Source organism: Pseudoalteromonas sp. S1650 (genome assembly GCF_005887195.1).
In the GTDB taxonomy this organism is placed as follows: Bacteria; Pseudomonadota; Gammaproteobacteria; order Enterobacterales; family Alteromonadaceae; genus Pseudoalteromonas; species Pseudoalteromonas simplex.
On the sequence record NZ_PNDF01000007.1, the window covers coordinates 1 to 57,671 of the forward strand.

Here is a 57,671-nt window from a genome sequence, read left to right on the forward strand (position 1 = left end):
GGTGCTTTACGAGAAAGCGCTAAAAGCTGTTCAGATATGTTTGAATTCAATGTTATTAGCCGGTGATTTTATATAGCCTATATTAGATCAGATATTTAAGCGGAATGGTATAACATGTGCCTAAACCAAGGGACGCAAAAGAGCAGGCTTGCGCTCCTTCATCGCTAATTTTACCCTGCAATTTTACGCCGCTAAGGGGGCGTTGGTATTTTCTGGAGTGTGGTGATGTTAAATCAAATTGAACAATGGATTGATCAAAAAAATATTGAATTCAAAGAGCAAAGGGTTTGTTGCTCTCAATTTTTTGACGATTTTGAAGGTTTTTACTCTTTGTCATTTTTAAAGCAAGCGTACTTTGTAGTCGTAGATAAGATTCCAAAACCAAATTTTCCCGAATTACGACAAATGGGGTTGGGAGATTTTATAGATATGGAAGTCGATGGCATCACATATAAAGACACTTATTATGTCCTTCCACACATAGCTTCAAATTTACGTATACATTTTCATGAACTAGTTCATGTAGCGCAATGGAACTATTTAGGAGCTGTTCCTTTTATGGAACGTTACATTAGTGAAATCCAAACATTAGGTTACGAGGGCGCACCCTTAGAAAAAATGGCATACGCCTTCGAACATCACTTCAGCAATGGTGGCGAGAAGATCGATGTACCTAGCTATGTAGCAGAAAAAATATAACAAGCCATTGCAGTGCGGGATTTTTAACAGTTTGCTTTCCATACAGCGTTCGTTATTTTAGCCAACTATTAATAGTCCCTGAATGGTTCGTTAGGCTGAATCGTTCTCGCCAAAGTAGGATATAATTTGAATATTTAAGATGAAATGAATATTTACTATGAGACTTTGAACGAAAGACCTGATATTGATTGGTTTCTTCAAGGTCACGTGGTGATTGAGTACATGCTTTGAAAGCGTCTAGAAGTATCAAACCCAAGTCTTGGCTATGAATTACGGAAAAGTAGTTTTCATCGCATACTTAATGCAGCATATATCAATGGGATTATTCATTTAAAATCAAAAGAGGTTATTGAACAAATCAATAAAATTAGAAATAAATATGCACACGAGCTTACTTTTAGACCCACGCTAGCAGACTGGTTTCATTTATGGGAATCAGCGCAAGCAGCATTTTCTGATATGACGGATGGTATTGAGCAAGGATTAGAGGAGCTGCGCAGTATAAATAAGCTGGAAGATGCAGATAAATTCCATCTTAATGAGCTTTTTGTTCAAATTTGCCACGATATATAATTTAGCCTAACAAGGCCGTTAATAAAGGACCAAAAGCTTGGCTTAGCTCATTCTTTGCACTTAATGAGAGCGAATAATCAAACACATAACAAAGATATGCACCGGAACTGCTGTCCTTCGTAGCAATTTATACGCAACGCTGCCGCTTCGTTAATATAAATTACAGCTTCAGTCCGCTGTTCAGTGATAACAGTGTTACCAAGGCCTTTCTTTTATACAGAGCCGACCTTCGGTTCTAAGTCATAAATGTACAGCGATGGGTTATAAATATAACAGCCCTAAAAACTAGTTAGCATAAATGCTCTAAAGATCTATTCTTCAGAGGTAGCTAAACAATGAGGTTCCTTCTTGAGCGTTTTGTTACGGAACGACCTTTATCAATACCTTTGTGCGCACAAGTTGCCTCTCTACATTCTTGGTAATAGACCAAAGGATATTTGCTTGATGTTCTTAACGGAAAATAATTCGTAATGATTTGTATATTCGGATGAGATAATAAGTTCGAATTAAAGAAGGCTTCGGTATGTGTATTTTAAATCCAGAAACTTTCTCATTCTGTATGCTTTGAATATATAGGCCTAAAGTACATTTTGATTTTTCGGTTCAATGCTCCATTGTTCCATAATATTGATGAAGGTCTTAAAGCCTACTAGAGAAAGTTTTCCGTAAGAAATAATAGTTCCTGGTTAGTAAAGGAAATACCAAGCCTTGATAGCTTAAAGATATTAATAAACCTAAATTATGCCTAATAAAGTAAGCAATAACTCATATATTGCCTACTTTATTATGTATCATGGTTGCTAGAACTTATAACTGAAGCCTACGGAAAATGTTTGTTGGTTAGGCATGCCCTCGGGTTTTGTTTCGGTGTTCCCTACATAAAATTTTGTCCCTTTATCTATAAAGACTTCAGCACCATTTCATAGCTTTTCGTTAGTGATCATTTAGCCAAAGGCTCGTGCAAGTCAAACTTCTAACTTCAATGAATAATGGCTCTGCATTGGTGTTACTATTTAATCAAAATCTAATCGTGCCTGAGATTCTCATTTTGAGTGGCAATCGCCAAAATCACTCTTGCTTTGCTGTATAGACTGGCGTAACTTGATACTGGTACGATGAGTCTATAAGAATAAAAAGGTCAAACGTGACGATTAAACAAGAATCGGTGTTTATTAAACTCGCCGAAAGCCAAACTTTACATTTACGCCGTATCAGTAAGACTGATGTGAAAGGCCCTGCGGTGTTTTTTATGCATGGTGCCGTTGAAAATGGCAAAATCTTTTACACCCACAGCAATAAAGGTTTAGCACCATTTTTAGCTGAGCATGGCTATGTTTGCTATGTGGCTGATTTGCGTGGTCGTGGTGAGAGTAAACCTGCGATTTCAAAGCATGCAAAGTATGGTCAAACCGAGGCTATTTTAGAAGATATCCCCGCATTTCTAGATAAAATTAAACAGCTTGAAGGCGAGCCCGCTCGTTATTGGGTGGCGCACTCATGGGGTGGGGTGTTAATGAACAGTGTGTTTGCCCGTTTTCCTGAGTTGATTGATGATGTGAAAGCCTGCGGCTATTTTGGTTCTAAACGGTCTTTGTATAACCATCACCCAAGCAAGTATATTCAAGGTAATTTAATTTGGTATGGGTTGGCGCCCTTAGTTGCCCGTAAGCATGGCTTTGTGCCGGCTAAAAAGCTGAAATGGGGCAGTGATGATGAAACCCGTAAGTCACATTATCAAAGTATGCAGTGGGCTAAGCGTAAACCTTGGGTCGATACTGACGATGGCTTTGATTACGCCAACGCATTAGCTGATAAGGCACTGCCGCCCATTATGCATGTGGCGGGTGTTAAAGATAAAGCCCTATGCCAGCCGATTGATATTGAAAAATTTATGGAAGAGTCAGGCATCGGCAAGCAAACGATGACCATTTATGGCCGTAAGTTTGGCCATAAGGTCGATTATGATCACATTAATATGCTTACTCACCCACAGGCGCGTTTTGATCAGTTTGTTGACTTGTTGAACTGGTTTGAGACTCACGCATAAGTGTGTGCATTGCGCTCTGGTAGCGTTTGTATTTCTCTAATGCTTTATCAGTTAACGGCTGTCTTACAGCCGTTTTGCTGAGTGTTGCCACCGGTTTTTTTGACTTATAAAAATCTAAAAACTGTGTGTTGTACTCGATGTTTAAGAACTTACACAGGGCTGTTAGTGTTTGTTCGCTGTCACTGATAAGTGCTTCATAGCTTAAATCAAAAACCGCTTCTGGCATCACGTTTTGCCAATGCTCCATTAACTGCTGATACAAATCAAAGTACTGTTTAAACTCTGGGAGTGAACAAAAATAAGGTTCGTTTTCAGCAAAATAGTTGCTAAACACCGACCACGCAATTGCATCATATTCGCGCTGCATATTAATAAACTTGGCGTTAGGAAAGAGTAAGTAAATCAATCCAAGTGACTGATAGTTAGCAGGTAGCTTGTTGATCATAAAAGGGCGCACAACTGGCGCTTGTTTTATTCGTTCAATATAAATATTGCGGGCATTGTTAATTAGCCCTTGGTTTAGCTCTGCTAGGCAATCTGGGTAGGGGAGTTGCGTTTGTTGTTCAAGGTATGCAACAACCTGATTACTGATACTGGCATCTTCGCCAAGGCTGGCAAAGTCATTGTGGCTTGCCAGCATTTGCTCTACCAGCGTTGAGCCACTTCTTGGCATGCCAATTATAAAAATGGGGGTAATTGTGCCTGTAAATGTTTTGTCTCTGGCATCAATTAGCTCAGCTGTATTTTGCTCTATGATGCGCTGATAAAAAGGCACTAAGTCAAGGGTTTTAAACTGCGTGAGTTTTGTTTGTAGCTTATTAGCTAGGCTGAAGTAGTTAAAAGCTTGTTCTGTATCATTTAACTGATCATAGCTTTTACCAAGGGCATAATAACACACCATTTTTAAACGCAGATTATTGGTTAAAGTTAAAAACTGGTGTAGCTCATTTATGTAATTTTGTTCGTTGTTAAAGCGCCCAAACTGTACTAGTTCAAATAAAATGTACGCCGTCACTGGGTAATTTCCCATACCGAGTGCATGCTTTAAAATACTGTACGCTTTGTCTAACTCACCATAAGTTAAATAATGCTGGGCAAGGTAGTAATGTGGCTCAGGGTTATGGCTGGCAATTGATTTAGCATATTCGAGTACAGTTAAGGCATCTTGCGGTGAATGCACGCCATTAAAAGCATCGGCAAGGGCATGGAGTGGTTCAAGCATGTGCGGTAGTCGTTCACAGGCTCTTTGTAAAAGGTAAACAGCGGCATCATAACGTTCTAAACGCAGTGCAATGCGGCCCAATCCAAATAACGCTTCGCCATTTTCAGGATCTGAATCGAGAAGGGTTTTAAAATGAAATTCGGCCTCTTTAAGCTTGTTTTCATTCAGTAGTTGATTCGCTTTTTCTAACAGCATAGGAATGGCGGGTTATTTGTTATTTTTATTTACTATAAAACGAAAAAGGCGAAATGTCTTTCGCCTTGGTTAACTATAAATATCCAGAAAAAATCCGGGGTATCGACTTTCTAGGTTGATTGCTCAACCTAGAAATTTAGAAAGTATAGGTAGCTTTCACGTAATAGAAGCCGCCGTTGATACCATATGGCGACGTTTCGTAGTATTTACCACCCCAGTTATTGTTAGGGATGCCAGTACTATCGAAGAAATCAAGTTTCTCTGCTTCTTGGTCGAATAAGTTTGTAGCACCAACAGAGAAGCTAAGCTCTTCAGTTAGGAAGTAAGTCACTTCTGCATCAATGGTTACTGCAGCATCAGCTGTTTTCGCTGTTGCATCGTAATCTACGTGAACACCTTGGTATTCGCCATAGTAGTTAACACGTGTAAATGCAGAGAAGCTCTCCCATTGTTGTGCCCAGCTAAGTGTTGCACGGTGGTTTGGTAAGTCATTTTCTAAACGGCTTACTTTAAATTCACCAGTAATGTCTGTTGACTTAGTTACTTCAGTGTCGTTCCAGTTGTACGCTAAGCTGAATGTTGAGCTACCGCCTAACAAATCAGTTGAGTAGTTAGCTACTGCATCAATACCTTGCGTTGTTGTATCGAAGTCATTGGTGAAGAAGCTTACTTGCGCTAAGTTTTGTACGTTTGGCACGCCTGCTGCTTCAAGTGTGTCTTTATCTGCTTGACTTAATTCAATTTTATCTGATTGACTGATACGGTCATCTACTTGGATGTTGTAGTAGTCAACTGTGAAGAATAAGTCGCCAAGTGTCCATACTGCACCAAACGTGTAGCTTTGAGACTCTTCAGGTTGTAGCTCTGTACCACCTAATTGCACTGCAATTGGGTTTGTTGGTGGTAAAAGTGCCGAGTCAACAAGTACACCGCTGCTTAGGTTAGTTTGAACGTTACTTACGTTTGCTTGACCAACAGTTGGTGCACGGAAACCAGTACTGATTGAACCACGAATGTTCAAGTCTTCAGTTACGTGGTATTGACCCGTTAACTTGTAGTTAGTAGTTGAACCAAATGAATCATAATCTTCATAACGTAGTGCTAAGCCCATTAAGAAGTCTTCTGTGAATGGTGCTTCAACATCAACGTATGCAGCATAGTTACGACGTGTATACTCGCCCGCATCAGATGGTTTGAAACCAGGGAAACCGTTCGAGCCGATACCAAAACCTTGTTCTGTTAGTGGGCCAGCTGTGAAAGACGCTTCGTCACCAGAAACAACTGTGAATGTTTCTTCGTGCCATTCTAGACCACCGGCAACGTTTACATCGTAAGCTAAACCAAAGTCAAAACCTTTTGATAAATCAGCATTAAAGTTTTTCTCTAACTGTGAGTATTTACCTGGGCTGAAATCGCGCGGGCTTTCTGGACCTAATGACGCATTGATTGTGTCATAGATGAAGTAGCGTGATTCGTTGTAACCAACTGTACCGCTTAAGTCATAGTATGCACCTTCAAGGAAACCAGATGTGATTTCACCTTTAGTACCAATTGTTAATGCAGTATCTGTGATGTTACCACCGAAGTTAGGTGTAAAACCGCCCGGAAGCATTTCGTTAAACGCAAAACAGTCTGGGTTGTTAGCAACTTCATCGATGTATCTTTGGTTATCTAAAACGTTGTCATCAATCATGATATCGGTAGGACAGTTACCGCTCATATCGCCAGTTAAATCACCAACAAGCAGTGTTTCACCGCCGTCATTTGAGTAAACACCTGGGCGAGTGTGTGGGTTACGATAGTAGAAACCACCACGTACATCACGCTCAGAGTAGTTACCAAACATGTAGAATTCAGATGAATTACTTAACTCAAGACCGATGTTACCAAAGATAGTAATATCATCATCAACTTCTGGTGCACCCCAAACTTGTGCTAACGAAGATACTTCAGGCACACCTGCGGCATCTAGTGCGGCTGCATCAGGGCGTTGTACTGAGCGGCTAGTCGCATCAGCTGTTTTATATTGGAAGCTTAAGTTAGCAAAACCACTATCGGTAAACGGTAGACCCACGTTACCAGAAATTTGCGTTGTATCTCCATCGCCTTCGTAGTATTCACCTTGACGTATTTCGAATGAGCCGCCTTCAGAGGCATCTTTTAATACAAAGTTCATTACACCCGCGATTGCATCAGAACCATACTGTGCAGCAGCACCATCACGAAGTACTTCTACTTGCTTTAAGGCAATACTTGGAATAACAGAGATATCGGCACCTTGAGCACCATCATTAATACCACCGCCTAAGAAAGCGATAACAGATGCACGGTGACGGCGTTTACCATTAACAAGTACTAAAGTACTGTCAGAAGGAAGGCCACGTAAGTTAGCTGGGCGAACAAGTGACGCAGCATCACTAATTGGGTTTTGGTGAACGTTAAAAGAAGGAACGGAGCCTTTTAAAAGCTCAAGCATATCGGTGTTACCACCTTTATCTAGCTCTTCACCACCAATGATATCAATGGGTACTGGTGAATCACCGATTGAACGTGGTGCTGAACGAGTACCCACCACGGCAATTTTCTCTACATTTTTGTTAACTTTCGTCTCTTCAGCTGCTTGCTCTGCAGCAACAACCGAACCCGACACAAACAGGCCTGCTGTTGTTGTCGCTAAAGCAAATTTAATTGCTTGTTGTAGCGCATTATTTTTGAATTTCATTCCGACTTCCCCAGTTAGAATAGTTATGATTATGTCACCAAATAAAGTATTAGAACTTGGTGTAAATCTCTTATACATCCTGTAAATAATTTTTGCAAATTGTTAATTTTATGTTGTTTTGTGGGTGTTTCTTTGTTTTTTGTCGTTCTTTTGTGGATTATCTTATTGAAAGTAAAGAGGATAATTTATTCTCGGTATTGGGTTTTAGCGTAAGAAAATATATAAATTATGCAAAAATAATTAGATAGAAGGTTTTTTTGGATGGTTTTTGAACGACTTTTGATTTGGAACGGTCTATTAAGCTTGTTGTGAATTATTGCTTAACCGCCATTGTTGCAGTTTTTCTCGGTATTCATCCCATACACATGGGCAACAGCTACCACCTCCACAACACTCATCTGAAGCTGGTTTTTTGGGTTTTGGCTCAGCTTGTTGTTTAGGTTGGTTCATTTTTAATACTGAAAAATAGTTACGAATAGAGTATTAAGGATAAAGTAAAATCTAATATAAGTAAATTATGCTTTGTGAACGTCGCATGCTGTGTGAAAATAACTAAATGCGATTATATAAAGTTATTCATCGAGCCCCATTTCGAGTGGCTAAAATTACCAAAAAGCGTCAAACATTACGTTTTAAGCGCGCTATGGTAGCACTCAAAATCGCACTTGCCCAAGAAAAGCAAGAAACAAAAGAAATGCTTCATATCTATAGACGATACACCCAAGGCCAAGCTACTAAAGAAGAGTTACATACTGCTAATGAGCAGTTTTTAGATATCTTAAAAGGGCTTGGTTTAGGTGTGTTTGCAGTTTTACCCTTTGCGCCTATTACTATTCCTTTGGTTGTAAAGCTGGGGCAATGGGTTGGTGTCGATGTGCTACCTAGTTCATTCAATATTAATAAGTCAATTAAAGAGCTGGATCAACAAGTAGCAAAAGAAGAAAAAGAGAAACAAAACAAAGACTGATTAGGTTTTTTATCTGATTTTGCCTATACCTTTTGTATCAAGATATTGGTATGCTTAAATACCTTTTCTTTATATCGAGTCGTTTAATGAGTTCATTAATTCGCCATTCTTCTTCGGGAATCCCCCTGTCATTTATTGCTAAAGCTGACCTATCAACGTGGTTAACCGAGCAGCCGCAAGCCTTACAAAATTGGCTAACAAATTGTGATTTTAAAAACAAAGGCATGGCCTTAGTTGCTAATAATGAAACCGGCTCACTTGAGCATGTTTATTGTCTGGTAAATGATTTACAAGACTTTTGGTTAGCAGGTGACTTATCAACAAAATTGCCTGCAGGTTGTTACCAAATACAAGGTGATGAAAAGTTTGTAGAGCAAGTAACACTGGGCTTTGTGTTAGGCGGTTACGAGTTTAGTGAATATAAAGAAAAACCTTCGCCACGCGCTACCCTTGCCATTAAAGACGAATCGTTAGTAAAGCGTTTATCTCAGTATGCAAGTGCAATTAATTTAGTGCGTGATTTAGTGAATACGCCTGCTGCGGATATGATGCCGCAGCATTTATCACAAGTAATGGCTGATTTAGCTGATACCTTTGATGGTGAGTTCAGTGAGTGGGTGGGTGATGAATTATTAGAGCAAAACTACCCAACGATTCATATGGTTGGTCGTGCGTCTGAGAATAAACCTCGCTTACTTGATCTACGTTGGGGCGCAAAAGATGCACCGCAAATTACCTTAGTCGGTAAAGGCGTGTGTTTTGATTCTGGCGGTTTAGATTTGAAACCAAGCTCAGGGATGCGCAACATGAAAAAAGACATGGGCGGTGCGGCACATGTTATTGGCCTTGCGCAGTTAATTATGGCTGCCAACTTACCAATTCGCTTACGTGTTCTGGTACCTGCGGTTGAAAATGCGGTTTCTCGAAATGCATTTAGACCGGGTGATGTGATCAAAACTCGTAAAGGGATCACAGTCGAAATTGATAACACAGACGCTGAGGGCCGTTTAGTGCTGTGTGATGCACTTGCTGAAGCACAAAATGATAACCCCGATCTTATCGTTGACTTTGCAACCTTAACTGGTGCTTGTCGTGTAGCCCTAGGTACAGAATTACCTGGCTTTTTCGCAAATAACCGTGAAGTGGCTAATAAACTGATGGATGCAGGTGAAAGCTGTCATGATCCTGTATGGCAACTGCCGTTATTTGATCAATACAAAGCATTATTAAAAAGTGACGTAGCAGATATTGCTAATTGTGCTTCCACTCCATTTGGTGGTGCGATCACCGCGGCACTTTACTTAAAAGAGTTTATTGAACCAAGTACGCCATGGGTTCACTTTGATGTGATGGCCTGGAACTTACGTGCATTACCGGGTCGTCCTGCAGGCGGTGAGGCACTGGGTATTCGTGCTGTGTTCAACTACCTACAAGATCGCTTCCAATAAGTTAAAGCTGGTAAAGCTCTAACGGTAAATCATCGGGATCGGCAAAAAACGTAAATTGCTTCCCGGTGATTTCATCCACTCTTATTTCTTCAACCGAAATGCCTTGTTGTTCTAAATAATGCTTAGATTTTGCAATATCGGCGACTTTAAACGCCAAATGGCGTAGCCCTTGTGCTTCTGGATAGCTTGGTCTCGGTGGCGCTCCAGGAAACGAAAAAAGCTCTATTTGGCTGCCATCAGGAAGTGCTAAATCTAATTTATACGAGTCACGTTCAGCGCGGTATTGTTCGTGAATGATTGGTAGCTTTAATATTTCATTATAAAAATGCTTTGATTTTTCATAGTTGCTACAGATGATTGCAGTATGATGTATGCCTAATAGTTCCATTAATTAATCCTTTTATGCCCATAAAAAAACGCGGACTCAGCCGCGCTTCTCTATAAATGATAGGAGTATTACTGTGCCGCTTTACATGCTGCAACAGCCGGTGCAACCAGTTCAAGACCTGTTTTATCACACTCAGGTAGAGCTGCATCAGAAACCGAGATAGGTGTTACACGCTCGCCCCATTTAATGTAACTCGCCGCCCAAGTTAAACCAGCACCAAAGGCTGCTGACATAATGTTTGAGTTAGGTTTGATAAGCCCTTGCTCAACCGCTTCACAAATGGCAATCGCAATTGTTGCAGCAGAGGTATTACCGTAATCGGCAATGTTCACCATTACTTTTTCGTCAGCTACTTTCAAACGTTGCTGAATAGCTTGGATAATACGTAAATTGGCTTGGTGAGGAACTAATACGTCAATGTCATCAAGCTCTAACTGCGCTTGGTTCAGCACGTCGTCACAAGCTTCGCTCATCCCTTTAACAGCACGTTTGAAGATTTCGCGACCTTCGAATAATAAGTTAGACGGGCCAATTGGCTCGTACTTATTTAAATCGCTACCGAAGTTTTCGATATGCAGAATGTCGCGATCTTCACTGTCGCAACCTGTTTTAGTGGCAAGTAAACCTGATGGTGTGTCTGAGGCTTCTAATACCACGGCACCAGCACCATCACCGAATAATACAGCACTGTCGCGACGTGCCCAGTTGATGTACCACGTCATACGTTCAGCGGCAATAACGACTGCTTTTTTGATCATACCTGCACGAATTTGTGCCGTTGCTGCTTGTAATGCATATAAAAAGCCTGAACATGCAGCGTTTGTGTCCATTGCTGCAGCGCCAATCGCGCCAATGTTTTTTTGCACTAAAGAGGCCGTATTTGCCACCATAGTTGATGGTGTACAAGTCGCAAGAAGTACAAGATCAATGTCTTTACCATCAACACCAGCACAAGCAAGCGCTTGCTTTGCGGCAACGGTCGCTAAATCGGCAGTAGAAACATGGCTGACACGGCGAGATTTGATGCCTGTACGTGTTGTGATCCATTCGTCATTGGTATCAACAATATTGCTAATTTCATCATTGCTGATGCTTGCTGGTGGTATACATTTACCCCAGCCAGTAATTTGGGCATAAGACATAATGTGTTCTCTTTATGTGGTCAGACTTGTTAAATTTTCCCGAAGTTATATCAAAATTCACTTGTTAACACTAGTTCATTGCCGCGCTATGTCGTAAATAATGGCATTTACTCAGTATTTAAGTTAAACCTAGTATAAAAAAGAGGCGATTATGAAAAAAATAAATCTAAAAATAAGCACATTATCGGTACTATCTTTGTTATCTACGTTTGTGGTTAATGCACAAACCACCCTTATTCATGCAGGAAAGGTACTTGTTGGCACTGAACAGAGTGTTAAAGAGCAGCAAACGTTGGTTATTGAAGGTAATAAAATTGCTGCAATAAAAGCAGGCTACTTAACAACACAGCAGTTAGACCTCAGTGATGCAGATGTTATTGATTTAAAAAGTCAGATGGTCTTGCCGGGTCTAATTGATATGCACGTTCATGTTACCTTTGAGCGAGATGCAAAGCGTAACCCACATCAATGGGTCACTGAATACGAAGCAGATTATGCACTACGTTCTTTAAAATACTTAAAACACACGGTTAATGCGGGTTTTACCTCTGTGCGCGACCTAGGTAGCAGCTATCAAGTTATCTTCCCTTTAAAACGAGCGGTTGAGCGTGGCGACATTGTTGGCCCGCGCATTTTTGCAGCAGGTGATATGATCACACCGACCGGCGGCCACGCTGACATGCATGGCTATCGCCGTGATATTACCAAAGCGACAGAGGGTGGGGGATTAGGTGTGTGTGATGGTGCTGACGATTGTACTCGTGCGGTACGCGATGTAATTAAAAGTGGTGCCGATGTGATCAAAATTACTGCAACAGGGGGTGTTTTAAGTAATACAGCGGCCGGGGTTAATCAGCAATTTACTGATGAAGAACTCAGTGCCATTGTTAACACTGCTCATCATTTAGGCCGAAAAGTCACCGCTCATGCTCATGGCACAGAAGGTGTAAAAGCAGCCCTCAGAGCGGGTGTTGATTCAATCGAACATGGCTCTTTTTTAGATACAGACACGGTTAAGCTTTTTAAAAAGCAAGACGCGTATTTAGTTCCAACCTTACTCGCTGGCGCGACAGTAAAAGAAGAAGTGCTAAATAACCCGAATATGCCAAAAGCTATTGCTGAGAAGGTTGAATTTGTGGCGCCAAAAATGGAAGAGTCGTTTAAATTAGCATTAAAAAACAAGGTTAAAATAGCCTTTGGTACAGATTCTGGCGTATCTAAGCATGGTGATAATGCTAAAGAGTTCGAGTTATTAGTTAAATATGGCATGACACCAAAACAAGCTATTAAATCAGCCACCGTTGAAGCTGCTAAACTATTAGGTCAAAGTCATAACCTCGGTGACTTGAGTGTTGGTAAACAAGCAGATATTATCAGCGTTAATATGAATGTGCTTGATAACATTAGTGAACTTAGTCAGGTTCAGTTTGTTATGAAGGGCGGTAAAGTGCTCAAACAGTAAGGGTTACTATGGGCGGTAAAATTAAAGAGACGTTATTTAATCATTTAATTGATGCTGAGCGGCAGCTACTTGAGCCAGAAGTTCGGCAATCTGCTGAAGCGCTCGATGCATTACTTGATGATGATTTTATTGAAATAGCTGCTGATGGTACGTCTTTTAATAAGTTCCAAGTGTTAACCCGTCTGCCAACTGAGGTAGTACCGCAGTTTTATAATCAACACTTTAAAGGTCGAATGCTCAGTGATGATATTGCACAGCTGAGCTATCAAGCAGCCTTTAGACGTTCTGCGCGGTCAGAGTTTAATTACTCCATTCGAATGTCACTGTGGCGTTTTAATGGTAAACAATGGCAAATGGTGTTTCATCAAGGAACGCCTTGTGCTGTTTTTACAATTTCAATGGACGATGATTAAGTTTTAAAGAGTCCGTTATGCAAACCGATCCGGCGATTAGTCGCCTACTAATTTTAAGAAGCGCCGCAATCGCCGTACAATTTGTCGCTGTTATTGCGGTGTACTTTCTATTTGAATACCAAATCCCCTTACTGCCTTTACTTGCTGTTATTTGTGTTGAAGCAATCTTTCAGCTGTTAAGTATATTCGCTTATAGAAAAGTAACCAAAGCCAGACCAGCCGCTGTACTGATGCAGCTGACAGCCGATTTACTGTTTTTAACGATTTTGCTTTCATTAAGTGGCGGGGCTACCAATGCATTTGTGTCGTTATTACTGTTACCGATAATGATCGCTGCGGTCTCTGTTAATGCGAAAGGGCTTGCTTATACCTCAGTGCTGGCAATCGCCGCTTATAGCTTTTTACTGATAAATATGCCTGAGCACACCATGCACCAAATGCAGATGACGCATCATTTTATTGGTATGTGGATTAACTTTGTTATTAGCGCCATTGTTATTGCTTTTGTTATTGGTACATTAAACAGTACATTGAGAGCAAGAGAAGCCACCATTGCACGAACTCGTGAGCAACAATTAAGGCATGAGCAATTATTAACGCTTGATGGCGCTGCTGCACAAGTAACGCACCAACTTGCAACGCCTATCGCAAACTTACAGCTGTTATTTGAAGAACTTAAAGAACAACAAGCTGATGACCCCATTGTACAAGAAATGGCTAAGCCATTAGCCCAGTGTAAAGAGCAGCTTGCTCATTTTAGGTCACTTTCAAATGCCTTAAGGACCGGTCAAACACGGCAAGTGATCAGCGCTGAAACACTACAAAGCACCATTCAAGATGCGATGACACTGCATTTTCCGGAGCAAAACTTACAGTGGCTAAATAACGCCCCTGATTGTTCGATTTTAAGTGATGCCATGCTGTTACCGGCTATTTTAAACTTGCTGCAAAACGCCGTATCGGCGAATAACCATAATCAGCAATACTGCGTAGAAGCTAAGTGGCACATAGATCAGCAAACAGTTTCATTGTCGTTACGTGATTTCGGTCAAGGTTTTAGCGAACAACAAATGGCATCATTAGGTGGCCAACTCATGCCAAGTAACAATGGTATGGGGATGGCAGTTATGCTTTCGAATGTGACTTTAGAGCGCTTAAATGGCTCATTAACACTAAGCAATCACCCACAGCAAGGTGCAATTGCGATGGTTAGTTTAAAAATTGTATGAAACTTTTAATTATTGAAGACGATGAAAATCTTGCCAGCACACTGGCAAGGCGTTTTACAAAACAAGGCTTCACATGTTCACTTGCTCATAACGCTGAGCAAGCTTTACAGCATATAACCACTTTTGAGGCGAGCCATTTTCTGGTGGATTTAAAACTCGGGGATGATAACGGCCTTGCGCTAATTAAACCCTTAAGAGAACAACTTCCTTCAGCTCGTATTGTGTTACTCACTGGGTTTGCCAGTATTGCCAGTGCAGTCGAAGCCATACGATTAGGTGCTGACGACTATTTACCAAAACCTGTCGATTTTAATTCACTTTTAAAAACAATCTTGGGAGACGCCGAGGTAAACCTATCACTTGAAGAATCAAAGCCAAACAAAATTATGTCGCCAGAGCGCCTTGAGTGGGAGCATATCCAACATGTTTTGCACAGTAACGATGGTAATATTTCCGAAACTGCGCGCCAACTGAATATGCACAGAAGAACATTGCAGCGTAAATTACAGAAAAAACCAGTTAAGCAGTAAAGTGATTATTAACGTAAGTAAAATAATTAGAAGGCGTAAATCAGTACAGGATTGAATTCTAAATAGGTACAAAATTACGTGTTTTAAATTTGCTGCATCGCTGATCCTTAACTAAAGTCATGTTAAACCTAATCGTTGTATGAGTCTGGTGTATGCATTTTTATCAACTTAACTTTTTCGCAATTTTTTTTGCAGGTCTTGCTTCATTCTTATTGGGAATTGTCTGGTATTCACCTTGGTTATTTAAGCGTATTTGGATGGAGAGCTGTGGTCTAACTGAGTTAGATTTGCAACAAATTAATCCATTTAAAGTTTTTGGTAGCAGTTTAATATTATGCTGTTTGATCTCATTTAGCTTTTCATTATTTGTTGGGCCCAATGTTGCTGTTGGGGTGGCTGTTGGTACAGGTTTTATAATTGGTTTATGTTGGGTAAGCCTTGCTATAGGCATAGGCTACATATTCGAGCAGCGGCCGTTAAAACTGTTTTTGGTAAATTCAGGTTATGCTATTTTACAATTTTCATTAATTGGCTTGGTTTTGGGTCTCTGGTCATAGCGTGATAGCATGCACTTTTTGAAATAATAAATGGATTAATGGCAAAACCAAATAAAAAAGGGCCAACTAAAACGGTCGATATTTTTTGTTCACAATGTAAAACGCAGTTATTTAAATACCGTAAAGGTGGAAAAGGCGCGTTGGTTAAATGTTTTGTTGAACGGATTAGCCAAGATTTTACCAATGACACCGGTATTTGCCCTGACTGCCAACGCCCATTTGCCCGCCAGACCATGATCCGTGGTACTCCAGCTTTAAAAATAATCGGTGGTAAGGTGACACATAAATAGAATTAAAATACGGACATTTATCCTCGTTTCTTACTCATGCTCTGATACTATTGACCGGTTTGCTGTTTCAATGAATGAAAACAACCCTCCCCATGGATTGGGCCAGTTGTATGGGTATAAACATATGAACAAAATGGACTCACGCACGTGATAGCACTTTTATTTGATATAATTGGCATGACAGGCACATTCTTAGTGGTTGGTGCTTTCTTTTTACTACAACTGAATAAAGCATCGCCAACCGGCCTTGTGTATAACATGATGAACTTAACGGGCGCAATTCTGTTACTGATCAGTCTTTGTTATAACTTTAACCTTGCTAGTTTTGTTATTGAGATTTTCTGGATAGCGGCGTCACTTATTGGATTATATAAGTACATCAAAGCAAAGCGTACTGGAAATGTTGAAACAGCTTAATTAAGCTTGGCTCATTAAAACAGACGTTTTTAGAAACCCATTTACAGTTGAAAATGGGTTTTTTTGTCGCTATTTAAGAAAACTTTATAAACTAAAATTATAAAAACATTGCAAGCTTACCAATCTTTTGTATTAATAGTGTAAACATGGTGTTGCTTTTGCAACACGGGCTATAAGTACAGGTATCGCTTACCGTGGATCTTTTCAGATGTTCAGCACTTTTTACTATTGCAGTTGCCTCAACCTCGCCAGTGGTTGCAAACGCGGCTGAAGAGCAAGACTTATTTTCTTTAAGTTTTGAAGACTTACTTAATGTTCAAGTCGATATAGCAAGTAAAACCAACGAAACTTTGTCATCAGTCCCTTCTACAATAAGTGTTTTTAGTCGTAAGCAAATTCAAGCATTAGGGGTTGATAACGCCTACGAAGTGATGAATTTTGTGCCTGGTATGCAATCAACTCGAGGTGATTGGGTAGGGGCGGTGCCTAAAGATCATGCTCGGGGCGTTTATCTAGATAGCGGTAATGTTTTGGTGATGATAAATGGTGAGCGAGTTAATGAATCATCATTTGGTAAGGCTTCTGTTTACATGCCTTATATTCCTATTGAAATCATTGAAAAAATAGAGTTTATTCGCGGTCCAGGCTCGGCTCTGTATGGCAGTAATGCGTTTTTAGGGGTGATGAATATTGTTACCTCTAAAGAGCGAAATACACTGCAACTTGTGCTTGGCAATAATGCTCGCTACGGGGCAACAGGGCAGTTCAATACCTCTTTAAGTGATGATACATCACTCTTTGCGAGTTTTTCGTATGATCAAAAAGACGGCGAAAGCTACCCGCAAGGAGTAAAAGATCCTCTTGAGGCGCTTTACCTAGAAGCAGGTGTTGATTACAAAAAGCTGCAATTACGTGCTCGTTACAACGAAACCTCTCTTGATGAATTTTTAAACCTTGCCGGCTATTCAACGCAAAATCAACACACCAGTGATAACACCTTTGTTGGCGTTAAATATAACTGGATTGATAACGATAAGTTAAAGCTAGATTCTAGTTACTCATTCACAAAGCATAATATTTCAAGTGCAGGGTTAATCGCTACATTTGACGATATACCAGACTTTCTCGTTGGCCCTGCGTGGCAAACAACTGACAGTAAATTCGAAACTGAGCTAAGTTATCAATTCGATAACCAATGGCAGCTTGCTGCGGGAATTGAATACTCAGAAGCTAAGCAAACTGAAGCAGGAGTTCGCACGTCTTATTATGATTTCGATTCAGAACAAATAATTATCGACCCTGCCTTTGAACAGCAAGGGATCGTGTCTGTGATGGACTTTCCTGAGTTTTCGTCACTTAAGTTTACATTCGAAACCTTGAGTGCTTATGGACAGCTAAAAATACCATACTCAGATGCACTTACTTTATTTATTGGCGCACGCTATGACGATGTGAATGACATCGACAGTAAACTTTCTCCACGTCTTGCGGGTGTCTATAAAATAAATTCAGAACATACTGTTAAGCTGCAATATGGTGAATCGTTTAGAACACCGGTTACCAATGAGCTTTTTTCAAATGATGATGTGACAATTGGTAACCCATCGCTTCGCTCTGAGTCGATAAAAACCACTGAACTTGTTTGGCATTATAAAACCTCAGAGTTACAAGCTAATGCAGTGCTTTTTTATAATGAACTTAATGATTTTATAAATATTGAGCCAACATTATCAGATGATGCATTGTTTACCTTTACAAACTCATTCAACACCCAAAACAGTGGTATCGAGCTTGATAGCACTTGGCAATCAAGTAAAAATTTTTCGATTACAGGCACTTATACGCAATACTTTGAAGATCCCATCAATGCGAGCTTTAAGCGCTTTGCAAGCATAATCAGTAGTTATAACTTATCTGATTCATGGCAGGTGAGCTTAAACTTATTGTGGCGCGATACAGTTGAAGTAAGCTCAGAGACAGGTGCTCACTTTAAACAATCTGCTTACAGCTTATTGGGTGGCAGTTTAAAATGGCAGTTAAACAACAACAGCCAACTAATGCTAAAAGCAGAAAATTTGTTAGGAAAAAAATACAACGCATTTGATCCTCGCATTGACGATGGCGCAGTCGCTGGTACAACTGAGGAATTATCGTTACACTACCAATTCAATTTCTAGTTGTCCTGTTCGTAAGGTTTGAATGTCGTCATTAAGTAAAAAATTTATTGCAGCAGGTGTATTGCTAATAATGCTGTTAATATTAGTTTTTTATCTCGGTAGAAGCCATGATTACGAACAAGCTCAGCATCAAAGTCAAACACAAGCTACTCAGCTAAGCCATTATATCGCCAGTGAATTAGCACGATTTAAAACCATTCCTAGCTTAGTAAGTGCCAATGATTTGGTAAAATCATTTATTGTCGAAAAAGGTGCTGGTGGAGATGCGGTCAATGATTATCTTGAAGATATTCAACGAGCGAGTGGGGCTTCAGATGTTTACGTAATGGATTTGTCAGGCACTGTTTTAGCAAGTAGTAACTGGCAAGTTGACTATACTTTCTTAGGAAGTAATTTTGCTTTTCGGCCGTATTTTTATTTAGCCAAACAAGGTGAAAAAGTTGCTTATTTTGCTTTGGGTATGCGCTCTAGTGAGCGAGGCTTTTATTTTTCTGAGCCGTTATTTTATCAAGGCGAGGTGGTTGCGGTAGTGGCACTAAAAGTTAATGCCAAAAAATTTGAACAAGACCGCCAGCTACTCAATGCATCAGACACTTCACATTTCTACATTGCTCTTGAAGACAACGTTATTGTTATGTCTGATGTAGCTGATTGGCGTTTAAAGTCACTTAAGCCCCTTGATAATCAACAAATGGCTGCATTAGTTAAATCGCGCCGATATCTGTCACATAAACCCACTTTACTGCCCTATACCCATAAACCTCTAAATGAACAAACCATACTGCAAAAAGTTTTATTAAACGGTAAGCAATCGCGCTTTATTAGTGCTGTTGAAAGCATTGAAATCATTAACGCCAAAGCGAGTGTGTTGGTGGATGTGACGAATGTCGAGCTTGCACAAATCCCTAGGCTTCTTTGGTTTAGTGTGTTTTATGCTATTGCGGTAGTACTTATTCATACGGCAATGGTACGTTTTGCTGGTTATAAAAAGCTATTGTTTTCTAGGCACAGTCTTGAGCAAGAGGTTATAGAACGTACTCAGGCTCTTGAAAAGGCTCAAAAAGCGCTGATCCAAACAGCTAAACTTGCGACTATTGGTCAGTTAAGTGCTGGCATTAACCATGAAATCAATCAGCCATTAAGTGCCATGAATACCTACTTAGTGAGTGCAAAAAGGTTACTTATCAAAGGAAATATTGAGCAAGCCAGCGAAAATTTAGTTTTGGTGCAGTCGTTAATAGAGCGTGTACACAAAATTGTTGCACAGCTAAAGCATTTTAGTAAACCGGCACAAACTCAACTGAGACAGCAAAGCTTAGCGAGTATGTTAAAAAATGCCTTAATGATTGCAAGCGCACAGTTAAAGCAAGATGATATCGAAGTTAAAGCTGCAGATATTGATGCAAACATAACAGTATGGGTCGACAGCGTTAAGTTTGAGCAAGTCTTGGTTAACGTGATCACTAATGCCAGCCAAGCAATGAGTGAATCTGACAAACGCGAACTGAGCTTTGAGCTTGAACTGTTTGACGACCGAGTAAAGCTATCAATTCTCGATACTGGCCCGGGTATTGATCAACATGCATTAGGTAATATCTTTGAGCCATTTTATAGCACTAAAACCAGCAATGGTTTAGGCCTGGGCTTGTCTATTTCAAGGCAAATAATCGACTCATTTAATGGCCGCCTAACGGCCCATAACCGCCCTAAGGGCGGAGCACAATTTATTATAACTTTACAAACTAACAAGGAAACATCATGAGTGAAGTTGCAGCGACCTGTGATCAGGTAATCGTTATCGATGACGAAGCGGTGATCCGTGATTCATTGAAGCAGCTCCTTGAGATTGAAGGTTATCAAGTTCAGTGTTTTAGTGAGCCTACAGCGGCACTTTCAAAATTAAGTCGTCGCTTCGAAGGTATTGTACTAAGCGACATAAACATGCCAAAAATGGATGGCTTGGCATTTTTAGAGCAAGTTAAAGCCTTTGATAGCGAGCTACCGGTTATTTTTCTTACCGGCTTTGCTGATGTATCTGTGGCCGTTAAAGCCATGCAGCTTGGTGCTTATGATCTATTTGAAAAGCCGCTAACTGAGCAGTTATTAGATTGTATTGCTCGTGCTTCAGAAAAACGTGCGTTAGTAATGGAAAACCGCGCCTTAAAAATTGCTGTTGAAAAAACGTCTGCGCCCGGTGTGCGTATTTTGGGTGAAACCGAACAAATGCAACAAATGATGCATTTACTTAATGCGGTAATCGATACGCCAGCAGATGTGCTAATAGAAGGTGAAACTGGTACAGGTAAAGAGTTAGTTGCTCGCTATTTACACGATCAAAGTAATCGTTCAGCGGCTAATTTTGTTGCTATAAACTGCGGCGCAATACCTGAGCAACTTATTGAAAGTGAGCTTTTTGGTGCAGCCAGTGGTGCATACACAGGGGCGACACAATCTCGCCAAGGTAAGTTTGAATTTGCCAAAGGCGGCACTGTCTTTTTAGATGAAATAGAGTCTACGCCTGCGAGTTTACAAGTAAAGTTGTTGAGGGTGCTTGAAGAGCGCAAAGTAACCCCTGTAGGCGATAACCACGCCATTGATTTAGATGTACGTATAGTTGCTGCTACCAAAGTAGACTTAATGACACTAGTCGAAGCAGGGGAGTTTAGAGCCGATTTATATTACCGCCTAAATTTAGTAAAAGTGAGTATTCCGGCATTACGTGATAGAAAAGCTGATATTCCACTGCTTTTTAAACACTTCAGCTCGATAGCGGCGACACGTTTTCATAAGCCGCCTGCGCCATTGAGTAGTGAAGCTAAACAACGACTCCTTGCGTATGATTGGCCGGGAAATGTGCGAGAGCTTAGAAATCAGGCTGAACGTGCGGTATTGCTAGGTTCTGATCTGGCTTTTGCTTCTTACAGCGACACAAATAATCAAAATGAACTTGCTCAAGATCTAAGTCTTGCCGAGAAGATTAGCTTCTATGAGCAGTCACTCATCGAAGAAGCGCTAGAGCGAAACAACGGCAGCATAAAAGAGACTATGGCTACATTACAAATTGCCCGTAAAACCCTTTACGACAAGATGACCAAGTACGGTATTAATCGCGAAATGTTCAAAGACTAAGCAACTCTCTCACATTAAACTCTTCACAATGGGTGGAACTGGTGACAGCACACTTTTAAAAATGTGTGGATATCCACCCATAAAAAACAGCCTCTTTTACGTCAACAAAGTTAATTTACTGTTATTTAACAGCTTTTTTGAAATTATCTAAGTTGGCAACCAACTTGCCTTAATAGTTAGGAACAACAATTTGAACCTAATAAGGGGCGCATAATGACAACAATATTCACTCATACAAAAACACGCGTAGCAGCGGCTGTGATTTTAGCGAGCACAACTTGCTCAGCAATGGCAGCAGACTACGCGGTATACGGTAAAGCAGAAGTTCAAATAGCAAACACAGATACAGGCGCTATGCGCTATGTTGATGAAGGTACGCAAATCGAAGCACCTTTTTCGCGCATTGGTATTAAAGGTAGTCACAAATTAACAGAGTCACTTAAAGCAGTATTCAAATACGAAGTACAAGTAAAAGGCTTTGAGCATGATGATACAAATGAGCCATTTTCAGCTCGTAATACTTACTTAGGCCTTGCAGGCGATTTTGGTGAAGTGGTTGTCGGTCGTAACGACACGCGTTTTAAATACTCAGAAGGTAAAGTAGACGGTTTTAACGAAACCCAAGCAGATATTGCACAGCTGATCCCTGGTCAAGACCGTATCGGCGATACCATTACCTACAGCTCAAAAACATACGGTGGCGCATCACTTGCACTAACTTATGCTCCAAAAGATGACAGCAGCAACGATGAAGATGGTTTTGCGGCAACGGTTATTTATGGTGACCGTGCATTAAAATCTAAAGACTACTATGTCGCTATCAGCCATGTTGATGCACTTAACAAGTTGACGGCAAGCCGTGTTGTTGCCGCATGGAAACTTGAAAACCTACAGTTAGCGGGTTTATTCCAGCGCAGTGAATCTACCGACGGTACGAAAGAAGGCAATGGCTATGCACTTAGCGCAAGCTATGCAATCGATAAATGGGTACCTAAGCTGCAATATGTTAAAGACGACTCAAAAATTCGCCATGGTGAAGAAGGTAAACAATGGACAGCAGGTGTTGACTATGTGTTCGATAAACAAACCACTGCTTACTTATTCTATACTGATTTAGATTTAGAACTTGAATCAGATAACAGCGTTGCACTTGGCCTTAAATACAAGTTCTAAGGAGTCGGTATGTCATTAGTAAATCAAACAAAAGATGGCTCACAGCCACGCCCATTAATGATCACAGTGATGTTACTGCTAGGCCCATTAGTGATGTTATTAACTTGCTTAATTGATCCACCAGCGGGTATGAGTGTATCTGCATTACGTACTGCAGGCCTTGCATTTTGGATGGCTTCTTGGTGGGTAAGCGAAGTTGTGCCAATTCCTGCTACGTCTTTATTGCCACTGGTTATATCACCTCTTGCTGGCATTGCAGCAATCAAAGGGGTCGCGTCACCTTATGCACACCCTTTGATCTTTTTATTCTTAGGCGGCTTTTTGATCTCAATCGCGATGGAGCGTTGGGGTTTACACAAGCGTATTGCACTTAATACCATGCTTCGTGCTGGTACTAAGCCAAGCCTACAAATTTTAGCCATGATGTTAGTAACGGCATTTCTATCAATGTGGATGTCAAATACAGCGACTGCTGTGATGATGTTACCGATTGCAATGTCGATTACTATGTTAGTTAAACAGTCTAACCCAGATAATGACCAATTTGGTAAAGCATTGTTATTATCAATTGCCTATGGTGCTAGCATCGGTGGTATCGCAACCTTAATCGGTACGCCACCAAACGCATTAATGGCTGCATACCTATCAGATAGCTACAAGATTGATATTGGCTTTGCTGAGTGGATGAAAGTAGGTGTACCGCTTGCGACAGTTATGCTTATTTTATGCTGGGTGTGGTTAACTAAGTTTGCCTATAAAGTAGATACACAATGTGCAAAAAGTGCAAGCAAAGACACTAAATCTTTATTCTTGTCACAGTTACAAGAGTTAGGAGCTATGCAGCGCGCTGAAAAAGGCGTAGCTGTTGTATTTGCTTTAGCTGCAGTATGCTGGATTTTTAGACCTATGATTGCTGATTTCTCTGGCCTTAAAATTTCTGATACCGGCATAGCGATTGCTGCAGCATTGATGTTATTTGTGTTACCAGCAAATAAAGGCGATGGTGAGCGAATCCTTGATTGGGAAAGTGCAGCTAAAGTGCCGTGGGGCGTGTTGCTACTATTCGGTGGCGGTTTAACACTAGCTGCACAAATCAAGTCGTCTGGCCTTGCTGAATATATTGCCCATATGATCGAGGGCGCAAGCGCTATTCCGTTAGTTTTAAGTGTTCTAGCGGTAACGGCTCTTATTACATTCTTAACAGAAATAACCAGTAACACAGCCACAGCTGCAGGTTTCTTACCACTATTAGGCCCAGTTGCTGAGTCAGTATTTGGTACACCGCTTGTATGGGTCATTCCTGCTGCAATTGCATGTAGCTGTGCGTTTATGATGCCAGTCGCGACACCACCAAACGCGATTGTGTTTGGATCAGGGCAAATTCAAATGCGCGATATGATCCGTTCTGGGTTCGCACTTAACTTAATAGCTATTGCCATGATCACCTTAGTAACAATGACTGTAGCAGCGAGTGTATTTGCTTTTTAAATGTAAAAATTAATGAATACAGAACAATAGTTTCAACTCTTACCAACCACTCACAGCGCTCTTTATGGGCGCTGTTTTTATTTGCTCTCGATTTTATTCATCGTTATAGTTGTTTAAACCTTTTTGATGAGTACTCGTTTTGGTCGATCTAGATTCACAATTACAAGAACAATATTATCAGCTGAACGATGCATTTTTAGCTGAACCTTACTTACCAATAGATATTAGAATAAAGCTTCTAAAACGCGTCAAAGTTGCGCTTATTGAGAACGAGCAGGCTTTAGTGAATGCTTCAAGTAAAGATTTTGGATACCGTACAGCCTTCGATACTGTACTAGGCGATATTTTCCCAACAGTTAAAACAATCAGTGATGTGATTAAGCGTTTACCAAAGTGGGCAAAAAATGAATCTCGTGGTGTTGGACTTAGTTTATGGCCTTCGTCTGCACATATCAGTTATCAGCCGAAAGGGGTTGTAGGCATCATTGCCCCATGGAATTATCCAATTCAACTTGCGTTAGTTCCTGCCATAACCGCATTAGCCGCAGGCAATCGCGTAATGCTAAAGTTAAGCGAATATACACCTCACACTAACGCAGTTATAAAAACGATTTTGGCTGATGAATTGAAAGAGCATTGTATCGTGATTGAAGGCGAAGCAGAACTTGCTGCAAAATTTTGCCAACTTCCTTTTGCTCATATGCTGTTTACTGGTTCAACCGCTGTCGGCCGTAAAGTAATGCAAAGTGCTAGTAAAAACCTTACCCCAGTGACGTTAGAGCTAGGTGGTAAGTCGCCAGTAATTGTTCTTGATGATGCAAATATCAAAGAAGCAGCGAAAACAATTTTATTTGGTAAATTGAACAATGCAGGGCAAATTTGTGTTGCTCCTGATTACGTATTTGTTCCAAAGCGCCTTGAACATCAGTTGGTAATGCAGCTTTGTGATATTTACCGAAAACATTTTAAACAAGGTGTTGAAGGTAAAAATCTGACTTCAATTATCTCCGAGAGTCAATACCAGCGATTAGCTGCTTATTTAGTTGATGCAAAAGACAAAGGCGCGCAAGTATTTGAGCCGATAGAAGGTCATCAAGTTGATGAACTAAAACACCGTATGGGCTTGCATATTTTAACGCAAGTGAATGATGATATGCGCGTCATGCAAGACGAGATCTTTGGCCCTTTACTGCCCATTATCGGTTATGAGTCATTGCAGCAGGTGATTGATACGATCAATGGTGACTCATTACCTCTTGCTTTGTATATTTTGGGGCACGATAAAGAGAAAATCAGTAAATTAAGCACATCAATCAGAAGTGGTACATTAGCAATTAATGATGTATTGATGCAGGTAACAGCAGATCAGCTACCGTTTGGTGGTATTGGTGAGTCAGGGATGGGGCACTATCATGGCATTGAAGGTTTTAAAACCTTTAGCCATGCACGAAATACCTTGGTATCCGGTAAGTTTAACCCTCGCACTAGCTTATTGCTAAAACAAAATAAATTGCTGATCAAACTATTAAAATGGTTGTACTTGCGCCCTTAAGCGCAAGTACGAAGTTTATTTATAGACGCCCGTCAGGTGCGTATAAACCAGCCTGTATTTTTGCATAAATGGCATCTGCTTTTTCTTTAGCAGCTTCAATTTCTGCAGGCATCATACTTCGCTCATCAAGCTTACGGCTATGGCTTGCATCCATGTTGCCGTTGTATTCAGCAATGGTATTCCAAATGTATGATTTTTCGAGATTTTTAGGAACTCCTAACCCTTCGTAATACATTAAAGCCATGTTGAATTGCGCAAGAGTAAAGTTATTTGCAGCCGCCTTTTGGTACCAACTAAGCGCGGTACGGTAATCTTGAATTACCCCTTCGCCATTGGCATACATAACCCCTAAATTAAACTGTGCCGCTGGATGGTTTTTTTGTGACGCCATTTCATACAATGAAATGGCTTTTTCTTTATCAAGTTTGACACCTTTACCTTCTTGATAAAGTACACCCAATGCGAACATTGAATCAGCATGCACTTTTTTTACTGCTTTTTCGTACAACTCTGCTGCTTTACGATAGTCTCGTTGCACACCAAAGCCACCTTCGTACATTTTAGCAAGCTCATACATTGCAGGAGCATAACCTCTGTCTGCAAGGTAATTAAATTCATGAAGCGCTTCTTCAAAACGGCCTTCATTCGCCGCTAATTGGGCATCTTCAAGACTGGCATTTGCTAAAGGTGACAAGATTAACATGCTAGCGAGCAATAGTGATTTAAAATTAGGCTTGATCATAGTCTGCCTCCAAATGTGTGTTAGGTATCAATAACAAAGCATTGAGCTATTGATAAAATGCCTTGCCAAACAGCCTCAGAGCAAAACATCACTTTTAGTTTAGCCCCAGCAGCTGCAAATGCCCAATTTATAGACAGCGGCAAGCTTTGCAATTAACAAGTAGGCTTAAGATACAGATTTTCCAGAAAAATTAAAGAAATAAAAAAAGCCCTTAGCGGGCTTTTTCGTGTCATATCTACCGTCACCGATATGAGCAATGTAGCAAGTAAAGTGTAACGTTTTATGTCTATGTTTGGGTCGAGGAAACAGATGACAATCAAGAGTTACATCTTGAACTAACTTGGTAAAACAGCATCAAAACCTTTAACAGTATGATGTTGCTGTGAGAATAGTCTAGTGAACCAAGTTGTTGATAACGATTATTACTTAGGTTTAACCGTTCGTCAATACTCAAATGATAATTAATTTCATTTAATTTGGTTGCTGAATTTTTGTTCTTAGTGGTAAGTTTACTTTGTTTTGAAATAGGATTTGAAAAAACTACAATGAAAAAGCTATCAAAGTATCTAATAGTATTTAGTTTATTGTTTACAGCAGCAGGGTGTTCTCCGAGCTTTACTTACAATAATTTAGGTTGGTTATCAGGTTTTTGGATTGATGATTATGTTGACCTTAACAGTGACCAAGCTGATAAATTTGAGCATATTGTTAAAACCAGCCGAGATTGGCATCGAGAAACACAACTCCCCTTATATAAACGCGACCTTGAAAATTTAAAGACCATGTTAGATAAGCAAGTTGACCATAACGAGCTTAAAGCACACTTTGTACAAGCGAAGCAGCACTGGCAAACATTGATTAATAAAATTGAGCCTGAACTTATCGCTTTAGCGAATTCACTTTCTTATAAGCAGCGCGTAGAGTTTGTTGCTGCACTGCAAGAAAACATTAATGATGAGTACAAAGAGCACGAAGAAAAATCACCTGAGCAACATAAAAAAGAACGTTTAGAAGAAAACCTTGAAAATTATAAAGAGTGGTTCGGTAGCAAACTCACTGCACAGCAAAAAACACTCATAGAGAGCTCATCAAATTCTAGAGTCAGTACATTTTTAATGTGGATGCAGTACAAACAAAAGCGTTTAGATGCATTAAAAACGTTATTTATGCAAAAGCAAAAACCAACAGACTTTGATAGCCAGTTGGCTGTCATCATTAATAATCGCTTAGCTTTTATGAGCGATGAGTTAATTGCAGCCGATGATAAAAATCTCGATAACTACGTTAATTTATTAGTGGAACTAAAACCTACATTAACCGATAAACAGCGTCGTAACGTTCGCGATGAGTTTGATGAGTTAATCGAAGAGGTAAGTGACTTGATTGATGATTAATGGGCTAGGTGTATTTGCACGTGATATGAAATTGATGGCAGCTAGCAGCTTATGTTTTTAAAATAAAAGTTAGAAAGTATCAGTTTTTCAGGGTTTTATGTTAATAAACGTAGTTTAATGAGGGTTTGCTTAATAATTTGTTCCTAATTTTTTAATTTGGAGTTAAAATCTAGTCACTATAATAATAACGAGAAACTGAATGGATATTGGTGCGCTAAGAGGCACTCAAGCTTTACGTAATAACGTTCTTAAATGGATGGGCTTTTGTCTAGGTGTTTTAGCGGGCGTGTTCGCGGTTTTTAATTTATTTATAAATGACTTTGTTGTTCTAGGTGCGTTAGAAGTCGTTTTTGCTTCGTTTTGTTTTTATATCTTTTTCTATACCCGAAAACGTAATGCTCAGCTTTGGCAATCACTTACTCTGTGTTTGTTTTTAAGTTTACTCATTACATTAGGTACTTACTTAAGCAGTATTAAGAGTTTACTTTTTATCTGGACATGTTCATTGCCTGTATTGTTCTATCTACTACTTGGTAAGCAATATGGGCAAGTGTTGTCTTTGATGGTTGCACTATTACAAGCACTGATTTTATTTAGTAAAACAAGTCTAGAGCCTCTGAACAGCATTAATTTTTTACTCAATTTTTCATTTACATATATCTGTATTTGGGCAGTATCTCACACCTTTGAAAATAGTCGTGCTGAATATGGACAGCGACTTGAAAACTTAGCCTTGCTCGACCCTTTGACTGGCGCGGGTAACCGCTTAGCGATGACTCATTATTTTGAAGTTGAATTAAAAAACAAAAATGGCTTGTTTATCTTAATGCTCGACCTTGATTATTTTAAGAATATTAATGATCAGTATGGCCATGATGTTGGCGATCGCATTTTGATTGAAGTAACCAGTTTCTTTAGGCAACGCATTAGTAAAGGCTATGTATTTCGTATTGGCGGTGAGGAGTTTGCTATCTTCTTACCCAGTAGCGACCCAAGAAGTGCTTATGAATTTGCTGATATGCTGCGCGAGCACTTATCAACCACTATCCACAATATTGATGAGCAAGTAATTAATCTGACTATTAGTATTGGTGTTGCTTGCTACATGCCAAATCAAACCCTGAAAAACTTTATTAAACGTGCTGACGATGCGCTATACCAAGCAAAGCAGCAAGGACGAAATAAAGTTGTAACAGCTTATGAGTTGAGCCAAGAGTCAATTGAGCATAATAAAGCGAGTTAGCGTTTATAAATTTAGCTTTTGTACATGGTGTCGAAATCAGGGATGTTTGCCTCCCAAATAGGAATATCTTTGCCTATGTATTCACGCATAGCATCAAAGAATAAACGCGTTCTTACTGGTAAGTCTCTGTGTGGGTAAACTGCATACACCGCGCTGTAATCGAGTAATTCCATATCGGTTAAAATGGGCACGAGATCGCCACGCTTAACTTCATCGTCAAGAATAAATGCCGGCGCCAAAACATACGCATTGCCTGAAATAGCTTTCATTAAAAGTACTTCTGCATCATTCGCACGAAAGACGCTTTTAATATTTTGCTCAATAATATCGCCATCGGCATTACGATAACGAATTCCGCTGATGCGTTTACTTGGGCTTGAATAGCTAGCGGCAGGTAGCTCTTTTAAATCTTCAACCTGTTTTGGCATACCGTAAGTTTCAATAAACTCAGGTGAGGCCAGCAATAACATACGGTTGCGGGCAATTTTACGGGCAATAAATGACGAGTCTTTTGGTTCGCCAACACGAAACGCTAAATCATAGCCTTCTGATACTAAATCAATCAGCCTGTCGTCTAAACGAAGTTCCACCTCAACTTGCGGAAAGCGTTTTTGAAAGTCGTTAATGACTGGTTGAATATAGCGTTTACCAATAATACTTGATGAGGTAATTTTTAACGTACCACGGGGTTCTTGGTGGTAATTCTCTGCAAGTCTTACGGTATCTGATAACAAATCTCTCAGTTCAGCTGCTTTTTTTACCATTTCAGCACCAGCGGCAGTCAACGAAAAAGAACGTGTAGTACGATTTAGTAAACGCACACCTAATTCATCTTCGAGGCGGCTAATTTGTTTTGAAATAACTGAGCGATCTATATTTCTAGATTCGGCGGCTTTGGCAAATGAGCCTCGTTCAATTACTTCAAGCAACATTAATAAGCGGCTGGTGGTATCCATAGCAGTTCCTTAAATTCTATTGGTGCAATTCTGGCATTAATGAATTTAAAAATCTATCATTTTTATCCACTAATTAGTTGCGTAACATTGTCTCCTATCTAAATACAGGAGAGTCGTTATGAACAAATCTATTCTTGCAGTGGCAGTAACCATTGCGAGCTTAACGTTGGCAGGATGTGGTAGCGAAGCTAGCCAATCAGCGCAACAGCAACAATTACAACCTATCGATGTAGCGCAAGTACTTGTAAAGCCAGTACAAAATTGGCACACCTACACAACGCGTTTAGAGGCACCGCAAGAGGTTGCACTTATGCCGCGTGTTTCAGGTGTGATCGATAAAATTAACTTTAAAGAAGGTGACAGTGTTAAAGAAGGTGATTTGCTTTTCACCCTTGATGCACGCCCTTTTGCAGCAGTAGTCGATAGCTTAAAAGCGCAGATAGAGAGCGCCAAGGCCGCATTAGAGCAGGCTAAAAGTGAAGCAAAACGTGCAGAGCGCTTAACTGAGCGTAAAGCAATTTCAACGGAGCAAGCGGAGTCTCGTAAATCAACGCTAAGACAACGCGAAGCGCAATTGCTAGCGCTACAGGCTGAACTTACGGCCGCAGAGCTTGATTTAGAATTTACTCAAGTGCGTTCACCCATTGATGGCGTTGTATCGCGTGCGAATATTACCAAAGGTAATAACGTGCTTGCTGGTCAAAGCGTGTTAACAAGCATTGTTTCAAACCAGCATATGTATGCTTATTTTGATATTGATGAGCGTACATGGAATCAATCGTTTACTGATGTGACAGCGCAAAGTGAACAAGCGGTTGTGATGCAAAAAGTGGGTCAAACCAGCTTTAACTACAATGGCAAAATCAACTTCATTGATAACCAAATTAATGAAACTACCGGCACTCTTCGTGTGCGTGCGGTGTTCGAAAACGATGAACAACAATTACGTGCGGGCTCATTTGCACGTATTAAGCTTGCTGCCAATAAAGTAAGTGAAAAAGTCATTGTGCCTGAGCGTGCAATTGGGACTGATTTAAAGAATCGCTTTGTACTCACTGTGGGTGAAGGCAATGTTCTTGAATACAAACTAGTAACGGTGGGTGAGCGTTACGGCAGTTTACGTGCGATTACATCAGGACTAAACGAAAACGATGTGATTGCTGTGAATGGCCCGGCGCGTGTTGGCCCTGGTATGCCTATTTCACCAAACACAGTCACAATCAATAGCGACGGAATTGCATTTACTCTTTCAAATAATCACTCAGATTTGGTTGCTAAACAGTAGGTCAAAATGAAATTTTCACACTTTTTTATCCAGCGACCCATCTTCGCAGCGATGCTGTCGCTTATATTTCTCATTGCAGGGGCAATTTCGCTATTTCAATTGCCAGTGAGTGAGTACCCTGAGGTTGTAACGCCAACGGTTGTAGTAACAGCAAATTACCCAGGTGCTAACCCAACGGTGATTGCCGAAACAGTTGCGACGCCACTTGAGCAAGAAATCAATGGTACTGAAAACATGTTGTATATGTTTTCGCAAGCAACCAGTGATGGCCGCATGACTTTAACAGTTACTTTTGCATTAGGCACTGATTTAGACCGTGCACAAGTTCAAGTGCAAAACCGTGTAAATAGTGCACTACCACGCTTACCACAAGAAGTTCAGCGTTTAGGTGTTGTAGCCGAAAAATCATCACCTGATCTAACCATGGTGGTGCATTTGTACTCGCCTGAAAAAACGCATGATACGACCTACTTAGCGAACTATGCTGATTTGTATATCAAAGATCAAATTGCGCGCTTAGGCGGTGTGGGTGATGTGCAAATGTTTGGTGGTGGTCAATATTCAATGCGTGTTTGGCTTAACCCTGATGCACTCTCTGCTCGCGATTTAACAGCAATGGACGTAGTAAATGCATTACGCGCTCAGAACCAACAGGTTGCTGCGGGTAGTTTAGGTGCGCAACCTACCTCGAAAAGTAATCAATTTCAAATTCTGATGAATGTAAAAGGGCGCTTAAGCTCACAAGAAGAATTTGAAAATGTGATCATCAAAGTAGGTGAGCAAGGTCAGCTTACACGCCTAAGTGATGTAGCACGCCTTGAATTAGGCCAAAACACCTATGCATTAAGAGCGATGTTAGATGGTCAACCTGCACTTGCAATGCCGATTTTCCAGCGCCCAGGTTCAAATGCGATTGAGCTTTCTGATCAAGTGCGTGAAACCATGAAAGTATTATCAAAAGACTTTCCGGCAGGTGTTGAATACGACATTGTTTATGACCCAACTGTATTCGTACGCGGTTCAATTGATGCTGTTATTAAAACGCTACTAGAAGCAATTGCATTAGTTGTAATCGTTGTTGTGGTGTTCTTACAAACTTGGCGTGCATCAGTAATCCCACTGATTGCAGTACCGGTATCTTTGATTGGTACGTTTGCGGTTATGCAATGGTTGGGGGTTTCGATTAATACCTTATCGCTATTCGGTTTGGTTCTTGCCATTGGTATTGTTGTTGATGATGCCATTGTTGTGGTTGAGAACGTTGAGCGTAATATCGAGCAGGGTTTATCACCACTTGAAGCAACCCGTGTTGCAATGACAGAAGTAACAGGACCAATTATCGCCATTGCACTTGTATTGTGTGCGGTATTTATTCCTACGGCATTTATTACGGGGTTATCTGGTCAATTTTACAAGCAATTTGCTTTAACCATTACTATTTCGACGGTTATCTCAGCGTTTAACTCGTTAACACTATCGCCTGCGTTATCGGCGTTACTATTAAAAGGTCATGATGCAAAACCAGATCGTTTAACTAAGCTATTAAACCGTGTATTTGGTAACTGGTTATTTAAACCTTTTAACCGCTTATTTGATAAAGGCGCCAATGGCTACGAAAAGCTGGTACAAAAGCTAATTCGTATGAGTGTGATTGTATTAGTTGCTTATGTTGCACTTGTTGGTGGCACAGTAAAATTGTTTGACGCAGTACCAGGTGGTTTTATCCCACAGCAAGATAAGCAATATTTAGTGGCTGTTGCACAGTTGCCTGATGCGGCAAGTTTAGACAGAACTCAAGAAGTCGTGCAAGAAATGGAAAAAATTGCATTACAAGTACCGGGTGTTGCTAACACAGTATCGTTTCCTGGTTTATCGGTGAATGGTTTCACAAATAGCCCTAATAGCGGCATTGTATTTACACCGCTTGCCCCTTTTGAAGAGCGTCAAGATCCGAGTATGTCGGCAATGGCGATTGCGGCTCAGTTAAATCAAAAGTTTGCCAGTATTGATGAAGCATTTGTTGCGGTATTCCCGCCACCGCCAATTCAAGGTTTAGGTACAACGGGTGGCTTTAAACTGCAAATTGAAGACCGTGCAAACAAAGGCTTTGAAGCACTCTTTAACAGCTTACAAGCAACTATTGCGAAAGCGCAGCAAGACCCTGCATTAATGGGACTTTATTCAAGCTTTAGAATTCAAGTACCGCAAATGGATATCGACATTGACCGTGAGCAAGCGCTGATCCAAGGTATCCCACTTGATGAAGTATTTAATGCCTTACAAGTGTACTTAGGTTCTGTGTATGTGAATGACTTTAACTTGTTTGGTCGTACATATCAGGTTAATGCGCAAGCTGATGCTGACTACCGCCAAGATCCTGAGCAAATCTTGAATCTTAAAGTACGTAACCGCATGGGTGAAATGGTGCCATTAGGCTCTGTATTAACGGTCACACCAACAACAGGCCCAGATCGTGTAATGCACTACAATGGTTACCCTACAGCTGAATTAAATGGTAGCCCAGCACCAGGTTATAGCTCTGATCAAGCGCAACATGCGATTGAAGCAATCCTTGCCGATACATTACCAAATGGTATTGAGTTTGAGTGGACAGAAGTAACTTATCAGCAAATATTAGCGGGTAATACCATGGTGTATGTTTTCCCACTTGTTGTATTGCTTGTGTTTATGGTACTTGCAGCGCAATACGAGAGCTTAAGATTACCACTGGCTATTATTCTGATTGTACCTATGACGATTTTCTCCGCCTTATTAGGTGTGTGGTTTGTTGGTGATGACAACAACATCTTTACGCAAATCGCATTAATCGTACTGGTTGCACTGGCAAGTAAAAATGCCATCTTGATGGTAGAGTTTGCACGAGATCAGCATAAAACGGGGTTGTCTCACCTTGAAGCCATTATTAAAGCGTGTCGCTTACGACTTCGCCCAATTTTAATGACATCAATTGCCTTTACGGCAGGCGTTGTACCTCTTGTTTTAGCCACAGGTGCAGGTGCAGAGATGCGTCATGCCATGGGTAACGCAGTGTTCTCAGGCATGATTGGTGTAACTGTGTTTGGCTTATTGTTCACCCCGGTGTTTTATATGTTAGTCACTAAAAAATCGCAGAAGGAGCAACACGATGCATAAGCCTCTTCATGTAATCTTTAAACACGGCAAACTAGTCAGTGCGATGCTGTTAGCTGGAGCACTGGCTGGCTGCGCACAAAGCGTCGATATGCAAGAGCAGCAAGTGAGCTTGACACAATTTGTAAGCGATACACAAATTGGTGAACAAAACGAAGGTGCGAGCGAAAATAATTGGTGGCGTCGTTTAGATTCAGAGCAGTTAAACAATTTAGTGACTGATGCATTAGCAATGAATCACGACCTAAAAACCAGTCAACTTCAACTTGATGCAGCCATTGCCCGTTTAGGTGCAGCCCGCGCGGATTATTATCCGCAGGGCAGCCTAAGCGTAGGCGCAGAGCGCAGCAGCTTAGATGGCGCAATTACGCGCCAATCAAACGCAGGTGTGAACGTAAATTGGCAGCTTGATTTGTTTGGTCGTATTACTGCGCTTGTCGATGCTGCTAATGCGGGTGCACTAAACCAAGCGGAGCAGCTAAGAGCATTACAGGTTGAAGTGGTTTCTGCCGTGGTGCAAGGCTATGTCAGCTATCAAGGTAATGTACAAAAGCAAGCGATTATTGAAATGCAAATCGAGGCGCTCGAGCAAAGTATTGATGTGCTTAAAGCGCGAGTTGAAGAAGGGGTTGCGAATGAGCTTGATCTTAACCGTACTCTTGCGCAGTTAAAGCAGCAACAAGCGCTTATTCCTGAGCTTAGTTACTTGCAATATCGCGACCTCGCAACCCTTGCGGTGCTAACAGGGCGACTTGCCAGTGACATAACTTTGATAGAAGAGCCTGAGTTACTCAGTCACGAATTTAGTGTGTCGTTTAATAAAGCCAGTGAAGCAATGGCACTGAGACCAGATATCACCAGTGCTTTATACCAGTTTAGTCAGGCTTATTCGCTAAGTGTTGCCGCCTCAAAAGCATTACTGCCAGATATTAGTTTGGCCGGGTTTGCAGGTGTGGTGAGTTTAACCAGCAATGGCTTAGAAGATACTGTGCAACAATGGCAAGTAACCCCAAAAGTTGAATGGTCATTACTCAGCTATCCTGCATTATTAGCTCAGCGTGATGCACAGCAATTTTTAAGTGAAGCTGCTTACAGTGACTATCAAAGTAAAGTACTAAAAGCCATTAGCGATAGTGAACTTACTTTACAAAGGCTAGTCAAACAGCAGCAACAGTTAAGTTATGCTGATCAGCGTTTTAATTATGCCAATAAAGCATTTGGTCAAGCTCAAGCAATGTATCAAGAAGGACAAATTCCTTACTTAGAGTTGTTAGATGCGAGACAGGATGTTTTAATAGCGCAAGAGAACGCTGTTGATTCAACAATTGCTTCATTACAGGCCAAAGTAAGTGCTTATCAAGCATTTAATGGTCGTTGGAGCTTTGAACTAAACAACCTTTAACCCAGAGTATTCAATGTCACATATTCAACAAACTACAGAACTTCCGTCAACAATGCGCGCGCTTGCACTGATTGAGCCGAATGACGCCATAGCGTTATCTGAACTTTCTGTGCCAGTACCGAGCCCTGAAGGCAATGAGCTTTTGGTTAAAGTTGAATATGTAGGCTTAAATCATGGTGATGCCAACTTTGCAAAACAAGGTTTTTGTAAATGGCATTACCCCCATGTATTAGGTCATGATGCTGTTGGCGTGGTTGTTCAGGCAAATAAAGGTGTATTCCCAGGTGTGGGCGCGCGCGTTGTATGGCACGCCAGCCTTGGCGACCAAGGTGTGTTATCTGAATACACAACGGTGCCAAACTATGCGGTATCGGTTGTACCAGATAACGTTTCACCGGCAGATGCTGCAACCTTACCTTGTTCAGGTATGACGGCATTAATTGCCCTTGATAAGTTGCAACTAAGCGAAGGGGATTCACTGTTTATTGACGCAGGGGCAGGCGGCGTTGGTCAATTTGCTATTCAATTTGCTAAGCAACGTGGTGCAACTGTATTTACCACTGCCAGTAAACACAATCATAAGTTACTTAAGCAATTAGGTGCTGATGTGGTGTTTGATTACAAAGACCCTAAACTTGAAGATAAAATTCGCCGTGAATTAGGCCCGCAAGGCTTTGACGCGGTGCTTGATTGTATTGGTGGCGATACCACCATTCGTAACGTTGAGCTAATGCGCTTTTGTGGCCGTATTGCCTGTTTAAATGAATTACCTAAATTTGAACAAGAACTTATGTTTAGGCGCGCACCAAATATTGGCATTGTATCCTTAGGCGGAGCGTGGCTTGCAAATAGCTTATGTGCGCAGCAAAAGCTGAGCTTTATGGGTAACTTATTACTCGATAATGCAGCCCGTGGCGAGATCAAATTACCGCAAATTCATGCCGTTGATTTTACCGCAGAGGCTGTTTCAGCAGCTTTAAATAAACAACTTGCTGGTGGCTTTACCGGTAAACAAGTCGTACAAGTAAGCGGTTAATTTTGCAAACTCACTGCCCAGTCATCTTGTTTGATGGTCAGTGCAATCTGTGCCATTTTTGTGTGCGGTTTATTGTTCACTTTGATAAGCAAATCACCTTTAAGTTATGCCCCATGCAAAGCGATAAAGGTGAGCGTTTATTAATGGCTCACAAAGTTAAAGATCCACTTTCCTCAATGTTAGTGATTGATAAAAACCAGCTATATAAACAAAGTGACGCTGTGTTATATATCGCAACTCAATTAGGTTTTCCATTCTCTTTAGCTAACGTGTTCAAGCTACTGCCAAAAGGTTTTCGCGATCGTATGTATGATTGGCTTGGCCGCCATCGTTATCGGTTTTTTGGCAAGCAAACACAGTGTAAGTTACTGACCGAAGAACAAAAGCAGCATTTTTTATAAACATTTAAAGCAAAGCTTGCTATTCTCGTTATTGGGAACAAATCACAATAATAAGAATATGAACATTCTCTTTCTAATCCTAAGCTCGGTTTACATTGCTTTACTGCTCTTTATACCATCATTAACTCAGCCTATTATGGCGCTATTTAAAACATTACCAATCGGCCTGTTGATTGTGATGGTGTTAAAAGGGCGCAATCAGTTACAAAATCGTACTTTTATTACTTTATTATTCGCTCTTAGTTTTTCAGCACTAGGTGATGTGTTGTTAGCCCTTGATACAGGGCAACTGTTCATAGGCGGTTTAGCGGCATTTTTTATAAGCCATACCTTTTATATCATTACCATGTTGCCAATTAAAAACTGGCGACTAGACGTTGTACTTCTTTATCTCTTTTTAGCCATCATCGTTTTTTGCTTATTCTATCCAAACTTAAATGACCTGCTCATTCCGGTACTTTTCTACATGCTGATGCTTACTATAATGGCAAGCCTTACTTGGATGACGGATAAATCGAACGGCTTTTTAGTGTTAGGTGGGGCCGTGTTTGTTATATCAGACTCTATTCTTGGCCTTAACCGTTTTTATTTAGAAATAGCGCATGCAGATATCGCAATAATGTGTAGTTATTATTTAGCGCAATTTTGTTTGGTGACAGGTTTTTTGCAGGCAACAAGTAAACATAAATAGCCACAGTGGCTCAGTGTTGATTGCCGTGATAAAATACGCGCGTTTTAATTTTCGAGATTTTCCATGGCAAATACAGCGCACGCACTGCACATTCTTGTTAAGCACAAAGAACAAGCTGAAGACATCATCAAGCAACTTAAAAAAGGTGCGAAGTTTCAGACGTTAGCTAAAAAATATTCAACCTGTCCGTCAGGTAAAAAAGGTGGCGACTTGGGCGAGTTCAGACGTGGGCAAATGGTTCCACAGTTTGACAAAGTAGCATTCAGCGGCGAAATCTTAGAGCCACATCTAGTGAAAACGCGCTTTGGTTGGCATGTAATTAAAGTGCTATACAGAACTTAAAAATTAAAGCCTGCTTAAAACTAATAAGACACGTAGTTATCCCTAAATATTTATTTTTAGTGAGTTGAAGCCTGTGGTTTTAACTCTTTTTTGGACAGAAACAATTTAGCGCCGAAGGATGACTCTGTGCCAAAAGCGGATCTTCACGCCGTTGTAACCAGCTAAAAATAGCTGGCTAGAATTTTGTTAGGTACAATCAAAGCCAACTATTTTTGTCTGTGTTAACAGCCTTGTTAGCAATTTTTACATCGTTCTCTGAAACACTCTTTCATCCTCACCCAAAGAGAGCATTTTCAATGCAATGACTTGCTTATTTTTATATATTGCTTGCAGTCTTGCTTCAGTAAACGCTTTAAAAACAATGGTCTTTTTATCAAGTAACTCAATTTCAAACGCCGGATCATTTGAATATTGATAAAAGAGTTTACCACTTTTTTGGAATATCTTGCGCTTTCCAAACGTACCTACTATCCGATTGAAATCACTCTGACTTGGCTGGTATTGGCTCGATTTAGCTTTAACCAATGGATAGACCCATTGATGCAAACCAAGGTTTTTACTATTACTTTTGATTAAGGAATTAAGCACCTCTGCATAAGCAACATAAAATGCATTATCACTACTTGTTTCAATATTTGGTTTCACCCCCTTTCTTTCCCAGTTGTCATTTGTTCTTGGATCTACAGGTCGTGTGGATGGTAAAGTGAGAATATAATCATTATTTACTATTTCAGTACTTCTACCATGAGCAGCGCCAGCAGTTACCTCTCCAACAATGGTTGCTCTATTCAAACTTTGCATTGAATAGCTAAAGCCTTCTGCAGCGGATGCAGAATTACTGCTGGTGAGGATATAAAGTGGAGTATCTTTAAACCTAGGACCAGGTACATATGGCGAAGTCCAATCTTGCGTTTGAGTTAACACACCGTTTTCACGGCTTTCAAAAGTTGATAAATGGACTGTATCTAGGTCAAAAAAGTAACTTGCTAAGGAAGTCACCATAAATGGACTACCGCCATAATTGTTCCTTAAATCAATAATGATACCATCGGCATGCTGTAAAAATTTCATCGCATTTTCAAGCGTCTCACCTCCTAAGTGACTGTCAGAGAAAGCTCTTATATCGAGGTAACCAATATTGCCATCAAGCAATTCAACCTTTTTAAAACCATAGTTGTCTATAGGAGTCTCCATGACACGACTATCAGCAAACGCCTCAGTTTGTGCTGACGAACGATAGTCTTTTAATTCACTAACCCAATTTGGAGAATAAACAACAGAAAGATGTTTATCATTTGCAATCTTGTTTAATTCCAAGGTCATAAATTCAGCAATATCTTCAGATGACTTTTGACGTTCACAACCAGATAAAAATACTTGCGAACGTATTAACTGAGCTAACCTTGTTGCTGTATTTTCAATGACGTAGTTATCTTCAAGTTGTTTGGCAATAATTTGTGACACATCATGACAATCTGCAGCGCTGACATAATTGCATAGAACGAGTGAGCTAACGATGAGGGGTTTAAAGACTTTATTGTTCATATTTTCCTGAAATTTTAATTATTGTTTTTTAATAACGTTCGAACACACCAAAAGGGGTTAAAAGATTTTCTAAATGCTAAATTAAATTGCTAACGCCGCGTTAAGTGGTGAACAACGCGACCACCAACCTAAACCATTGTGCCGTAAACACTAAAGCTGATTCAAACCAGAACTGCCAAGCGTTGTGAATCCGTCTTGAACGCTTTGTTATGCCACTAGCGTTCGCTGATTGCAACTTTGCTTGCGAGCCCAATAAGTAAAACACCAGAAATGCCCTCTAGCCCTCGTGAGTAGCGCTGAGAATTCGGGCGACTAAAGACCCAACTACCTACTGATGCATATAGGACATTACACATTGTAGCCAGCACGCTAAATAACAAACCAAGCCACAATAATTGCATGGAAGCTGAGCCTGATAATGTGTCAATAAACTGTGGTAGGAACGAAAGGAAGAACAGTGCAACTTTCGGGTTTAAGACACTAACAATTACGCCTTGTACAAATACATTTTTGTCACTTTCAACGTTTTCACTTACTACCATTGCGCTATCTCCACGCCACATTGAAAGTAACGACTGAACTCCCAAATAAACTAGATAAGCTGCACCTAGCCATTTTACTGCGCTAAAAGCTACCGCTGAGCTGAGGACAATTGCAGATAATCCTAATGAAGCTGCTAGGGTATGAACAACGTAACCTACACCAAGCCCCATTGCAGCTTTGAACCCAGTGACCAACTTACCTTTCATTGTGTTAGAGACAATATAGATAACGTCTGGCCCTGGTATCATATTGATAGCCAGACAAGCGACTATAAATAGTAGTAGTGAATTAAGTTCCATTTCCTTTTCTCCATATTTTCTGGCTGTGGCATAACACGTTTATAGCGAGCTAATCGCGCGTTTTTCTTATTAGATTATTTCTAACAAACTTGTTAACTAATTACTAGTGTTATTAAAATTTAGGAGTTCTCGCTTTTAACTCAGGATAAAAACGAGCGATTGGGTCGTTTTCTTGACTATACGAGCGACTGAGCTAAAGCTGTGTATATATACAGCTTTATTTCAAAGGAATGAAAATGAAAACTCGCTCTCCTTATTTAAACTACATTGCAGACTATATGCTCACTCGTCAGTATTCATTAAGAACAATTAATGCTTATTTAGGTTGGATCGCAAAATTTATTCACTTTCACAACAAACGTCACCCAAGCTCAATGGGAGATGCAGAAGTCAAAGCGTTTTTAGACCATATTGTATTAAAACGTAATATGTCACCTAGAACACAAAGTGCAGCTTTAAATGCGCTGGCTTTTTTATATAAACATATTGTCAAAAATGAGCTTTCTTTAAACTTGAATTTTGCACGAAGTAATCGACAACCCAAGCTGCCTCTAGTGATGACGCCTGATGAAGTAAAGCAATTGATGAGTCATCTTTCCAAGCGATATTACTTAATCACGGGGTTAATGTATGGAAGTGGTTTGCGTGTGATGGAAGCGGTGCAATTGCGAGTAAAGGACATTGATTTTGATTACAAAGGTTATTACGCCTCATACCTTGCGCCATTCATTTGCAACGCACCTATTGCAAAGTGGCGCCGATATTCGCACCATTCAAGCACAATTGGGCCATTCTGATGTCAAAACCACACAGATTTACACCCATGTTTTACAACAAGGAGCAAACGGTGTTGTAAGCCCATTAAGCAAAATTTTCTAGCTATTATTAAAGATGCGTTAACTTATCATTCAATGTATAGGGCTTGGACCGTTTCTTGATTGCTCAAAGCAGCAGTTAGAGCATTTAACCTAACTTATTTTGGGGCAGAAGCGAGTTACGCTTGAAGGTCTGATTTTGTACAAAGCTGACTTTCACTTCAAACTCGTTTAGCCAAATATGTATTGCTAAAAAGAACTCAAAACACAACAAAAAAGCGCCTAAGGCGCTTTTTCAAATCTACTAACTTAATTTAGGGTGGGCTGCACATCTAAGCCATAGCCGAACATTACAGCTAATACCAATACAACCGATGCTGCGACCATTAGTTTAATCAACAGTGGTAAACAGAATCTAAACCAATGGCCGTAAGGCACACCAGCCATGCCTAAAATGCCCATCAGTACAGCATTGGTCGGTATGATCATATTTGAAAAGCCATCACCAAATTGATAGGCAAGCACAGCAACTTGTCTTGGTACACCGACTAAATCACCGAGTGGGGCCATGAGTGGCATGGTGACATAAGCTTGCCCTGAACCAGAAGGAATAAAGGTATTGAGTAGGGTTTGAATAACCAGCATGCCAATTGCAGATATTTCAGCAGATACATAAGAAAGCGGTAACGACATGCCATGGACAAGGCTATGCAGGATTTGGCCGTCTTCTAAAATAAGCGCAATACCACGTGCAACACCAATTAACACTGCGGTGGTAACAAGATCAGATACGCCTTCTATAAATTTGTTTGCTGCTTCATCAGCAGATAGTTTGCCTAAAATGGCGACAACCACACCCCACGCAATAAAAACACCACCTAGCTCGTATAAGTACCAGCCCTTCGTTGCGATGCCCCATACTGCAATTGCAAGGGTAATAATAAAGCTGCCTAAAATAAGCTTATGTCGCAGGGCAAGAGCTGGGTAACTTGTAGCTGTTTGATTTTCCACTGGGCAAGGCACGCTAATCATCATTGATTTAGACGGATCGTTCGCTACCTTTTTGGTGTATTGCCAAACATGATGAAAACCAATGAGTACAAATGGAATAAATATCGCTAAACGTAACTCTAAGCCAGAGTAAACAGGAATACCTGCAATTTGTTGTGCGATTAATACCGTAAATGGGTTAAATGCCGAAACACCATAACCAATACCATAACCTGCGACTATCATACCTACGGCAGTCATTGCATCTAAGCGCATTGCCTTACAAAGCGCTACAAGAATAATAACAAAAGGAATATATTCGCCGGCGGTACCAATACTGCTTGATGCTAAGGCAAAGCAAAACACCACCATAATGATTAATCGTTGCGGTTTTTTACCGTGTCGCTCTAAAAGCCTACCAATGAGCGCATCAACAGTGCCTGTGGCACGTGCAACAGCTAATACACCGCCCACAATTAACACAAAGAAAATAACATCTTGAGCAGCAGCAAAAGCGCGAGGTATGGCTTGTAATAAATCCCATGGAGTTAAGTAATGGCGCTCAGCAACCGTTTGATAGGTGCCCGCAACAACCATTTCTCGGCCTGATTCACTTAATGTAGTAGTGAAAAAACCTTGTGGTACTAACCAAGTAGCAATAAGCGCAACAACCATCATGCCCAGCAGCAGTATCAGGGTATGTGGAACTTTAAAACGTAAACCCATTTATTCTCCGTAATTATGTTAGGTTAAATTCTTGAAATCATAACATGATAAAAGCGGATAGGTTGTCTCTAAAATGTCCACACTGTTAATGATTGTAATAATTCAGATACAAAAAAGGCCAGAAAACTGGCCTTATAAAGTTTATTTGAATTTTATTTAGCTAACCCAAATGGGTCATCGATGCTATGAGCAGGCTCAGTAAACCAACGCGGACCTTCGTCTGTCATATAAAAGTGATCTTCTAAGCGAATACCAAACTCATCAGGTACGACAATCATAGGTTCATTGCTAAAACACATACCTGTTGCGAGTGGGGTAGGGTTACCACCCACAAGGTATGGCCATTCATGAATATCTAAACCAATACCATGGCCGGTTCTGTGTGGGCAGCCTGGTGTTTGATATTCTGGCCCCATGCCATTTTCGGCAAGATACTTCCTTGCAGCATCGTCTACTTTGCCACATGGCTCACCAATTTTTGCGGTAGCAAAAGCAGCAAGTTGGGCATTTTTCTCGTGTTGCCAAAACATGCGTTGACGTTCGGTTGCTTCACCAAATACATAAGTACGGGTAATATCAGAGAGGTAATCATGTACTTTACAGCCAGTATCAATCAGTACCACGTCACCTTTTTTAAGGGTCTGCGGGTTTTTAACGCCATGCGGGAAAGAAGACGCAACACCAAATAGCACAATACAAAAATAGTTACCCGGCGCGCCGACTTTTTGGTGCGCCTTTTTAATAAAGGCTTCAACCTCAGTGGTGGTAATTCCTTCATAAAGCATACTTGCCGTTGCTTTGTGTACTTCTAAAGTCATGTCCATAGCACGTTGCATTAAGGCAAGTTCATTGGCTGATTTATGCATGCGGCAGTGAGCTGTAACGCACTGTGCGTTAACAATGTTGTAATTGCCGTTAGCTTTATTAATGCCGTCGTAGATGAAAAACTGTGCGCTTTCATCAATACCAAGGGTGCCTGTTTTGCTAATGCCCATTTCTGACAGTACTTCAACACACAATTGGTAAGGGTTTTCGTGCTCTTGCCAACCACGAATTGGGCCGTTAATCACCATAAAATCGTTTAAGCTGCCGATTTCAAAAAACGGTGCTATGTATTGCACATCACCTTTTGCAGGTAAAATAGCGCCAACTAAACGCTCACTTGCGTACCAACGCATACCTGTAAAGTAGGCTAGGTTAGTGCCTGCATTTAAATAAATTGCGTCAATATTGTTTGCTTGCATATACGCTTGTGCTTTTGCGATACGCGCATGAAATTCGTCATTTTGAATAGGGGTTAAATCTGTTGTCATATCTGACAAAGAGTCAAGCGCCTGCTCTGGCGTTTGTGTGCCAATACCATATGTTGTCATTGTGTACTCCTTGGTTTTTTCTGCATTGTGGCTTGAGTAAACAGTTGATGCAAACTCACTGCGACTAATCGCATAATATTCGTATTTATGGACATAACTGTTAGCATGCGCAAAAAATAAGGAGCGACAATGCAAGTTAATTACTTAAAAAGACAAGCTAAATTTAAAGCCTTGCTAGAGCAACAAGGTTACAGCGCCATGTTAGTACTTGGTCATGAAAATATTCGTTACTTAAGTGGTTTTAGCGGTAATGCTGCTTATGCATTAATAACTCAAAATGCGTGTGTGTTGATCACTGATTACCGATACCACCAACGTGCAGTTGCAGAAACAACAGGGTTTGAGGTTGTTTGTCGAGACAGAGACAACGAAACCCTTGGCCATTGTATAAATAGACACCTTAACCCAAACAGCCATGTCGCATTTGATGCAAGCTATGTCACGGTAGCAATTTGGCAAGGTGTGGCAGATGAGCTAAGCGGCCACACATTAACAGCGGTAAACGGCTTAATTGAAAAACTAAGGCGCGTTAAAGACAACTGGGAAGTTGCACAAATCAAAGCTGCTGCAGCCATCGCTGATGAAGCATTAGCACAAACGTTACCTTATTTTAAACCGGGTGTAACTGAGCGAAACCTTGCCTTAGAGCTTGAATTCAGAATGCAAAAGCTAGGTTCAGAAGGTATGTCGTTTGCCACTATCATGTTGTTTGCAGAGCGCTCAGCCTTGCCGCATGGTAACCCGTCAGATCAGGTTTTAAAGCAAGGTGACTTTGTAACCCTTGATTTTGGTGCAGTTGTAAATGGCTATCGCTCTGATATGACTCGTAGTTACATTATTGGCGAAGCATCTGAAAAACAAACCCGTATTTATAATACTGTACTCGATGCACAAAATGCGGCACTTGAAATGGTTAAACCGGGTGTTAATTGTTTAGATTTAAATGCCATCTCAAACAAGGTGATTGCTGATGCAGGTTTTGGCGAGTACGCAGGTAAAGGACTTGGCCATGGTTTAGGGCTGTTTTTACATGAAGTGCCATTTATCAACACATTGACAGACTACAACCTTGAAGTGGGTAATGTGATCACCATTGAGCCTGGCATTTATATACCAGGCTATGGTGGTGTGCGCTTAGAAGATGACATAGTTATCACTGAATCTGGTTTTGAGGTGTTAACCCATGCGCCTAAGCCATTTATAATCTAGTGCTTAAATTAAAGGTTACTTTTTAGCATACGCTAAGCGGGCTAAACGTTCAGTTACATGGTAACTATCAAGCCCGCTCACTGCGACTGTGTCAATGGCTTCAATATCGACAAAGCCATCTTCTTGCAAGCAAGCCTCATCTAAGTAAATATCGGTTATTTCACCTATGATCAGCTCAGTGCCATTGATGGCAAGGTGATGGTGTTCTTTCAGCTCAAGCGCATATTTAAGATTACTTTCTTTAACAAAAGGCGCTGTAAAGTCATTTAGGTATTCAGTACTGAGCCCTGTTGCATCAAATTCAGACTCGTCTTTGTCGTAGCGTGCCGATGTTTGATGTGCTTTGTTATAAATGTCTTTGTTCACGTGGTTAATCGTGTACTGCTTAGAGGCTAATAAGTTTTCTAGGGTATGGCGAGGCACTGAATGGGGCCTAATGATCATACCCACTAAAGGGGGATGTGCGCCAAGATGAAATACTGAACTGACAATCGCTAAATTAGTTTGGCCGTTGCTATCTTGAGTGCCGATTAAGTTGGCACTTTTAAACCCCGACAAACTATTAATTAAATGAGCGCGGTAGCGGTTTTCTAAATCACCAATGGCTTGTTTTGTAAAATGCATAAATTTCCTGTTACCAGTCTATGGGTTTTCCTTGCCAGTCAAAGTAGGCAGGGTTGTGTGATTGTTGTAAATAGTCAGCATCACTTATCAATGAATACAGCTGCTCGGCTACAAACTCAGGGGGAAATAACTTTCCTTTGGGTACATTTGCCTGAAAGGGTTTTGATAAAGGCGTATCAGTGGTACCTGGGTGAAATAACACGCAGTAGCACTTTTTATTGCGTCTGCTAAGTTCAATCGCTGCAGATTTAAATAACATATTTAATGCCGCCTTCGATGCCCGATAGCTATACCAACCGCCTAACTTGTTATCACGAATGCTACCAACACGTGCACTAAGGGCACACACCACAGTTGAAACTTGTGGCTTTAAAAGTATTGAGAATAAAGTCACACAGCGAATTGGCAGTAGAGCATTTGTTGTCATGCTATTTATAAAGTGCTGCTCAGATATTTGCTCTAGTTTACGTTCAGGCGCATTATTTGGATCATGCAATAGGCCGTTAAATATCATCAACTGGGCTAAATCATAGTGGCCACCAGCAAGTTCTTTAGCAATGCCACTTAAGCTTTGCTCTGAATAATCAGTAATAAAATGCTGGTGACTTATCTCATTGCTTGATGACTCATTAAAACTTGCTTTAAATTCATCTCGACTGATGGTGACGATATGACCCGTGTTGATTTGTTTATGAAGAGTAGTGAAATAAGCATTTGCAATTTCACTGCGTGCACCACACAAAATATAGAGTTGCATTTTTGACCTGTTATAAAAATATTTGAAAAAAATTTCGCTCAAACTATCACCAACTAATAAAATGATAGTAGCTCTGTTTGTCTTGAGCTAACCCTACAAACATATAAAAAAAGGCAGGTAAAGATTTGACCATGCAAACATTAAGGATGCCTTAATTTACGGGGATTTTACCTTTTAAATTGGTAAGTCCATTTTACCAATTGAGCTGGCTTTAACGCTTTGTAGCTGACTAAGCTGCGTATTTATTACACTTTTATGTTTATAGATTGGTTATTCTTTTTTACGAGTATGTTAGAAAATTCGATCTATTAAATTAACGCTGACAATGATATTAATAAAAGGGATCAGTATTTAGCTGCGCTCGTGCTTGGTTAAATACTGTGCAGTAAGTACTTTCAACTTAGTTAAAGAAAGGAGTATGAGAATGAGTGAACAATACGCTGCACTTCGCGGTAATGTTAGTATGCTTGGACAAATGCTGGGTCAAACCATTAAAGATGCACAAGGACAAGCCATTTTAGATAAGGTAGAAGAGATTCGCGCTTTATCTAAATCGTCACGTAGTGGTAACGAAGCCGACAGACAGGCGCTTATCGAAGTACTACACGCTCTCACAGATGAAGAACTATTACCGGTTGCACGCTCATTTAATCATTTTTTGAATCTTGCTAATGTTGCTGAACAATTTCATACCGTATCGCGCTTTAATGATGTTGGCTTTTGCCAACTAAACCCTCTCACTCAAACATTAAAAGCGTTAGCAACAGCATCAAAGCAAGGTCAAGTTGATCCTAATCACTTGGCACAAACACTCTCAAAACTCCACATCAATTTAGTACTGACGGCTCACCCAACTGAGGTGACACGCCGTACAATGATTAATAAACACGTTGAATTAAGTGATTGTCTTGCCTCTTTAGAGCGTAAAGATAACCTACCTAGTGAGCGTGCTGACTTATTAAATCGTATTGCCCAACTTATCAGCCAAGCGTGGCATACCGACGACATTCGTCGTTCACGCCCAACGCCAATCGACGAGGCTAAATGGGGTTTTGCGGTTATTGAAAATAGCTTATGGCATGCTGTTCCGCGTTTCTTACGCGAGTTTGGCGAAGACGTAAAAGCAGAGCTTGATCTAGAGCTGCCGATTGATTTCAGCCCAATAGAATTTACTTCTTGGATGGGCGGTGACCGTGATGGTAACCCGTTCGTCACCGCTGAAGTCACACAGCAAGTGCTTGATCATGGCCGCTGGATGGCACTTGATTTGTATTCCCGTGATATCGAAACGCTAAGCAATGAGCTATCAATGTCGGATGCAAGCGATGAGCTTATTGAGCTTGCAGGTCAAGACTTTGAACCTTACCGTGCGGTACTTAAAAAATTAAAGAATCAAATTGCTGAAACGGTGACGCATTTGGGCGCAAAAATTAAGAAAAAGCGCACAGATTCTGAAGATTTAATTACCGATATCGCGCAAATTAAACACCCAATCGAAGTGTGTTATCGCTCGCTTATTAAAACCAACATGAAAGTAGTTGCTGATGGCTTGCTGCTTGATGTTCTGCGCCGTATTAATAGCTTTGGTCTACGCCTTGCAAAACTTGATGTACGTCAGGATTCATCGCGTCATGGTGATGTTTTCTCTGAGTTAACACGTTATTTAGGTTTAGGTGATTACCATCAATGGCAAGAAGAAGACAAACAAGCGTTTTTACTTGCTGAGTTAAACTCTCGACGTCCGCTAATTCCAAAACATTGGCAACCAAGCCCAGAAGTACAAGAGGTGCTAGATACATTTGATGTAATCGCAGCGCAAGATGCTCAAACATTTGGCTTGTATATTATTTCGATGGCACGAACTGCATCTGATGTACTGGCAGTACAGTTACTGCTTAAAGAAAGTGGTTGTAAGTTTAACTTACCGGTTGCGCCATTATTTGAAACGTTAGACGACTTAAATAATGGTAAAGAGGTTATCGAATGTTTACTTGATAACACTTGGTACCGTGGTCATATTCAAAACCAGCAAAATGTCATGATCGGCTACTCAGACTCAGCAAAAGATGCAGGCATGATGGCTGCTGGTTGGGCACAATATGAAGCTATGGATAAACTTGTTCAATTAGCCGAAAATCGCGGTATTGAGCTTATTTTATTCCACGGCCGTGGTGGTACTGTTGGTCGTGGTGGCGCGCCAGCTGCACAAGCACTTCGCTCACAGCCTCCAGGTTCATTAAAAGGTGGCCTACGTGTAACAGAGCAAGGTGAAATGATCCGCTTTAAGTTTGGTTTGCCTGCTGTTGCCCTGCAAAGCTTAAATATTTATGCTGGTGCTGTACTCGAGAGTAACTTGCTACCACCGCCAGAGCCGAAGAGCGAATGGCGTGATGTTATGGAACTGATCAGTGCTGATTCGTGTGAGCATTACCGCCAAGTTGTGCGCCATGATGAAAACTTTGTACCTTACTTTAGAATGGCAACGCCAGAGCAAGAGCTATCTAAATTACCACTTGGTTCTCGCCCTGCGAAGCGCAACCCGAACGGTGGGGTAGAAAGTCTTCGTGCTATTCCATGGATCTTTGCATGGAGCCAAAACCGTTTAATGCTGCCAGCTTGGTTAGGTGCATTAACAGGTCTTAAAGCTGCTTTAGATAAGTATGGCATCGAGACACTTCACGAAATGAGCTTAAAATGGCCATTCTTCCGTGCTCGTTTAGAGATGCTAGAAATGGTATTTAGTAAAGCCGATTCATGGTTAAGTGCGCATTACGATGATGCATTAGTAACTGAGCAATATAAGCCATTAGGCGTAAAACTTCGTCAGGAGTTGAGTGAGGCTATTGAGCTTGTGCAATCGCTTAGCCCACAAAAGAGCCTGCTTGCAGACCAACCTTGGATCAAAGAGTCAATAGCGCTTCGCAACCCGTACACAGATCCACTTAACTTATTACAAGTTGAGTTACTGCGTCGTTCACGCGAAGCTGACGTGGGCTCTGAAGGCGATATTGATAATGCCTTGATGATCACTATGACAGGTATCGCTGCTGGTATGCGTAATACCGGTTAATAGCAAGTATCATCAACCAATCGAGCATCGATTGGTAGGCTAATAACAAATCGTGCGCCGTGTTCATAAAGCTCGGCGCATATTTCTCCCTTCAAATTAAATTTAACTGCATTAAAAACAACATTTAACCCAAGTCCTAGGTGTTTATCGCCCATATTAGTGGTATAAAAAGGAGTAAAGATATCATGCAAGATAGTTTCCTTAATACCGACCCCGTTGTCTTGATAAATAATTTCGACATGCTTAGGAAAAGCTTTAATCTCGATTTCAATTAAGCCGTGTAGCTTTATTGCAAAACCATGTTCGCAGGAATTAATGATTAAGGTTTTTAATATGTCACCAATAATTGCAGGGTAAGAAGTTATTACAACATTATCGCCCTGAATATCGAATTTAATACACTTTCCTAAATAACTTGAGAAAGGCAGAACTCTGCGTGATATTTCTTCTTTTAGGTTAAACTGGACTAGTGGTTTATCTAAATCAATAGACACATTGAGTGCCTTAAATTCTTCGACAATACTGGCAAGTCGAGCGATGCTAGCCTGTATTAAATCTTTTGCATCGTTTGTATCGTTTAAAAAGCTATGAAGGTGCTTGCTAGATAGCTCTTGAGATTTAAACTTTTGGCAAATAAGTGTAAGTTGATCATCAATTAAAGAGCTAGCGGTTACAATGGTGCCAATGGGCGTATTTAATTGATGCGCCATACCAGATACTAATGCGGTTAACGATGCTATTTTTTCGATTTCAATAAGTTGTGCTTGTGTGTTATGAAGTTTTGTTAATGTTTTAGATAGGGCATTCTTTTGTTGCTTCGTCCTCACTGTCATCAACGTTAATACGATTAAAATTGAGCATAAGGCAAAAGCAATCGCCATAAAGATCACTTTATTTGCTTTATTTTTTGAAGCCTGAACTTGATTTGATTTAGTTAAAAGTTCTATTTCTGCTTCTTTAGTCGTTATATCTAATTCTGCTAACGCTTTGGCAAGATTAGTACTGGTTTGTCTTCTTAGAATTTTTTCTTGAGTTTCATAGAGCTGTTTGTATGCATCAATTGCTGCATGGTAGTTTTTTTGTTGTAAATGCAAAGAGGCTGATAGCTCTTGTGTAGCTAGCAATAATTGATAGTCAGAGATTTTTTTATTTTTTAAATCAATTGACTGAATTTGTGCTAGAGCCAATGCAGGTTTATTTTGGGCTTTGTATGTTTTAGCAAGTTCTAATACTACAGCAAGCTTATCGCTTTGAAGATTATTCTCATTTAGTAAATTGAGTGCTTTTTTCAATATTATTTCTGCTTTTTTATATTGTGCTTGAGAGTTATAAATTTTTCCCTGAGTGGTTAGATTAACTATTTGGTGTGAAAGAAAGTCGTTGCTTTTCTGAAAGTTATATATGTTACTAAGTAGTTCTAATGCTTGGTCATATTTTTTTAAACCAAGCAAAGCCTTAGCAAGAAGATTACTCGTAAACGACTCATTAAAGGTATGGTTATTTGTTTTGCTGTACTCTCTAAATTTTTTAAATATTTCTGCTGCATTGTTATATAGGTGTAATTTTAAGTAGATAACAGCGATGTTGTTTTCAGTTTGCATTACAAGGTTATTATTCCTCATCTTTGCAAAAGGGAGCGCTTGTTTGTAATGATTAAGTGCTTCTTGATATAACCCTAAATGGGAATAGATATTTCCCGAAATATTATAGTAGCCATACATCAGACTCTTATCTTTCGATTTGGCAACCATACTCTCGAACTCTACAAGCGTAATCATCGCTTCATCTAGTTTATTATTACCAGATAAAACCCACGCTTTATAGTTAGTCATAATGATCTTCTGTTCAAGATTTAACTCAGAATTGGCTAGTATTTTATTTACTTCTTCTAAACCTAGCTGTCTTGAGTTTGCGTAAGTGTTTCTGACTTGGTTGCGTAGTTTTTCAAATTCTGTTGCTGTAATTGCGGTTGCTTGCAAAGGAACTGACAAAAACATGCCTGCGATAATTGGAACCATGAATCTCATGATTTATTCCTATCCAAGCAAACATGTATCATCTGACAATACGTGTTTACTCTACTGCTTTAAGATGATGTTCATTGTAAGTTTTCACTCATTTTAAGGGCATCTGAAAAGGCTTAAATTAAAGGCAGAATTCTCGTGCATGTTTAAAAAAAGCATTAAAGGTTAATTTAAGGTAACGCCAAAAATGTATTTTTCTAGTTATAAATTCTTATATTTTATGCTGGTCATACCTATTTAATTGCTAGCTATTGACTAGGTTAGGGTTATAAATAAAATATGCTGGCTTTCAACCCTGAGAGCTAGAGTTAACCCCTAACCACTCACGCAGTTTAAGAGTATTTTTATGTCAAACGTGTCTACTTGCATTACCTATGATGCATCTACGTCGTTAGTTATGATGACGTTAAGAGGGACGGCAAGCGCACAGGATGTGATTAACTTTTACCAAATCGCCCAACAATACTCAGTATTATATGGGTCAGATAAAATACTCGTTGACGTGTCTGAGTTGACGCACAATTTCGCACCTGCTGATTTATTCACAATTATGCCGGCAGTGGCAAACTCTTTGAAAGAAGCTGTTGTAGCAATTGTCGTAAGTTTTGATGGTTTTATGCACGACTTATTTATGCAAAAAGCAAAGCGCTATAACTTACAAGCTGAAAACTTTGAATGTTTTAACAAAGCAAAAAATTGGCTGGTTCGTCAATAATTGGTCGAGCTAGTCATCGCTATTTTGTTGTGTATATCTGGGCTTACAAATACCGCTAATTTTTAGCTTTTATTGTGCGATTTACCTTGATGTTTACCGCCAAAACCTAGCAATTCATTACGTAACCTTTTAAACTGTTTAGCCAATTAATAATTATAATTTGTTATGACAGCAACTAGGATAGATGCAAGCAAACTAGCTCAAAATTCAGAGCCGTTTAGCTTCAATGATCAACAAAAAAATTCTCTTTTTGCCCAGCTTAAACAGCAACGTGGCATCTTATCTCAAACAGATATTTCTTCTCTTTGTCAGCAGTTTCAAGTTAGCCAAATTGAGTTACTAAAAGCCTGTGTACCCGTCGCAAGTTTATTTTCTGTGGCGCCTATTTCTAAATTCTACGTGGGCGCTATTGCAGTTGGGTTAAATGAGCAAGGCGAAACAAATTTCTATTTTGGCGCTAATGTTGAGTTTTCTCATCAAGCCTTGAGTTTAGTCGTTCATGCTGAGCAATCAGCGATTAATAATGCATGGCTTAATGGCGCGCAAGCAGTACAAAGAATTGCAATCAGTGACGCTCCTTGTGGCTATTGCCGTCAATTTATGAATGAATTGAGTACTGCAGACTCACTTGAGATTTTATTGCCAGAGCGTGACTTTAACCTTCATGAGTTATTACCTTATTCATTTGGTCCGAAAGATTTAGGTAATGATGCGTGTTTATTCTCACATAAGCAAAGTGATAAACAATTTGCCGACCTTACCATTGATGACGCAAAACTTACTCAATTAGCACTCAATGCATATGTGCCATACACAGGTAATTTTAGTGCTGTTAAATTAAGTACATTTACCGAAGGGGATTTTTACGGAAGCTATGCCGAAAATGCAGCCTATAGTCCAAGCCTTTCGCCATTACAAAGTGCATTGAGTCAGTTTTATCTTGCGGGTTTAAGCTTTGATGATAAAACAGTTAAGTCGATAACCTTGTTAGAAACACAAGGGGCAGAAAATCAATATGAGGTGGCTAAATCTGTGCTGGCAAGCTTTGCAAACCCACCAGCATTTGAGCACTATATTGCGAAATTAAGTAACGCTTAATTAAGCAATAGTTTTGCAGCTTCAATGACGACGGCGACTGATTTTTTCTCAATCTCGCCGTGGTCAACATTCGGAATTTCTTGTTTAGTACGATTTACTAAAACACCTGCAACACATGCTGCGCGTAAGCCAAGGGCAGCACACATAGTAAATAGTGTTGCTGATTCCATCTCGTAGTTCATCACACCTAGTTTTTGCCACTCTTCACAGCTGCCTTGGAATGAGCGCGGAACATAACCTGAATAGGTATCGTAACGCTCTTGACCAGGGTAGAATGTGTCACTTGATGCAGTAATACCAATGTGGAAATTAATTCCTAATTTATCACATGCATTGACCATTGCTTGTGTAGCAAAAAAGTCAGACACAGCAGGGTAGCTTAGTGGTGCAAAATGCTGGCTTGCGCCATCTAATCGAACAGATGCTTGGCTAATTAAAATATCGCCTTCATTGATGTGCGGCTGAATAGCACCGGTCGTGCCAATTCGCAAAAAGGTATCAATACCTAGCTGAGCAAGCTCTTCAACAGCAATTGAAGTAGATGGGCCGCCAATACCGGTAGAACAAACTACAACGTTGTGGCCGTTCAGCTCACCACGGTAAACATGAAATTCACGAGTCTTCGCTAAGCATTCAGGGTTATCAAGAAGCGTAGAAATGCGTGCTGAGCGGTCAGGATCGCCAGGTACGATAGCAAGAGTTGCCCCTTTTAAGTCGTCACGTGTGATCCCTAAGTGAAATACCTTTTCCATTATTAAACCTTATTTTTGTCTAAAGCGTAATACTTTAATCATATGTGTTTAAAGTACAGGACAGATGTCCGATTAACTTAACAATGTTGCAAGAATTGCACAGTTAACCTAAACCTAAAGATGTCACCTTTAATGAGGATACATTATGCCAGCATCATCTTCTATGAACAAAAATCACGAATTTGCTCGTTGTTTAGAGAGCTCTCAAATATCTGCATCTGCACCGTTTCATTGGTTAGCACTTGCATTTAAGGACATCGCTAATGCGCCAATACTGAGCCTTGTCTACGGATTAGTATTTACCTTGATACCAGCGACAATTATGTATTTTGTATATCAGTTTGATACGCACTTAGTTATTTTGCCTGCTGTGGTTGGCTTTGCATTAATAGGCCCTGCCTTTGCTGCTGGCCTTTATGATGTAGCGTGGGAGCTTGAAAAAGGCCATAAACCTACTCTAATGCATAGCCTGAAATCGATGTTTAGAAACCCAGCAGGTGAATGGGGCTTTGCTGTGTTATTAATGGTGATTATGATTGTTTGGATGCGTTTAGCTGCGCTCATCCACGCCCTATATCCGAATGTTGTTAACCCGAGTTTTGAGCAGTTATCTGCGTTTTTAACGCTCGGTAGTATTGTCGGTGGTATCTTACTGGTCACTGTATTTGCTATCTCAGCGTTTACCCCGCAAATTATGATGGAACGCAGAGTTGATATTATGACTGCGGTAATTTCTTCGATGAATGCGGTTAAAACCAATTTTGCTGCCATGGTTGTTTGGGCTGGGATAATACTCTGTTTAGTGTTTGTTGGTTTTATTACAGGCACTGCTGGGTTTATTGTGATTATGCCTTTATTAAGCTACGCCAGTTGGCATGCATACATTGCTGTTATCAAAACCAAGAAGCCAAGAGGCTACGAATAATGAGTATTCACTTCGTTTGAATATAAATCTATAGCGGCAATCGACTCGGTTGCCGCAAAATTTGACTTTCTTTTCGCGCATGTTATACCTGCCAAAATACAGCGCTCTTATTTGACTAGAGCAGTTTAAATTCATCTGCATTAAAAATATAACCTTTCAATATCAGTGAGTTATAGATTCGGTTGAGCAAGTGATTGTTGAGTCTTAAAAATCTTAACTATACACAAACCTGATTGCGCAAGTTTTTTAATTACGCATGAATATGCAGATAATAATCAGCGGAGTAGAGATGAGTAACACACAAAAAGCATTCCACGAAAAACTAAGTCAGTGTCTTTGTCCTCCTGGCGATGGTGTATTTACAGTAAATACAGCAAAAGAGCGTAAAGATGCGTTGCGTACTAAATTATACGGTCAAACAGACAATGTTGATGTGCTTTGGAAAGAGTCACTTGAAACATTGGCAGAGTCTGAGCACAAAGCCGTTATTTTAGGTATTAGCTCTGACTGCGGCGGTGGTATATTACGTGGTGCTAACTGGGGACCTCTTTTTTTACGCTCTACCTTGATTGATCAACAACCGCAAGCACGCGCTTTTGATTTAGGTGATGTGCGTGTGATCCCACATTTACTGCATGATAAATACCTTAACGATGCGACCATCACAAACTGCCAAAAAGCGTTATATGCTGATGAAAACAGTGAATACCATGTATCACCTTTGTCTATCACTGAAGATGTCTGTGACGGCTTTTATGCGAACTACCCTGATAAGGGTATTTTTGGTATTGGTGGCGATCACTCAATTAGCTACCCGCTAACTAAAGCTTACTTAAAAGCAAAACGCGATGCGGGTAAACGTACTGCAATCATTCACTTTGATGCTCATACAGATTTATTAGTAGAGCGTCTTGGTATTGATTTATGCTTTGGTTCTTGGTGTACACATATTCTTGAGTACTTACCAGCGCCACGTAACCTAATTCAATTTGGTATCCGCTCTAGTGGTAAGCCTAAGCAACATTGGGAAGACACGTTTGGTGTTAAACAACATTGGGCCCACGAAATCATCGAACGTGGCTCTAAAGCAGTTGCTGAAGAAGTGATTGCACAGCTTAAAGCAGATAATGTTGATGAGCTTTATGTGAGCTTTGATATTGATGCGCTTGATGAAAGCTTTGCTTCAGCGACAGGAACACCAGAAGCCGGTGGCTTAACACCTCAGCATGCATTAGACATTCTTGTTGCATTGGCTGACGAGTTCCCAATTACAGGTGCTGATATGATGGAAATCGCGCCATTCACCGACAGCTCACTAATCGGCCAAACAAGTTCTGAAACGACACTCAGAGAAGGTGCTAAAATCTCTGCATTTTTGATTGGTGCAATGAATAAGTAATTCATTTTGCAAGATTAGCGGAAACTTAGTTTCCGCTAATTGTTTATTTCTATTTTACATTTCAAATTTCATCACCTCGCGCTATATTTGTATAAAAAATAATTATAATTTCCGGTATAGCGATTATGCATAAGCTCTTTATCTTACTTTGTTTACTAGTGTCTCTACCTGTATTCTCTGCAATTACAGTGGTCACTGAAAATTTACCGCAGTTACAGTATCAAGATAAGAATGGTGAGTTAGTGGGGACTGTAGTTGATAAAGTACTAACATCGCTCAAGCAAAGTAACATCAACTATGAAATTTCTGTGAACCCTTGGTCTGTTTCTTACAATGCGGCTCTTA

Annotated in this window: 48 protein-coding genes and 1 pseudogene (1 of these 49 running past the window's edge); 34 read left to right on the forward strand and 15 right to left on the reverse strand. The window is 40.3% G+C overall.

Annotated features, from left to right (window positions below; translation table 11 throughout):
• Window positions 1-225 precede the first annotated feature (225 nt).
• Together CWB80_RS00400 and CWB80_RS00405 are read left to right on the forward strand one after the other, a co-directional pair.
• Window positions 226-699: a hypothetical protein gene (locus CWB80_RS00400; RefSeq protein ID WP_138599854.1), complete on the forward strand. Its 474-nt coding sequence runs from the start codon at window positions 226-228 to the stop codon at window positions 697-699.
• A 1,717-nt stretch (window positions 700-2,416) separates the two neighbouring features.
• Window positions 2,417-3,319: an alpha/beta fold hydrolase gene (locus CWB80_RS00405; protein ID WP_054552115.1), complete on the forward strand. Its 903-nt coding sequence runs from the start codon at window positions 2,417-2,419 to the stop codon at window positions 3,317-3,319.
• Here CWB80_RS00405 and CWB80_RS00410 read toward each other — a convergent pair.
• The 3 genes from CWB80_RS00410 to CWB80_RS00420 form a co-directional block, all read right to left on the reverse strand.
• Entirely contained in the window at window positions 3,252-4,736 is a 1,485-nt protein-coding gene (locus tag CWB80_RS00410; RefSeq protein WP_138599853.1) for a tetratricopeptide repeat-containing sulfotransferase family protein, read from the reverse strand. The two genes, CWB80_RS00405 and CWB80_RS00410, sit on opposite strands and share 68 nt — an antisense overlap.
• A 136-nt stretch (window positions 4,737-4,872) precedes the next feature.
• A complete protein-coding gene (locus CWB80_RS00415; RefSeq protein WP_138599852.1) occupies window positions 4,873-7,458 on the reverse strand; it encodes a TonB-dependent receptor plug domain-containing protein in 2,586 nt (861 codons plus the stop codon).
• A gap of 297 nt (window positions 7,459-7,755) precedes the next feature.
• A complete protein-coding gene (locus CWB80_RS00420) occupies window positions 7,756-7,908 on the reverse strand; it encodes an oxidoreductase-like domain-containing protein (RefSeq protein WP_138599851.1) in 153 nt (50 codons plus the stop codon).
• A 106-nt stretch (window positions 7,909-8,014) separates the two neighbouring features.
• Here CWB80_RS00420 and CWB80_RS00425 point away from each other — a divergent pair, with 106 nt between their 5' ends.
• Window positions 8,015-8,425 carry a hypothetical protein gene (locus CWB80_RS00425; protein WP_054552118.1) on the forward strand — a complete coding sequence of 137 codons (411 nt, stop codon included), beginning with the start codon at window positions 8,015-8,017 and terminating at the stop codon, window positions 8,423-8,425.
• 86 nt (window positions 8,426-8,511) lie between these two features.
• A complete protein-coding gene (locus CWB80_RS00430) occupies window positions 8,512-9,873 on the forward strand; it encodes a leucyl aminopeptidase family protein (protein WP_138599850.1) in 1,362 nt (453 codons plus the stop codon).
• Between the two features lies 1 nt (window position 9,874).
• On the opposite strand, the gene gloA2 is transcribed toward CWB80_RS00430, so the two are convergent.
• Both gloA2 and CWB80_RS00440 read right to left on the reverse strand, forming a co-directional pair.
• Window positions 9,875-10,261, reverse strand: coding sequence for an SMU1112c/YaeR family gloxylase I-like metalloprotein (gene gloA2, locus CWB80_RS00435; RefSeq protein WP_054552119.1), 387 nt, complete (start codon window positions 10,259-10,261; stop codon window positions 9,875-9,877).
• 68 nt (window positions 10,262-10,329) lie between these two features.
• Window positions 10,330-11,403, reverse strand: a complete 1,074-nt coding sequence (locus CWB80_RS00440; protein WP_138599849.1) for a ketoacyl-ACP synthase III — start codon at window positions 11,401-11,403, stop codon at window positions 10,330-10,332.
• A gap of 160 nt (window positions 11,404-11,563) precedes the next feature.
• Between CWB80_RS00440 and CWB80_RS00445 the strand changes: the two genes are divergently transcribed.
• The 13 genes from CWB80_RS00445 to CWB80_RS00505 all read left to right on the forward strand — a co-directional run bounded on the left by CWB80_RS00445 (window position 11,564) and on the right by CWB80_RS00505 (window position 25,820).
• Window positions 11,564-12,865: a metal-dependent hydrolase family protein gene (locus CWB80_RS00445; protein ID WP_349304222.1), complete on the forward strand. Its 1,302-nt coding sequence runs from the start codon at window positions 11,564-11,566 to the stop codon at window positions 12,863-12,865.
• An 8-nt stretch (window positions 12,866-12,873) separates the two neighbouring features.
• Window positions 12,874-13,278, forward strand: a complete 405-nt coding sequence (locus CWB80_RS00450; RefSeq protein ID WP_054552122.1) for a nuclear transport factor 2 family protein — start codon at window positions 12,874-12,876, stop codon at window positions 13,276-13,278.
• A 17-nt stretch (window positions 13,279-13,295) separates the two neighbouring features.
• The gene (locus CWB80_RS00455; RefSeq protein WP_138599847.1) at window positions 13,296-14,507 is read left to right on the forward strand and encodes a sensor histidine kinase; all 1,212 of its coding nucleotides are present in this window, start codon (window positions 13,296-13,298) and stop codon (window positions 14,505-14,507) included.
• Window positions 14,504-15,037 (forward strand): response regulator transcription factor, encoded by a 534-nt coding sequence (locus tag CWB80_RS00460; protein WP_138599846.1) that lies wholly within the window; start codon window positions 14,504-14,506, stop codon window positions 15,035-15,037. The genes CWB80_RS00455 and CWB80_RS00460 overlap by 4 nt, the downstream gene beginning before the upstream one ends.
• Window positions 15,038-15,189: 152 nt before the next feature.
• Complete coding sequence (locus tag CWB80_RS00465) at window positions 15,190-15,594, forward strand: DUF1761 domain-containing protein (protein ID WP_054552125.1); 405 nt, start codon at window positions 15,190-15,192, stop codon at window positions 15,592-15,594.
• A gap of 38 nt (window positions 15,595-15,632) precedes the next feature.
• On the forward strand, window positions 15,633-15,884 hold the full coding sequence (locus tag CWB80_RS00470) for a hypothetical protein (protein ID WP_054552126.1): 252 nt from the start codon (window positions 15,633-15,635) through the stop codon (window positions 15,882-15,884).
• A gap of 147 nt (window positions 15,885-16,031) precedes the next feature.
• Window positions 16,032-16,301: a CBU_0592 family membrane protein gene (locus tag CWB80_RS00475; RefSeq protein WP_054552127.1), complete on the forward strand. Its 270-nt coding sequence runs from the start codon at window positions 16,032-16,034 to the stop codon at window positions 16,299-16,301.
• A gap of 194 nt (window positions 16,302-16,495) precedes the next feature.
• A complete protein-coding gene (locus CWB80_RS00480; protein ID WP_138599845.1) occupies window positions 16,496-18,478 on the forward strand; it encodes a TonB-dependent receptor plug domain-containing protein in 1,983 nt (660 codons plus the stop codon).
• A gap of 22 nt (window positions 18,479-18,500) precedes the next feature.
• Window positions 18,501-20,240: a sensor histidine kinase gene (locus tag CWB80_RS00485; protein ID WP_138599844.1), complete on the forward strand. Its 1,740-nt coding sequence runs from the start codon at window positions 18,501-18,503 to the stop codon at window positions 20,238-20,240.
• The gene (locus tag CWB80_RS00490) at window positions 20,237-21,607 is read left to right on the forward strand and encodes a sigma-54-dependent transcriptional regulator (protein WP_138599843.1); all 1,371 of its coding nucleotides are present in this window, start codon (window positions 20,237-20,239) and stop codon (window positions 21,605-21,607) included. The genes CWB80_RS00485 and CWB80_RS00490 overlap by 4 nt, the downstream gene beginning before the upstream one ends.
• A 213-nt stretch (window positions 21,608-21,820) precedes the next feature.
• Window positions 21,821-22,780 (forward strand): porin, encoded by a 960-nt coding sequence (locus CWB80_RS00495; protein WP_138599842.1) that lies wholly within the window; start codon window positions 21,821-21,823, stop codon window positions 22,778-22,780.
• 57 nt (window positions 22,781-22,837) lie between these two features.
• Window positions 22,838-24,268 (forward strand): SLC13 family permease, encoded by a 1,431-nt coding sequence (locus CWB80_RS00500; protein ID WP_138599857.1) that lies wholly within the window; start codon window positions 22,838-22,840, stop codon window positions 24,266-24,268.
• A 139-nt stretch (window positions 24,269-24,407) separates the two neighbouring features.
• A complete protein-coding gene (locus tag CWB80_RS00505; RefSeq protein ID WP_054552132.1) occupies window positions 24,408-25,820 on the forward strand; it encodes a coniferyl aldehyde dehydrogenase in 1,413 nt (470 codons plus the stop codon).
• Between the two features lie 19 nt (window positions 25,821-25,839).
• Here the strand turns inward: CWB80_RS00505 and CWB80_RS00510 are convergent, their stop codons facing one another.
• On the reverse strand, window positions 25,840-26,562 hold the full coding sequence (locus CWB80_RS00510; protein ID WP_138599841.1) for a tetratricopeptide repeat protein: 723 nt from the start codon (window positions 26,560-26,562) through the stop codon (window positions 25,840-25,842).
• Window positions 26,563-27,107: 545 nt separating this feature from the next.
• Between CWB80_RS00510 and CWB80_RS00515 the strand changes: the two genes are divergently transcribed.
• The gene (locus CWB80_RS00515) at window positions 27,108-27,956 is read left to right on the forward strand and encodes a DUF6279 family lipoprotein (protein ID WP_138599840.1); all 849 of its coding nucleotides are present in this window, start codon (window positions 27,108-27,110) and stop codon (window positions 27,954-27,956) included.
• A 199-nt stretch (window positions 27,957-28,155) separates the two neighbouring features.
• On the forward strand, window positions 28,156-29,199 hold the full coding sequence (locus CWB80_RS00520; protein ID WP_138599839.1) for a GGDEF domain-containing protein: 1,044 nt from the start codon (window positions 28,156-28,158) through the stop codon (window positions 29,197-29,199).
• Between the two features lie 11 nt (window positions 29,200-29,210).
• Here the strand turns inward: CWB80_RS00520 and CWB80_RS00525 are convergent, their stop codons facing one another.
• Window positions 29,211-30,155, reverse strand: coding sequence for a LysR family transcriptional regulator (locus tag CWB80_RS00525; protein ID WP_054552136.1), 945 nt, complete (start codon window positions 30,153-30,155; stop codon window positions 29,211-29,213).
• Between the two features lie 118 nt (window positions 30,156-30,273).
• Here CWB80_RS00525 and CWB80_RS00530 point away from each other — a divergent pair, with 118 nt between their 5' ends.
• The 7 genes from CWB80_RS00530 (at window position 30,274) to ppiC (ending at window position 38,462) form a co-directional block, all read left to right on the forward strand.
• Window positions 30,274-31,440 carry an efflux RND transporter periplasmic adaptor subunit gene (locus tag CWB80_RS00530; protein ID WP_138599838.1) on the forward strand — a complete coding sequence of 389 codons (1,167 nt, stop codon included), beginning with the start codon at window positions 30,274-30,276 and terminating at the stop codon, window positions 31,438-31,440.
• Between the two features lie 6 nt (window positions 31,441-31,446).
• Window positions 31,447-34,593 carry an efflux RND transporter permease subunit gene (locus tag CWB80_RS00535; protein WP_138599837.1) on the forward strand — a complete coding sequence of 1,049 codons (3,147 nt, stop codon included), beginning with the start codon at window positions 31,447-31,449 and terminating at the stop codon, window positions 34,591-34,593.
• Window positions 34,586-35,992 carry a TolC family protein gene (locus CWB80_RS00540; RefSeq protein ID WP_138599836.1) on the forward strand — a complete coding sequence of 469 codons (1,407 nt, stop codon included), beginning with the start codon at window positions 34,586-34,588 and terminating at the stop codon, window positions 35,990-35,992. Before CWB80_RS00535 ends, CWB80_RS00540 begins: the two co-directional genes overlap by 8 nt.
• 13 nt (window positions 35,993-36,005) lie before the next feature.
• Window positions 36,006-37,028 carry a zinc-binding dehydrogenase gene (locus CWB80_RS00545; protein WP_138599835.1) on the forward strand — a complete coding sequence of 341 codons (1,023 nt, stop codon included), beginning with the start codon at window positions 36,006-36,008 and terminating at the stop codon, window positions 37,026-37,028.
• Window positions 37,029-37,054: 26 nt separating this feature from the next.
• On the forward strand, window positions 37,055-37,429 hold the full coding sequence (locus CWB80_RS00550) for a thiol-disulfide oxidoreductase DCC family protein (RefSeq protein ID WP_283235030.1): 375 nt from the start codon (window positions 37,055-37,057) through the stop codon (window positions 37,427-37,429).
• A gap of 136 nt (window positions 37,430-37,565) precedes the next feature.
• Window positions 37,566-38,120, forward strand: coding sequence for a lysoplasmalogenase (locus tag CWB80_RS00555; RefSeq protein WP_171041473.1), 555 nt, complete (start codon window positions 37,566-37,568; stop codon window positions 38,118-38,120).
• A 63-nt stretch (window positions 38,121-38,183) separates the two neighbouring features.
• On the forward strand, window positions 38,184-38,462 hold the full coding sequence (ppiC, locus tag CWB80_RS00560; protein WP_054552145.1) for a peptidylprolyl isomerase PpiC: 279 nt from the start codon (window positions 38,184-38,186) through the stop codon (window positions 38,460-38,462).
• Window positions 38,463-38,705: 243 nt separating this feature from the next.
• On the opposite strand, the gene CWB80_RS00565 is transcribed toward ppiC, so the two are convergent.
• Window positions 38,706-40,007, reverse strand: coding sequence for a S41 family peptidase (locus tag CWB80_RS00565; RefSeq protein WP_138599832.1), 1,302 nt, complete (start codon window positions 40,005-40,007; stop codon window positions 38,706-38,708).
• A 215-nt stretch (window positions 40,008-40,222) separates the two neighbouring features.
• Entirely contained in the window at window positions 40,223-40,849 is a 627-nt protein-coding gene (locus CWB80_RS00570; RefSeq protein WP_138599831.1) for a LysE family translocator, read from the reverse strand.
• A gap of 236 nt (window positions 40,850-41,085) precedes the next feature.
• Between CWB80_RS00570 and CWB80_RS00575 the strand changes: the two are divergent.
• A pseudogene (locus tag CWB80_RS00575) lies at window positions 41,086-41,728 on the forward strand (tyrosine-type recombinase/integrase).
• A gap of 245 nt (window positions 41,729-41,973) precedes the next feature.
• On the opposite strand, the gene CWB80_RS00580 reads toward CWB80_RS00575, so the two are convergent.
• Window positions 41,974-43,380 (reverse strand): YfcC family protein, encoded by a 1,407-nt coding sequence (locus tag CWB80_RS00580; RefSeq protein ID WP_138599830.1) that lies wholly within the window; start codon window positions 43,378-43,380, stop codon window positions 41,974-41,976.
• A gap of 152 nt (window positions 43,381-43,532) precedes the next feature.
• On the reverse strand, window positions 43,533-44,753 hold the full coding sequence (locus CWB80_RS00585) for a M24 family metallopeptidase (RefSeq protein WP_138599829.1): 1,221 nt from the start codon (window positions 44,751-44,753) through the stop codon (window positions 43,533-43,535).
• A 129-nt stretch (window positions 44,754-44,882) separates the two neighbouring features.
• On the opposite strand from CWB80_RS00585, the gene CWB80_RS00590 reads away from it, so the two are divergent.
• A complete protein-coding gene (locus CWB80_RS00590; RefSeq protein WP_138599828.1) occupies window positions 44,883-45,962 on the forward strand; it encodes a M24 family metallopeptidase in 1,080 nt (359 codons plus the stop codon).
• A 15-nt stretch (window positions 45,963-45,977) separates the two neighbouring features.
• Here the strand turns inward: CWB80_RS00590 and CWB80_RS00595 are convergent, their stop codons facing one another.
• Together CWB80_RS00595 and CWB80_RS00600 are read right to left on the reverse strand one after the other, a co-directional pair.
• Window positions 45,978-46,586 carry a flavin reductase family protein gene (locus CWB80_RS00595; RefSeq protein WP_138599827.1) on the reverse strand — a complete coding sequence of 203 codons (609 nt, stop codon included), beginning with the start codon at window positions 46,584-46,586 and terminating at the stop codon, window positions 45,978-45,980.
• Window positions 46,587-46,596: 10 nt separating this feature from the next.
• Complete coding sequence (locus CWB80_RS00600; protein WP_138599826.1) at window positions 46,597-47,343, reverse strand: SDR family NAD(P)-dependent oxidoreductase; 747 nt, start codon at window positions 47,341-47,343, stop codon at window positions 46,597-46,599.
• Between the two features lie 424 nt (window positions 47,344-47,767).
• On the opposite strand from CWB80_RS00600, the gene ppc reads away from it, so the two are divergent.
• Window positions 47,768-50,413, forward strand: a complete 2,646-nt coding sequence (gene ppc, locus CWB80_RS00605) for a phosphoenolpyruvate carboxylase (RefSeq protein WP_138599825.1) — start codon at window positions 47,768-47,770, stop codon at window positions 50,411-50,413.
• Here the strand turns inward: ppc and CWB80_RS00610 are convergent.
• On the reverse strand, window positions 50,410-52,440 hold the full coding sequence (locus tag CWB80_RS00610; RefSeq protein ID WP_138599824.1) for an ATP-binding protein: 2,031 nt from the start codon (window positions 52,438-52,440) through the stop codon (window positions 50,410-50,412). The two genes, ppc and CWB80_RS00610, sit on opposite strands and share 4 nt — an antisense overlap.
• Window positions 52,441-52,783: 343 nt before the next feature.
• Between CWB80_RS00610 and CWB80_RS00615 the strand changes: the two genes are divergently transcribed.
• The gene (locus tag CWB80_RS00615; RefSeq protein ID WP_054552162.1) at window positions 52,784-53,152 is read left to right on the forward strand and encodes a hypothetical protein; all 369 of its coding nucleotides are present in this window, start codon (window positions 52,784-52,786) and stop codon (window positions 53,150-53,152) included.
• Between the two features lie 165 nt (window positions 53,153-53,317).
• Window positions 53,318-54,250 carry a cytidine deaminase gene (gene cdd / locus CWB80_RS00620; RefSeq protein WP_138599823.1) on the forward strand — a complete coding sequence of 311 codons (933 nt, stop codon included), beginning with the start codon at window positions 53,318-53,320 and terminating at the stop codon, window positions 54,248-54,250.
• On the opposite strand, the gene udp is transcribed toward cdd, so the two are convergent.
• The gene (udp, locus tag CWB80_RS00625; RefSeq protein ID WP_138599822.1) at window positions 54,247-55,002 is read right to left on the reverse strand and encodes a uridine phosphorylase; all 756 of its coding nucleotides are present in this window, start codon (window positions 55,000-55,002) and stop codon (window positions 54,247-54,249) included. The two genes, cdd and udp, sit on opposite strands and share 4 nt — an antisense overlap.
• 145 nt (window positions 55,003-55,147) lie before the next feature.
• Between udp and CWB80_RS00630 the strand changes: the two genes are divergently transcribed.
• From CWB80_RS00630 to CWB80_RS00640, 3 genes are all read left to right on the forward strand, one after another.
• Window positions 55,148-55,927, forward strand: coding sequence for a DUF2189 domain-containing protein (locus tag CWB80_RS00630; RefSeq protein WP_054552165.1), 780 nt, complete (start codon window positions 55,148-55,150; stop codon window positions 55,925-55,927).
• A 289-nt stretch (window positions 55,928-56,216) separates the two neighbouring features.
• Entirely contained in the window at window positions 56,217-57,326 is a 1,110-nt protein-coding gene (locus tag CWB80_RS00635; RefSeq protein ID WP_054552166.1) for an arginase family protein, read from the forward strand.
• 125 nt (window positions 57,327-57,451) lie between these two features.
• A protein-coding gene (locus tag CWB80_RS00640) for a substrate-binding periplasmic protein (protein WP_138599821.1) crosses the window boundary here: on the forward strand, window positions 57,452-57,671 show its 5' end (the start). 473 nt of this gene lie beyond the right edge of the window; only the first 220 of its 693 coding nucleotides appear in the window; it begins with the start codon at window positions 57,452-57,454; its stop codon lies off the right edge, out of view.

What these genes read in the sequence shown, in the direction of transcription:
- cdd (WP_138599823.1), top strand. Translation starts at nt 53,318, where the DNA reads ATGACAGCAACTAGGATAGATGCAAGCAAACTAGCTCAAAATTCAGAG.
- CWB80_RS00410 (WP_138599853.1), bottom strand. Translation starts at nt 4,736, where the DNA reads ATGCTGTTAGAAAAAGCGAATCAACTACTGAATGAAAACAAGCTTAAA.
- CWB80_RS00510 (WP_138599841.1), bottom strand. Translation starts at nt 26,562, where the DNA reads ATGATCAAGCCTAATTTTAAATCACTATTGCTCGCTAGCATGTTAATC.
- CWB80_RS00470 (WP_054552126.1), top strand. Translation starts at nt 15,633, where the DNA reads ATGGCAAAACCAAATAAAAAAGGGCCAACTAAAACGGTCGATATTTTT.
- CWB80_RS00590 (WP_138599828.1), top strand. Translation starts at nt 44,883, where the DNA reads ATGCAAGTTAATTACTTAAAAAGACAAGCTAAATTTAAAGCCTTGCTA.
- CWB80_RS00580 (WP_138599830.1), bottom strand. Translation starts at nt 43,380, where the DNA reads ATGGGTTTACGTTTTAAAGTTCCACATACCCTGATACTGCTGCTGGGC.
- CWB80_RS00615 (WP_054552162.1), top strand. Translation starts at nt 52,784, where the DNA reads ATGTCAAACGTGTCTACTTGCATTACCTATGATGCATCTACGTCGTTA.
- CWB80_RS00565 (WP_138599832.1), bottom strand. Translation starts at nt 40,007, where the DNA reads ATGAACAATAAAGTCTTTAAACCCCTCATCGTTAGCTCACTCGTTCTA.
- CWB80_RS00485 (WP_138599844.1), top strand. Translation starts at nt 18,501, where the DNA reads ATGTCGTCATTAAGTAAAAAATTTATTGCAGCAGGTGTATTGCTAATA.
- CWB80_RS00440 (WP_138599849.1), bottom strand. Translation starts at nt 11,403, where the DNA reads ATGTCTTATGCCCAAATTACTGGCTGGGGTAAATGTATACCACCAGCA.
- CWB80_RS00525 (WP_054552136.1), bottom strand. Translation starts at nt 30,155, where the DNA reads ATGGATACCACCAGCCGCTTATTAATGTTGCTTGAAGTAATTGAACGA.
- ppc (WP_138599825.1), top strand. Translation starts at nt 47,768, where the DNA reads ATGAGTGAACAATACGCTGCACTTCGCGGTAATGTTAGTATGCTTGGA.
- CWB80_RS00540 (WP_138599836.1), top strand. Translation starts at nt 34,586, where the DNA reads ATGCATAAGCCTCTTCATGTAATCTTTAAACACGGCAAACTAGTCAGT.
- ppiC (WP_054552145.1), top strand. Translation starts at nt 38,184, where the DNA reads ATGGCAAATACAGCGCACGCACTGCACATTCTTGTTAAGCACAAAGAA.
- CWB80_RS00465 (WP_054552125.1), top strand. Translation starts at nt 15,190, where the DNA reads ATGCATTTTTATCAACTTAACTTTTTCGCAATTTTTTTTGCAGGTCTT.
- CWB80_RS00450 (WP_054552122.1), top strand. Translation starts at nt 12,874, where the DNA reads ATGGGCGGTAAAATTAAAGAGACGTTATTTAATCATTTAATTGATGCT.
- CWB80_RS00610 (WP_138599824.1), bottom strand. Translation starts at nt 52,440, where the DNA reads ATGAGATTCATGGTTCCAATTATCGCAGGCATGTTTTTGTCAGTTCCT.
- CWB80_RS00495 (WP_138599842.1), top strand. Translation starts at nt 21,821, where the DNA reads ATGACAACAATATTCACTCATACAAAAACACGCGTAGCAGCGGCTGTG.
- CWB80_RS00635 (WP_054552166.1), top strand. Translation starts at nt 56,217, where the DNA reads ATGAGTAACACACAAAAAGCATTCCACGAAAAACTAAGTCAGTGTCTT.
- CWB80_RS00420 (WP_138599851.1), bottom strand. Translation starts at nt 7,908, where the DNA reads ATGAACCAACCTAAACAACAAGCTGAGCCAAAACCCAAAAAACCAGCT.
- CWB80_RS00430 (WP_138599850.1), top strand. Translation starts at nt 8,512, where the DNA reads ATGAGTTCATTAATTCGCCATTCTTCTTCGGGAATCCCCCTGTCATTT.
- CWB80_RS00520 (WP_138599839.1), top strand. Translation starts at nt 28,156, where the DNA reads ATGGATATTGGTGCGCTAAGAGGCACTCAAGCTTTACGTAATAACGTT.
- CWB80_RS00460 (WP_138599846.1), top strand. Translation starts at nt 14,504, where the DNA reads ATGAAACTTTTAATTATTGAAGACGATGAAAATCTTGCCAGCACACTG.
- CWB80_RS00600 (WP_138599826.1), bottom strand. Translation starts at nt 47,343, where the DNA reads ATGCAACTCTATATTTTGTGTGGTGCACGCAGTGAAATTGCAAATGCT.
- CWB80_RS00455 (WP_138599847.1), top strand. Translation starts at nt 13,296, where the DNA reads ATGCAAACCGATCCGGCGATTAGTCGCCTACTAATTTTAAGAAGCGCC.
- CWB80_RS00415 (WP_138599852.1), bottom strand. Translation starts at nt 7,458, where the DNA reads ATGAAATTCAAAAATAATGCGCTACAACAAGCAATTAAATTTGCTTTA.
- CWB80_RS00535 (WP_138599837.1), top strand. Translation starts at nt 31,447, where the DNA reads ATGAAATTTTCACACTTTTTTATCCAGCGACCCATCTTCGCAGCGATG.
- CWB80_RS00585 (WP_138599829.1), bottom strand. Translation starts at nt 44,753, where the DNA reads ATGACAACATATGGTATTGGCACACAAACGCCAGAGCAGGCGCTTGAC.
- udp (WP_138599822.1), bottom strand. Translation starts at nt 55,002, where the DNA reads ATGGAAAAGGTATTTCACTTAGGGATCACACGTGACGACTTAAAAGGG.
- CWB80_RS00545 (WP_138599835.1), top strand. Translation starts at nt 36,006, where the DNA reads ATGTCACATATTCAACAAACTACAGAACTTCCGTCAACAATGCGCGCG.
- gloA2 (WP_054552119.1), bottom strand. Translation starts at nt 10,261, where the DNA reads ATGGAACTATTAGGCATACATCATACTGCAATCATCTGTAGCAACTAT.
- CWB80_RS00530 (WP_138599838.1), top strand. Translation starts at nt 30,274, where the DNA reads ATGAACAAATCTATTCTTGCAGTGGCAGTAACCATTGCGAGCTTAACG.
- CWB80_RS00595 (WP_138599827.1), bottom strand. Translation starts at nt 46,586, where the DNA reads ATGCATTTTACAAAACAAGCCATTGGTGATTTAGAAAACCGCTACCGC.
- CWB80_RS00630 (WP_054552165.1), top strand. Translation starts at nt 55,148, where the DNA reads ATGCCAGCATCATCTTCTATGAACAAAAATCACGAATTTGCTCGTTGT.
- CWB80_RS00515 (WP_138599840.1), top strand. Translation starts at nt 27,108, where the DNA reads ATGAAAAAGCTATCAAAGTATCTAATAGTATTTAGTTTATTGTTTACA.
- CWB80_RS00500 (WP_138599857.1), top strand. Translation starts at nt 22,838, where the DNA reads ATGATCACAGTGATGTTACTGCTAGGCCCATTAGTGATGTTATTAACT.
- CWB80_RS00555 (WP_171041473.1), top strand. Translation starts at nt 37,566, where the DNA reads ATGGCGCTATTTAAAACATTACCAATCGGCCTGTTGATTGTGATGGTG.
- CWB80_RS00570 (WP_138599831.1), bottom strand. Translation starts at nt 40,849, where the DNA reads ATGGAACTTAATTCACTACTACTATTTATAGTCGCTTGTCTGGCTATC.
- CWB80_RS00490 (WP_138599843.1), top strand. Translation starts at nt 20,237, where the DNA reads ATGAGTGAAGTTGCAGCGACCTGTGATCAGGTAATCGTTATCGATGAC.
- CWB80_RS00425 (WP_054552118.1), top strand. Translation starts at nt 8,015, where the DNA reads ATGCGATTATATAAAGTTATTCATCGAGCCCCATTTCGAGTGGCTAAA.
- CWB80_RS00400 (WP_138599854.1), top strand. Translation starts at nt 226, where the DNA reads ATGTTAAATCAAATTGAACAATGGATTGATCAAAAAAATATTGAATTC.